Source organism: uncultured Dialister sp., assembly GCF_900538805.1.
Taxonomy (GTDB): domain Bacteria; phylum Bacillota; class Negativicutes; order Veillonellales; family Dialisteraceae; genus Dialister.
On sequence record NZ_UPZP01000001.1, the window covers coordinates 1 to 57,240 of the forward strand.

Annotated in this window: 52 protein-coding genes and 1 riboswitch (1 of these 53 only partly in view); of the genes, 8 read left to right on the plus strand and 44 right to left on the minus strand. The window is 52.4% G+C overall.

Translation table 11 applies throughout. The features are described 5' to 3' along the window. Positions 1–176 precede the first annotated feature (176 nt). The 9 genes from QZQ29_RS00005 to ylxM all read right to left on the minus strand — a co-directional run bounded on the left by QZQ29_RS00005 (position 177) and on the right by ylxM (position 5,455). Positions 177–911, minus strand: a complete 735-nt coding sequence (locus QZQ29_RS00005) for a YebC/PmpR family DNA-binding transcriptional regulator (protein ID WP_296958185.1) — start codon at positions 909–911, stop codon at positions 177–179. A gap of 6 nt (positions 912–917) precedes the next feature. After that, complete coding sequence (locus QZQ29_RS00010; RefSeq protein ID WP_296958189.1) at positions 918–1,499, minus strand: RNA methyltransferase; 582 nt, start codon at positions 1,497–1,499, stop codon at positions 918–920. 2 nt (positions 1,500–1,501) lie between these two features. Next, a complete protein-coding gene (trmD, locus tag QZQ29_RS00015; protein ID WP_296958191.1) occupies positions 1,502–2,245 on the minus strand; it encodes a tRNA (guanosine(37)-N1)-methyltransferase TrmD in 744 nt (247 codons plus the stop codon). A gap of 64 nt (positions 2,246–2,309) precedes the next feature. After that, positions 2,310–2,837, minus strand: a complete 528-nt coding sequence (gene rimM / locus QZQ29_RS00020; RefSeq protein ID WP_296958193.1) for a ribosome maturation factor RimM — start codon at positions 2,835–2,837, stop codon at positions 2,310–2,312. Beyond that, positions 2,809–3,216, minus strand: coding sequence for a YlqD family protein (locus QZQ29_RS00025; protein WP_008859918.1), 408 nt, complete (start codon positions 3,214–3,216; stop codon positions 2,809–2,811). The genes rimM and QZQ29_RS00025 overlap by 29 nt, the downstream gene beginning before the upstream one ends. A gap of 11 nt (positions 3,217–3,227) precedes the next feature. Further along, the gene (locus QZQ29_RS00030; RefSeq protein ID WP_296958194.1) at positions 3,228–3,455 is read right to left on the minus strand and encodes a KH domain-containing protein; all 228 of its coding nucleotides are present in this window, start codon (positions 3,453–3,455) and stop codon (positions 3,228–3,230) included. A gap of 12 nt (positions 3,456–3,467) precedes the next feature. Further along, positions 3,468–3,731, minus strand: coding sequence for a 30S ribosomal protein S16 (rpsP, locus tag QZQ29_RS00035; protein ID WP_273095934.1), 264 nt, complete (start codon positions 3,729–3,731; stop codon positions 3,468–3,470). A gap of 28 nt (positions 3,732–3,759) precedes the next feature. Then, on the minus strand, positions 3,760–5,121 hold the full coding sequence (ffh, locus tag QZQ29_RS00040) for a signal recognition particle protein (RefSeq protein WP_296958196.1): 1,362 nt from the start codon (positions 5,119–5,121) through the stop codon (positions 3,760–3,762). Positions 5,122–5,131: 10 nt separating this feature from the next. Further along, positions 5,132–5,455, minus strand: coding sequence for a YlxM family DNA-binding protein (gene ylxM, locus QZQ29_RS00045; protein ID WP_296958197.1), 324 nt, complete (start codon positions 5,453–5,455; stop codon positions 5,132–5,134). Between the two features lie 1,285 nt (positions 5,456–6,740). Here ylxM and QZQ29_RS00050 point away from each other — a divergent pair. Continuing rightward, positions 6,741–8,231, plus strand: a complete 1,491-nt coding sequence (locus QZQ29_RS00050) for a lyase family protein (protein ID WP_296958199.1) — start codon at positions 6,741–6,743, stop codon at positions 8,229–8,231. Between the two features lie 120 nt (positions 8,232–8,351). Here QZQ29_RS00050 and QZQ29_RS00055 read toward each other — a convergent pair whose 3' ends face one another. The 3 genes from QZQ29_RS00055 to gyrA all read right to left on the minus strand — a co-directional run bounded on the left by QZQ29_RS00055 (position 8,352) and on the right by gyrA (position 14,160). Next, positions 8,352–8,774, minus strand: coding sequence for a hypothetical protein (locus QZQ29_RS00055; protein WP_296958201.1), 423 nt, complete (start codon positions 8,772–8,774; stop codon positions 8,352–8,354). 155 nt (positions 8,775–8,929) lie between these two features. Next, positions 8,930–10,843 (minus strand): adenosylcobalamin-dependent ribonucleoside-diphosphate reductase, encoded by a 1,914-nt coding sequence (locus QZQ29_RS00060; protein WP_296958202.1) that lies wholly within the window; start codon positions 10,841–10,843, stop codon positions 8,930–8,932. 848 nt (positions 10,844–11,691) lie between these two features. Then, positions 11,692–14,160 carry a DNA gyrase subunit A gene (gyrA, locus tag QZQ29_RS00065; protein ID WP_296958203.1) on the minus strand — a complete coding sequence of 823 codons (2,469 nt, stop codon included), beginning with the start codon at positions 14,158–14,160 and terminating at the stop codon, positions 11,692–11,694. A gap of 307 nt (positions 14,161–14,467) precedes the next feature. On the opposite strand from gyrA, the gene QZQ29_RS00070 reads away from it, so the two are divergent. Beyond that, positions 14,468–14,977: a succinate dehydrogenase gene (locus QZQ29_RS00070; RefSeq protein ID WP_296958205.1), complete on the plus strand. Its 510-nt coding sequence runs from the start codon at positions 14,468–14,470 to the stop codon at positions 14,975–14,977. A 510-nt stretch (positions 14,978–15,487) separates the two neighbouring features. On the opposite strand, the gene QZQ29_RS00075 is transcribed toward QZQ29_RS00070, so the two are convergent. From QZQ29_RS00075 to QZQ29_RS00115, 9 genes are all read right to left on the minus strand, one after another. Beyond that, complete coding sequence (locus QZQ29_RS00075; protein ID WP_296958208.1) at positions 15,488–16,603, minus strand: metallophosphoesterase; 1,116 nt, start codon at positions 16,601–16,603, stop codon at positions 15,488–15,490. 296 nt (positions 16,604–16,899) lie between these two features. Beyond that, positions 16,900–17,955, minus strand: a complete 1,056-nt coding sequence (mutY, locus tag QZQ29_RS00080; RefSeq protein WP_296958210.1) for an A/G-specific adenine glycosylase — start codon at positions 17,953–17,955, stop codon at positions 16,900–16,902. Continuing rightward, a complete protein-coding gene (locus QZQ29_RS00085) occupies positions 17,952–18,422 on the minus strand; it encodes an 8-oxo-dGTP diphosphatase (protein ID WP_296958213.1) in 471 nt (156 codons plus the stop codon). The genes mutY and QZQ29_RS00085 overlap by 4 nt, the downstream gene beginning before the upstream one ends. Then, on the minus strand, positions 18,419–18,931 hold the full coding sequence (locus QZQ29_RS00090; protein ID WP_296958215.1) for an HD domain-containing protein: 513 nt from the start codon (positions 18,929–18,931) through the stop codon (positions 18,419–18,421). The genes QZQ29_RS00085 and QZQ29_RS00090 overlap by 4 nt, the downstream gene beginning before the upstream one ends. Before the next feature lie 390 nt (positions 18,932–19,321). Continuing rightward, complete coding sequence (locus QZQ29_RS00095) at positions 19,322–19,738, minus strand: OmpH family outer membrane protein (protein ID WP_296958218.1); 417 nt, start codon at positions 19,736–19,738, stop codon at positions 19,322–19,324. Positions 19,739–19,924: 186 nt separating this feature from the next. Beyond that, the gene (locus QZQ29_RS00100; RefSeq protein ID WP_008859895.1) at positions 19,925–20,344 is read right to left on the minus strand and encodes a spore germination protein GerW family protein; all 420 of its coding nucleotides are present in this window, start codon (positions 20,342–20,344) and stop codon (positions 19,925–19,927) included. After that, complete coding sequence (locus QZQ29_RS00105; protein ID WP_296958223.1) at positions 20,337–21,095, minus strand: hypothetical protein; 759 nt, start codon at positions 21,093–21,095, stop codon at positions 20,337–20,339. Before QZQ29_RS00105 ends, QZQ29_RS00100 begins: the two co-directional genes overlap by 8 nt. Next, on the minus strand, positions 21,092–22,102 hold the full coding sequence (locus QZQ29_RS00110; protein WP_296958225.1) for a WYL domain-containing protein: 1,011 nt from the start codon (positions 22,100–22,102) through the stop codon (positions 21,092–21,094). The genes QZQ29_RS00105 and QZQ29_RS00110 overlap by 4 nt, the downstream gene beginning before the upstream one ends. 38 nt (positions 22,103–22,140) lie before the next feature. Then, positions 22,141–22,728, minus strand: coding sequence for a phosphatase PAP2 family protein (locus tag QZQ29_RS00115; RefSeq protein WP_296958229.1), 588 nt, complete (start codon positions 22,726–22,728; stop codon positions 22,141–22,143). A gap of 661 nt (positions 22,729–23,389) precedes the next feature. On the opposite strand from QZQ29_RS00115, the gene QZQ29_RS00120 reads away from it, so the two are divergent. Continuing rightward, positions 23,390–24,070, plus strand: coding sequence for a hypothetical protein (locus QZQ29_RS00120; RefSeq protein WP_296958231.1), 681 nt, complete (start codon positions 23,390–23,392; stop codon positions 24,068–24,070). Between the two features lie 826 nt (positions 24,071–24,896). Here QZQ29_RS00120 and QZQ29_RS00125 read toward each other — a convergent pair. Next, positions 24,897–25,118, minus strand: a complete 222-nt coding sequence (locus tag QZQ29_RS00125) for an RNA helicase (RefSeq protein WP_296958234.1) — start codon at positions 25,116–25,118, stop codon at positions 24,897–24,899. 91 nt (positions 25,119–25,209) lie between these two features. After that, a complete protein-coding gene (locus QZQ29_RS00130) occupies positions 25,210–26,001 on the minus strand; it encodes a PhzF family phenazine biosynthesis protein (protein ID WP_296958237.1) in 792 nt (263 codons plus the stop codon). Between the two features lie 146 nt (positions 26,002–26,147). Here QZQ29_RS00130 and QZQ29_RS00135 point away from each other — a divergent pair, with 146 nt between their 5' ends. Next, the gene (locus QZQ29_RS00135) at positions 26,148–27,533 is read left to right on the plus strand and encodes a PLP-dependent aminotransferase family protein (RefSeq protein ID WP_296958239.1); all 1,386 of its coding nucleotides are present in this window, start codon (positions 26,148–26,150) and stop codon (positions 27,531–27,533) included. Positions 27,534–27,597: 64 nt separating this feature from the next. Here the strand turns inward: QZQ29_RS00135 and sucD are convergent, their stop codons facing one another. The 3 genes from sucD to QZQ29_RS00150 form a co-directional block, all read right to left on the minus strand. Beyond that, on the minus strand, positions 27,598–28,500 hold the full coding sequence (gene sucD / locus QZQ29_RS00140) for a succinate--CoA ligase subunit alpha (protein WP_296958242.1): 903 nt from the start codon (positions 28,498–28,500) through the stop codon (positions 27,598–27,600). Between the two features lie 12 nt (positions 28,501–28,512). Beyond that, positions 28,513–29,709, minus strand: a complete 1,197-nt coding sequence (gene sucC / locus QZQ29_RS00145; RefSeq protein ID WP_296958244.1) for an ADP-forming succinate--CoA ligase subunit beta — start codon at positions 29,707–29,709, stop codon at positions 28,513–28,515. Between the two features lie 722 nt (positions 29,710–30,431). Further along, positions 30,432–31,100 (minus strand): TerC family protein, encoded by a 669-nt coding sequence (locus tag QZQ29_RS00150; protein WP_296958247.1) that lies wholly within the window; start codon positions 31,098–31,100, stop codon positions 30,432–30,434. A 688-nt stretch (positions 31,101–31,788) separates the two neighbouring features. Here QZQ29_RS00150 and QZQ29_RS00155 point away from each other — a divergent pair. Beyond that, positions 31,789–31,914 (plus strand): hypothetical protein, encoded by a 126-nt coding sequence (locus tag QZQ29_RS00155; protein ID WP_296958250.1) that lies wholly within the window; start codon positions 31,789–31,791, stop codon positions 31,912–31,914. A gap of 7 nt (positions 31,915–31,921) precedes the next feature. On the opposite strand, the gene QZQ29_RS00160 is transcribed toward QZQ29_RS00155, so the two are convergent. The 4 genes from QZQ29_RS00160 to QZQ29_RS00175 all read right to left on the minus strand — a co-directional run bounded on the left by QZQ29_RS00160 (position 31,922) and on the right by QZQ29_RS00175 (position 38,243). Then, positions 31,922–32,518: a peptide-methionine (S)-S-oxide reductase gene (locus QZQ29_RS00160; RefSeq protein WP_296958253.1), complete on the minus strand. Its 597-nt coding sequence runs from the start codon at positions 32,516–32,518 to the stop codon at positions 31,922–31,924. Between the two features lie 70 nt (positions 32,519–32,588). Further along, positions 32,589–33,755 carry a methylmalonyl Co-A mutase-associated GTPase MeaB gene (meaB, locus tag QZQ29_RS00165; protein ID WP_296958255.1) on the minus strand — a complete coding sequence of 389 codons (1,167 nt, stop codon included), beginning with the start codon at positions 33,753–33,755 and terminating at the stop codon, positions 32,589–32,591. Positions 33,756–33,766: 11 nt separating this feature from the next. After that, complete coding sequence (gene scpA / locus QZQ29_RS00170; protein ID WP_296958258.1) at positions 33,767–35,962, minus strand: methylmalonyl-CoA mutase; 2,196 nt, start codon at positions 35,960–35,962, stop codon at positions 33,767–33,769. Between the two features lies 1 nt (position 35,963). Continuing rightward, positions 35,964–38,243, minus strand: a complete 2,280-nt coding sequence (locus tag QZQ29_RS00175; protein WP_296958260.1) for an acyl-CoA mutase large subunit family protein — start codon at positions 38,241–38,243, stop codon at positions 35,964–35,966. A 221-nt stretch (positions 38,244–38,464) separates the two neighbouring features. Then, positions 38,465–38,649, minus strand: a riboswitch (cobalamin riboswitch). Between the two features lie 185 nt (positions 38,650–38,834). Here QZQ29_RS00175 and QZQ29_RS00180 point away from each other — a divergent pair. Continuing rightward, positions 38,835–39,314, plus strand: coding sequence for a hypothetical protein (locus tag QZQ29_RS00180; protein WP_296958263.1), 480 nt, complete (start codon positions 38,835–38,837; stop codon positions 39,312–39,314). A gap of 318 nt (positions 39,315–39,632) precedes the next feature. Here QZQ29_RS00180 and QZQ29_RS00185 read toward each other — a convergent pair whose 3' ends face one another. The 9 genes from QZQ29_RS00185 to QZQ29_RS00225 all read right to left on the minus strand — a co-directional run bounded on the left by QZQ29_RS00185 (position 39,633) and on the right by QZQ29_RS00225 (position 49,355). Continuing rightward, complete coding sequence (locus QZQ29_RS00185) at positions 39,633–40,049, minus strand: acetyl-CoA carboxylase biotin carboxyl carrier protein subunit (RefSeq protein ID WP_296958266.1); 417 nt, start codon at positions 40,047–40,049, stop codon at positions 39,633–39,635. Between the two features lie 38 nt (positions 40,050–40,087). After that, the gene (locus tag QZQ29_RS00190; protein WP_296958269.1) at positions 40,088–40,402 is read right to left on the minus strand and encodes a hypothetical protein; all 315 of its coding nucleotides are present in this window, start codon (positions 40,400–40,402) and stop codon (positions 40,088–40,090) included. 41 nt (positions 40,403–40,443) lie between these two features. Next, positions 40,444–41,973 carry a carboxyl transferase domain-containing protein gene (locus tag QZQ29_RS00195; RefSeq protein WP_296958272.1) on the minus strand — a complete coding sequence of 510 codons (1,530 nt, stop codon included), beginning with the start codon at positions 41,971–41,973 and terminating at the stop codon, positions 40,444–40,446. Positions 41,974–42,055: 82 nt separating this feature from the next. Further along, on the minus strand, positions 42,056–42,508 hold the full coding sequence (locus QZQ29_RS00200) for a VOC family protein (protein ID WP_296958275.1): 453 nt from the start codon (positions 42,506–42,508) through the stop codon (positions 42,056–42,058). A gap of 19 nt (positions 42,509–42,527) precedes the next feature. Then, the gene (meaB, locus tag QZQ29_RS00205; RefSeq protein ID WP_296958278.1) at positions 42,528–43,466 is read right to left on the minus strand and encodes a methylmalonyl Co-A mutase-associated GTPase MeaB; all 939 of its coding nucleotides are present in this window, start codon (positions 43,464–43,466) and stop codon (positions 42,528–42,530) included. A 121-nt stretch (positions 43,467–43,587) separates the two neighbouring features. Then, the gene (locus QZQ29_RS00210) at positions 43,588–43,986 is read right to left on the minus strand and encodes a cobalamin B12-binding domain-containing protein (protein ID WP_008859876.1); all 399 of its coding nucleotides are present in this window, start codon (positions 43,984–43,986) and stop codon (positions 43,588–43,590) included. A gap of 64 nt (positions 43,987–44,050) precedes the next feature. Continuing rightward, positions 44,051–45,712 carry a methylmalonyl-CoA mutase family protein gene (locus QZQ29_RS00215; RefSeq protein ID WP_296958280.1) on the minus strand — a complete coding sequence of 554 codons (1,662 nt, stop codon included), beginning with the start codon at positions 45,710–45,712 and terminating at the stop codon, positions 44,051–44,053. Between the two features lie 289 nt (positions 45,713–46,001). Then, positions 46,002–47,549: a succinate CoA transferase gene (locus QZQ29_RS00220; protein ID WP_296958283.1), complete on the minus strand. Its 1,548-nt coding sequence runs from the start codon at positions 47,547–47,549 to the stop codon at positions 46,002–46,004. 585 nt (positions 47,550–48,134) lie between these two features. Next, a complete protein-coding gene (locus QZQ29_RS00225; RefSeq protein WP_296958286.1) occupies positions 48,135–49,355 on the minus strand; it encodes an O-antigen ligase family protein in 1,221 nt (406 codons plus the stop codon). 487 nt (positions 49,356–49,842) lie between these two features. Here QZQ29_RS00225 and QZQ29_RS00230 point away from each other — a divergent pair, with 487 nt between their 5' ends. Further along, a complete protein-coding gene (locus QZQ29_RS00230) occupies positions 49,843–50,511 on the plus strand; it encodes a DUF4405 domain-containing protein (protein WP_296958288.1) in 669 nt (222 codons plus the stop codon). Between the two features lie 46 nt (positions 50,512–50,557). Here QZQ29_RS00230 and QZQ29_RS00235 read toward each other — a convergent pair whose 3' ends face one another. After that, positions 50,558–52,087 (minus strand): sodium:alanine symporter family protein, encoded by a 1,530-nt coding sequence (locus tag QZQ29_RS00235; RefSeq protein ID WP_296958291.1) that lies wholly within the window; start codon positions 52,085–52,087, stop codon positions 50,558–50,560. 133 nt (positions 52,088–52,220) lie between these two features. Continuing rightward, positions 52,221–53,471 (minus strand): aminotransferase class I/II-fold pyridoxal phosphate-dependent enzyme, encoded by a 1,251-nt coding sequence (locus tag QZQ29_RS00240; RefSeq protein WP_296958294.1) that lies wholly within the window; start codon positions 53,469–53,471, stop codon positions 52,221–52,223. A 583-nt stretch (positions 53,472–54,054) separates the two neighbouring features. Here QZQ29_RS00240 and QZQ29_RS00245 point away from each other — a divergent pair. After that, entirely contained in the window at positions 54,055–55,146 is a 1,092-nt protein-coding gene (locus tag QZQ29_RS00245) for an SLC13 family permease (RefSeq protein ID WP_296958297.1), read from the plus strand. 50 nt (positions 55,147–55,196) lie between these two features. On the opposite strand, the gene QZQ29_RS00250 is transcribed toward QZQ29_RS00245, so the two are convergent. The 3 genes from QZQ29_RS00250 to lon all read right to left on the minus strand — a co-directional run. Beyond that, positions 55,197–55,685, minus strand: coding sequence for a hypothetical protein (locus QZQ29_RS00250; RefSeq protein ID WP_296958300.1), 489 nt, complete (start codon positions 55,683–55,685; stop codon positions 55,197–55,199). A gap of 1 nt (position 55,686) precedes the next feature. Next, complete coding sequence (gene yihA, locus QZQ29_RS00255) at positions 55,687–56,328, minus strand: ribosome biogenesis GTP-binding protein YihA/YsxC (protein WP_296958304.1); 642 nt, start codon at positions 56,326–56,328, stop codon at positions 55,687–55,689. 72 nt (positions 56,329–56,400) lie between these two features. Beyond that, positions 56,401–57,240: the final stretch of an endopeptidase La gene (gene lon / locus QZQ29_RS00260; protein ID WP_296958307.1), read on the minus strand. The gene runs 1,485 nt beyond the window's last position; only the last 840 of its 2,325 coding nucleotides appear in the window; its start codon lies off the right edge, out of view; it ends in the stop codon at positions 56,401–56,403.

Sequence of the window (57,240 nt, forward strand, 5' to 3'; positions counted from 1 at the left end):
ATTGTTATCCTACGCAGGGCCAACTTTGCCCGACTTGGCAATCCTATGCAGGATTGCCACCTGAGGAAGGAGCCTTATGTTACGGGATTTACTTCTCCCCCCGTATATCCGTCTGACCGTCTCACCCTCAAAATTTCCCACTAAAAAAACTCCCCGAAGGGAGTCTTTTTATTTTCTTATTCCTCATCTTCCGGAAGTTCGGCGTTGGTGTACACTTCCTGTACATCGTCCAGGTCTTCCAGTTCAGCGGTGAGGTGAGCCATGGTCTGGGCTGCATCGCCTTCCAGTTTGACGTAGTTATCGGGAACCATAGCCACTTCGGAGGCCTCTACGGGGATGCCTTCTTTTTCAAGGGCATCGGATACGGTGAGGAATTCTTCCGGGGTGGTTGTGATTTCGTAGCTGTCTTCATTGGAGGACACGTCTTCTGCACCGGCGTCAAGGGCTACCATCATGACGGTGTCTTCGTCGGCAGCTTCTTTGCTGACGATGATGGAGCCTTTTTTCTTGAACATCCAGGATACGCATCCCGGGGTGCCTACGGAGCCGCCGTGATGGGTGAAGGCGTGACGGATGTCGGCTGCCGCCCTGTTTCTGTTGTCGGTGTTGCATTCTACGATGACTGCTGCACCGCCGGGGCCGTAGCCTTCGTAGGTGACTTCGTCGAAGCCTGCACCGCTGGCAGCGCCTACGCCTTTAGCGATAGCTCTCTGAATGTTTTCCTTTGGCACGTTGTTCTGTTTAGCCTTGGTGAGGGCCAGTTTCAGACGCATGTTGCCTACGGGATCACCGCCGCCCATGCGGGCTGCAATGGTGATTTCCTTGGAAATTTTGGTGGTAATTCTGGCGCGGATGGCATCGGTTTTGCCTTTCTTGCGCTTAATGTTTTCCCACTTGGAATGTCCGGACATAGTAAATTATTCCTCCTTTTTATTCCACCAGGGTTCGCCCAGAAGGCGGTCGAGGATGATGGCCACGGCGCTTCTCACACAGAGGTGGTTGTAAGTGCCGGCGCCATAAATCGGTTCCACAATGTAATCAAATTTTTTCATCATTTCCTTGGTCATGCCGAAGCCTGTACCGAAGAGAATGAAGATGGGGGTATCCTCGTCGTGGATTTTCCTGCGCATGGCTGCGTAGGAGATAGTATTAGGATACACCCTGGCGTCGGTGGTGACAATAGCCGGTTTTTTGCCGGTTTCTTTTTCAATCCATGAAATCGCATCTTCCAGTGTAGGAACCAGTTCGGTTTCTTCAAAGGCTTCTTTGCGATTGGCATTGTAGTGCACGCCGCCGCCTGTTTTCCAGTGATTCATGATGCGAAGGGCCATTTCACGCTGTGCTTCCACAGGATGCACGATGAAATATTTCTTCACGTCATAGGTTTTTGCCGTTCTGGCAATGTCATGGAGGTCGTAGTTGGTGAGTGCCGTGGTGACGACTTCCATGTGTTTGTTGTAAATAGGATAGTGGATGAGACCTATGTATACAGGTGCCATGGTCACTCCTCCTTTTCTTCCCTGATTTCTTCCATGAGTTTCCTGTCTTCTTTGGAAAGCTCCTGCCCTTCCAGAAGGTCCGGGCGGCAGGTCATGGTGCGGCGGAGGGCTTCTTTCCTTCTCCACCGGGCAATGTTTGCATGGTGGCCGGAAAGGAGTACGTCAGGCACTTTCCAGCCGTTGTAGTCAGCGGGCTTGGTGTACTGGGGGTATTCCAGGATCGGTTCATAGAAGGAATCGCTGGCTGCGCTTCCTGCGTCTCCCAGCACGCCGGGCACCATGCGGGCCACGGCGTCGCTGATAACCATGGCTCCCAGTTCGCCGCCGGTGAGGACGTAGTCTCCGATGGAGATGAGTTCGTCCGCCAGGTGTTCTTCCACCCGGTGATCCACGCCTTCATAGTGGCCGCAGATGAGGACCAGATGGTCATAGTCCCGCTGCAGTTCCTTGGCCCGGTCCTGGGTGAAGGTCTTTCCTGCCGGTGACAGGAAGATGACCCGATCCCTTGGTCCTTTTTCAGGAAGCACATGATGGCAGGCATCAAAAAGGGGCTGGCACATCATGAGCATGCCTGCACCGCCGCCGTAAATGGTGTCATCCACCTGTCTGTGGCGGCTTTTGGTAAAGTCTCTGGGATTGGTCACAGCCATTTCTATCAGTCCCGCTTCCAAAGCCCGCTTGATCATGCTCTGGTGAAAGAATGCTTCCACGAATTCCGGAAAGAGGGATAATATATCAATTTTCAAGATGACAGCCTCGAAGGACTTTCCGCCGACCTTTATGAAAGGCGGCAGGTCGTCGTAAAATAAGCTATTCCCACTCCGGCAGGCGCACCGTCATACGTCCTGCCTCTATATCTATGGAAAGAACACATGACGGTATGGCCGGAATCAGGATTTCCTTTCCTTCCGGTGTGCTGATGGAGTACACATTGTTGGCTCCGGTTTCTATGATTTCCTTCACAGTCCCCACAGCCTTTCCGTCTTCCGTTACTACGTTAAGCCCGATGAGCTGGAAGTAGTAGTAGGACCCCTTTTCCCTTCGGGGGAGTTCCGAGAAAGGAACTTCCACCAGTTTGGAAATCAGGGTTTCCGCCATGTTCCTGTCGTCCACCCCTTCCACATGAAGAATGTATACATTCTTGTGGGGACGGGCGGACAGGAGGCGGAAAGGTTTTCCTCCGATATAGATGGTTTTGAGTTTTTTAAAAATCTCCGGCCTGTCCGTATCGGGAAGAATACGCAAATCACCCCGCACACCATGCGGGGCTACGATTCGGCCGACGATTATCATTTCATCGGGTTTCATATCAGTTGCGGAAAGCGATGATCTTTCCATCTTCCACCAGGATCTCGCCGCCGGTTAAGGCGTTCATGTCATCCCCCACATGGACGGTGACGATCCGGTTCATGGGCTGACGGTTCAGTTCAGCACCGATGGCCAGCTTTTCCAGGTGTTCCTTGTCAGCATTCAGCTTATCCTTCACCTGCTGCATACGGGCTTTCTGGGCTTCGTACTGGGCACGGAGAGGAGCGACGGCCTGAATGTTGATTTTGGCCTGTTCAGCCAGCTTGCCATTTGCTTCGAATTCAAGCTGAGCCATATCGTGTTCGACACGGCTGATATTCTGCCCGATTTCGTTGAGCAGAGTGGTCTTTAATGTCTCAGTGAGCTTGGATTTCACAGCCACCGGGACAAGAATCTGCATTTCTTCCATTGAGGCACCTCTCAAATAATATCCACAGCCACCTTGCGGTTTTCACGCAGGGCGCCTGCTTTGACAACGGTGCGGATTGCATTGGCAATGCGGCCTTTTCTGCCGATCACTTTCCCCATGTCTTCCGGGGCAACATGGACCTGATAAATTTCCAGGCTGCCCTTTTGGACCAGGGTCACAGAGACGGCGTCAGGGTTCTTGACCAGAGCCTTGACAAGTGTTTCCACTAATTCTTTCATACGCGGCCCCCATTATTTCTTTGCTTCTGCAAACTTAGCAAGGATGCCATTCTTTCTCAGGATAGAACGAACGGTGTCGGTCGGCTGAGCGCCTTTTCCAAGCCAGGAAAGAACCTTTTCTTCATCGATCTTTACTGGAGCGTCCAGTTTAGCCGGGTCGTACCAGCCGATGGTATCGGTGGGAGCGCCGTTTCTTGCTTCTCTGGAGTCGATAACTACGATACGGTAGAAAGGATTCTTCTTAGCACCCATACGGGTCAAACGAATTTTTAACATGAAATTCACCTCCTTGAATTGGTCTCGGTTATTTATGGAACATCCCGGGGAAACCGGACAGATTTCCCAACTTGGATGGATTTATCTTCTTGCCTCTCATCTTTTTCATGGTCTTCTGCATTTCAGCGAACTGCTTCATCATGCGGTTCACATCCTGGATCTTCACGCCGGCGCCGTTGGCGATACGCTTGCGGCGGCTGCCGTTCAGGATTTTCACATTCGCCCTTTCTGCAGGGGTCATGGAAAGGATGATAGCCTCAATATGCTTGACTTCCTTGCCGTCCAGGTCGATATCCTTCAGCTGGTCCTTGAACTTGCCCATGCCTGGGAGCATGCCCAGGATAGACTGGAAGGAACCAAGCTTCCTCACCTGCTTCAGCTGACGCAGGAAATCGTCCAGAGTGAACTCACCCTTCCGAATCTTTCCTGCCGCATCCTTCAGGGATTCGGCATCCATATTTCTCTGGGCCGTTTCAATCAAAGTTTCCAGATCGCCCAGATCCAGGATACGTCCCGCCATGCGGTCCGGGTGGAAATCCTCCAGCCCGCCGTCCAGCTTTTCGGAAACACCAATCATCTTGATAGGCTTACCGGTGACAGTCTTGATGGAAAGAGCTGCACCGCCTCTGGCATCGCCGTCCATCTTTGTCAAGATGGTCCCGTCAATGCCAAGGTTTTCATCGAAGGCCTTCGCCGTGGTCACCGCATCCTGGCCGGTCATGGAATCCAGCACCAGCAGGATTTCCTGGGGATGAACCTCGGCCTTGATATTCCGAAGCTCCGCCATGAGCTTCTCATCAATGGTCAGGCGCCCTGCCGTATCCAGGATGACGATATCCCGGTTATAGGACTTCGCCGTATCCACCGCGTAAGAAGCGATGTGCACCGGGTCCACATTCGGCGGCATCCGGTACACCGGCACATCAGTCTGCTGGCCCAGAACTTCCAGCTGCTTGATAGCTGCCGGACGGTATACGTCGCAGGCTGCCAGGAGCGGCCGGTGGCCCTTCTTCTTGAACATGAGCGCCAGCTTGCCGGCGGTGGTGGTCTTACCGGCCCCCTGGAGACCCACCAGCATAATCACCGTCATCCCCGTAGAGGACAGGGTGATTTTACTCTGGGTGCCCCCCAGAAGCTCCGTCAGCTCATCCCGGACGATTTTGATGACCGTCTGGTCCGGCTTCAGGCTGCCGAAGACCTCCTCACCCATGGCCTTCTCACGGACATGGGCAATGAAATCCTTAGCCACCTTGAAATTGACATCCGCCTCCAAAAGCGCCCGTCTGACCTCGCGGAGGGCCCCGTCGATATCACTCTCCGAAAGCTTCCCTTTTCCCCGCAGATCCTTGAACGCAGACTGCAGCTTGTCTCCTAAACTCTCAAATGGCATAAGGTCACCTTCATTCCCATAAACAGTCTATCAGTACACGAGCCTTCGTGTGATACTGATCCGGAATCAATTCCATCAGCTCCCTGGCCGCCTTCTCCTTATCCCCTCTCACGGAAACAAGATGAAGAACGGATTCATAAGTCATGAGCTGCTCCTCCCCGTGACGCATGGCATCATGCACCGCCTGCCGGGAAATATGAAAATGTTCCGCAATCTCCGCCAGAGTCAGATTCTCATTATAGTACAAATCAAGACAATCCCTCTGGCGCTTTGTCAGGAGCGCCCCGTATCGGTCCAGGAGCTCTCCCTTTTCAACGATATTTTCTATAGACATAGTATCACCACAACGAGAATCATTATACAGGAAGAAAAGAGACTTGTCAAGGAAATTTGCTTTACAAAGGTGGGGCCTCTGCGCCCCACGGGTTCAGAGGGTTCCCCTTCGGGCGCGAAAGGTTCTTAAGATTGGCCAGCCTAAAGGCCGGAGGGTTCTTAAGTTTGACGGGCCCAGGGCCCGAAGGTTGTGGTATCGCTCTCGGGGGCGATAATTATGAAGTAAGCGTTACGTACTTGCCTTCCCGCCCTCACCGTCATTCTGAACGCAGTGAAGAATCTCGGTAAGTGCCGTAGTTGAAGAAATCGGTAGTGAATACCAGTCGGCGGGAAGGCTGCGTCATTAGGCGTCGAAAAATAGCGGTATCAGTTCTTTCGGCCCTATCCTCAGGGCTTCGCCCAGCTCCTTCCTGAGGAAGGAGCCAGCGTTACGGGATTTACGCTATTGTCACCATGACTACATGGCGAAGAGCAAGAGCCTCCTTCCACAAGCAGAAGTCCTGCAGAGGGCTTCTGGGCCGGGCTATTATGTGAGCAAAGCCTGCACATAAAGCGAACACCTTAATGCCCGGCCAGCAGGTGGCGCCGTTAGGCGACGGAGGATAGGGGCGTGGATTAGACGTCAGACGTCAAACTAAATTACATGCCTTGCCTCCTCCTGCTTGTCAGGGGAAGAGGCGATGGAGGCGGCAGAGGATAGCTGGCCTTTCGCAAGGGACTTGATGTAGCTCTATGCTTTCCTGTCATTTCGAGCGATGGCCAGCGCCGGTATGAATCCTCCTTTACATGGAGCCAGTGAAAGGGAGTCGAGAAATCTCCCTTCTGCATGGCCCCTGTCAATGATGTGGCTCTATGCTTTCCTGCCATTTCGAGCGATGGCCAGCGCCAGTATGAATCCTCCTTTACACGGAGCCAGTGAAAGGGAGTCGAGAAATCTCCCATCCGAATGGTCCCTATCAATAATGACTGATTTTAGTGTAACTCCGGTTTTCCTTACTTCATTAACGCTCCTTACTGTGGAAGGGGGCCTGATGTACTGCCATTTTCCTTCCCACCCGCTCTTCATCCTGAGCGCAGCGAAGAATGAAGAGCGGGCGGGAAGCCGACAGCCAGAAGCCGACAGCCGAAAGCCGAAAGCCGCCTTCACTGTCCCACTCTCCCACTATCCCACTAGCACACTAGCCCACTAGTACACTAGTACACTAATACACCAGCCCACCAGCCACCTTTCCTCTCCGCTTCCTATCCATTATAATAAGTATATAAAAATATAGAAAAGAGGTCCTATGATGAAGAAACCTGTACTTGCCCTTACCCTCTGCGCCCTGATTTCCACGGGCTCCGTGTTTGCCGCCCAGCCCCAGAGGGACAATTTCTACTGGCTGGGGCAGATTAATAAAGCCTCCGATGTCATCAATACAGACGAAGGACTCCTCACGCCGGAAGAGGGCCATGCCTTTGCCAAAGGCATCGACAAGGTCCTCCGGGATGGAAACCTGCCCGGTGCGCCCCGTCCCCACAATGTAATTACCTTTGAGCCTTACCTCATCAAGGCCGCCGGCCCCGATGTGACAAAAATCCATGCCGGCCGCTCCTCCCAGGACATGCTCACCACCGTTGGCATTATGGAACAGCGGGAACACCTCATCACCATGGCGAAAAAGCTGAACAAGGTACAGGCGGATTTCATCCGGCTGGCAGAGGAAAATAAAGACACCCTCATCCCCAACTACACCAACGGCGTAGCTGCCCAGCCAAACAGTCTGGCCCACTATTTCATCGCCTACGCCAACGCCTACAGCCGTGACATGCAGCGGGTGCGGGAATACTACAAACGCCTCAACCGCTCCCCCATGGGAAGCACCGTGCTGAACGGCACCGGCTGGCCTTTGGACAGGGACCGCATGGCGGACTACCTGGGTTTTGACGGCATCGCCTACAACACCTACGACGCCGGCCAGATTTTCCCTCAGGAAGCACCCATTGAAACCGGCGGCATCACCAACTGCATCGCCATCCACACCACCAGCTTCATCGAAGAAATCATGCAGCAGTACGCCCAGCCCCGCCCCTGGATCATCCTGAAAGAAGGCGGCGGAAATACCTATGTATCCTCCGCCATGCCCCAGAAAAGAAATCCGGGCCTCCTGAACAGCTGCCGCACCGACGCCTCCACCCTCCTGGGCATGTCCGTGGAAGCCATGTTCCGCTCCCATAACATTCCCGCCGGCATGGCCGACGGCCGTTTAAACGGCGCCAGAGACATCATGCCGGAGGCCTCCAAAGTTCTCACCGCCATGGACAAAATCCTGAACAACCTGGTCATCGACCCCGCCCGCTCCCTGGAAGAACTGAACCTGGACTGGACCTGCTCCCAGGAAATCGCCGACGAACTCATGAAAAATCACGGCATCCCCTTCCGCATGGGCCACCACTTCGCCAGCGAAATCGTCACCTACGCCAGAGCCCATCATATCACCCCCAGAGACTTCACCTACGAAGACGCCAAGGCTGTCTATGCCAAAGTCTCCGCCGATGACCCCAATCTCCCCCGGGACTTCCCCATGACAGAAGAAGAATGGCAGCACGCCAAAGATCCCGCCTCCATCGTAAGAAATAGAAAAGTCAAAGGAGGCCCACAGCCGGTAGAACTGGACAAAATGATTCAAATGGCCAAAGACGACCTGGCCGACAATGAAGCCTGGACAGAAGAAACAGAAAACAAACTGTCCGCTGCTGAAAAGAAACTGAACCAGGACTTCAATAAACTCCTGTAAGGCTGCATGAAATAAAGCAATATAATAAACGCCCACCTGCCTGCTGCCGGTGGGCGTTTATATTGATTTCCTTTCAAAACCACAGCATTTATCTGCATAAAACTGCACAAAATTAACATCCTAGTAAGCCAAAAAGCTTTTACTTTTCATAATAACAATATCATATTTCATCGAATCATAAATGTTGGCTCTTTTTTCCCCCCAATAAGTGATTTCTATAGTGTAATCACCTTTATAATCATAGTGCAGTTCAGAGCCCTCTCTTGATATATTAAAATTAAGATTTTTATTAGAAATTCCTCTATTCCAATCAGCTTTAATTAAATTTTCATCATAATAATTCATTACATCATCAACATTTTCTACAGAATATAAGGTACAAAAGCCCATGGGCTTTTTATAATTTCTTGTTGAAATCAATAATCGCTCTTTTAGATATGTATCACCGTCTATCAATTCTATATCAGGGATTTGATTATACAGTTCTTCCTTGAGAGGAATGGGCTGACGCGAATAGCCAGAGCCCATGACGAAGCAGTGCATAAAAATTCTTATAAAAGAAAACTCTATGAATGAATCAGCGCTTCCCTGGAATGGTGGAATAATATGCTAAAATTTCCGCCCCGCCCCCATAATAAAAGCCCCGTCTGCACAGAGCAAGTCGGGGCTTTCACATTTCGCAGGATGCTGCGTTTCTGTCACAATCCGCAGGCGGACCAGCCGCATTCTTCGCAGGTGCTGCAATGGCCTTCTACGTGGACGTGGTGGGAGTGGCATTTGGGACATTCCAGGGTGTTATCTACAGGTTTCATTGTTATTATATTGGCTTTTTCCTTACTGTCCTCTTTTTTGCTTTCCACTTTTTCCATTTCTTTTTTATCTTCCTTGCCTACGCCCAGGATGTTGCCTCTGCGGCAGCCGTCGCGGAATACGGTGATTCCTTTGCAGCCGCTTTCCCAGGCGGAGAGGTAGATCCGGTAGATATCTTCAGGGGTGGCACTGTTTTTCAGGTTTACAGTGCTGGAGATGGAGTTGTCCACGTATTTCTGCATGGCTGCCTGCATGCGGACGCGGTTCATGAAGGGGACGTCGTGGCTTTCGATGACCCAGGGGAAGCGGGCTACGATTTCTTCGTCGGAAATGGTGAGGGGCAGGTGGTGGTATTCCAGAAGGTCTTTGATGCTGTGGGCGTAGACCCGGAAATGACCGTGCACTTCTTCCATTTTGTGGGTGGTGCGTTCATAGGAAATCTTGTAGAGCGGTTCGCAGCCGCCGGAGAAGCTGCCCATGAGGAGGGAGATGGTGCCGGTGGGAGCGATGGCAAGAAGGGTGCCGTTCCGAAGGCCGTGCTGATGGATATCTTCATAGAGCTCTGGATCCAGTTCTTTCACCATGTCCATGATGGGAGATTTCTTCGTGGCTTCCCAGCGGTAGTGACCGAAGGTGCCTTTTTCCTTTGCCCTGTCGCAGGAGGAGTGGAGGGCGGTGAGGAGCATGGTTTTCATGACGCGGCCCATGAAGTCATTGGCTTCTTTGGTGCCGTATGTAAGTTTCATGGCGATGAGGGCGTCTGCCACGCCGAAGAGGCCGAGGCCCAGGGAACGCCAGTCGTCGATGCAGGTTCTATTGGCGTCCAGAGGCTGGGCTTCATAGCCGTAATCCACGATTTCATCCAGGGCGGTAATGCCGTCGTACACGGTCTTTTTGAACCGTTCTTCGTTAAATACGGGGCGGGCGCTGAACTTGTCGTCAATCATGGTATACAGGTTCACGCTGCCCAGATTGCAGGCGTTGTATGCATTGCCGCCGAATTCGCCGCAGGGATTGGTGATTTCGATGTTGTATTCGTCGTAGCCTGCCAGGAGGTGGCTCTTGTTCATCCGGTCAATGAAAATGGCGCCGGGGTCGCCCCAGTCCCACTGGGTTTCGCAGAATTCTTTGAAAAATTCGCGGGCTTTGATGGTTCTTTCGATTTTTTCGCCGGTGGCTTCCACGGTGAAGCTCAGGGTATATTCCTTGTCGTCCCGCACGGCTTCCATGAATTCATCGGTGAAAAGGATGCTGATGTTCATGGAGGACAGCTTTTCTTCGTTCTGTTTGATATGAAGGAATTCGTAAATGTCGGGATGGCTGCAGTTCAGGCCTACCATCATGGCCCCCCGCCGTCCGTTCTGGCTGATGACTTCGCCGGTGACGTTGAAAATCTTCAGGAAGGAAACGGCGCCGGTGGAGCTGCGGGCCACGTTCCTCACTTCGCTTCCCTTGGGGCGGAGGTTGGAAATATTGATGCCGATGCCGCCGCCGTAGGAGAAGATACGGGCGATTTCATAGTTGGCCCGGAATATGGATTCCAGGTTATCTTCAGGGGAAGGCAGGATATAGCAGTTGGACATGGATACCTTGAATTTCCCCTTGGCCCCTGCCGCATAAAGGGTGCGGCCTGCAGGGCAGAAGGAGGTGTCTTCCAGGTAGCCCCTCACCCGCTTTTTCAGCTCCGGATCAAAAATGGAGCTCACCCGGTCCATGAATTCATCAGGAGTCTTTTCTCCCTTGTGATAGTATTTTTCTTTCAGGATGCCCTGACTGATTGTATTGTCGTACCAGTGGTTCATATGAATCCCTCGTTTCCGTAAGTTTATAGCAGATATATGGTAACACGCACAATTTATTGTGTCAAATACCATAAAGGCATACTATATGTTGTATTTCACATAAAATATAGAAACATTGCGATATTTGAAAATTCTAAAAGATTCGGAGGAAAAGGTTGACGGGCCTGAAGGCCCGAAGGGGCTTTGCCCTGCGGGCAAAGGGTTGTGTTCGCTTTGCTCAGGGGGCGACGGCCCTTCAGGCCGAGGGTTGTGGTATCGCCGCTTCGCGGCGATGAGTATATAGTCAGCGTTACGGGATTTACGCTTGTGTCAACAGTGCTGCATGACGTAGAGCCGGAGCCTCCTTCCTTAAGCAGAAATCAGCAACATTTCTGAGCCGGGCTAATATGTGAGCATAGCCTGCACACAAAGCGAACACCTTAAAGCCCGACCAGCAGGTGTCGCCGCAGGCGACGGAGGATAGGTCCGAATTTTCATGACTTGGCTGTTATGCCTCTCCCGTCTTCCTGCTCACCGGTATGTAGCGGCATTGGACTCACTAACGTCACGCGCCGAAGAACCCCTTCGCCACTTCGTGGCCCTCTTCGCCCCGCTGGGAAGCGTGTCACTGGATTCTCAGTCGTCTACCGACTCCCTGCGAATCCAGTTCCCTTGCCACCTAAAAGGGGACGCGAGCACTGCGTTCAGAATGACGGGCCCCGCAGGAAGTCTCCGCAGCGTCTGACGTCTGATGTCTGACCGTCTGACTGTCTTTTCCTCCCCTGGCATTTCGACCGCAACGCAAAAGAGACAGTGAAGAAATATCGTCATTTCTTCACTGTCTCTTTATTTCATCAAAGGATTTCTTTTTATTCTTCCTCTTCGTTTTCCGTATCGCCGGAAAGGACGTCGATGGAGGCGATGCGGTCGCCGTCTTCCAGTCTCTGGAGGATGACGCCCTGGCCTGCTTTGGCTTTCTTGCTGGTAATCTGGCTGGCTTTGGTTTTGATGGTGATGCCCTGTTCGGAAACCCCTACCAGTTCATCATTGTCATCGGCGGCCACCAGGGCTACCACTTCGAAGCCTTTCTTGAAGTTGCGGACGCCCATGCCGTTTCTTCCCTGGATGCGATAGGCATCGGCTTTATTTCTCTTGGCGTTGCCGTCGGCGGAGATGGTGAAGATGTCCTTGTCCGCTGCAATGACGGCACCTACCACTTCATCTTCCACGCCGTTCACTTCGGAGAGCCGGATGCCGTGGACACCGGCAGCGGCTCTGCCCAGAGCCCTTACTTCGCTGTCGTTAATGGAGAAGCGGATGGCCATGCCGAAGCGGGTGCCCAGGATGACGTCTTCGTCACCCTTCACGCGGAGCACTGTCACCAGTTCGTCGCCCTCGTTCAGGCGGATGGCGATGAGGCCGTTTTTATTGATGTTCCGGTATTCCGCGATTTCCGTCTTCTTCACATAGCCCTTCTTGGTGACCATGAGGAGGTACTTCGTATCTTCGCCGGCGGCGTCGATGTCCAGAAGCTCCGTCACCCTTTCTCCCTTGGAGAGGCTGGGGATGTAGTTGATCAGGGCACTGCCTCTGGCGGTGCGGCCGGATTTCGGCAGGTCGATGGCGGTCTTCATGTATACTTTGCCGTAGTTGGTGAAGAAGAGGATGCGGTTATGGGTGGAGGTGTTCAGAATCTTCCATACATAGTCCTCGTCCTTCATCTTCATGCCGGACACGCCGCGGCCGCCTTTCCGCTGTACGCGGATGTCGGCGGAATCCATGCGTTTGATGTAGTTCTGCTTGGTGAGGGTGATGGTCATGGGTTCGTCGGGCACCAGGTCGGTAATGGTGAAATCTTCCTGGGCGTCGGTGATTTCGGTGCGCCGGTCGTCGCCGAAGTTCTTTTTCTCGTCCTGCAGTTCGTCCTTCACCACGTTCATGATTTTGTCCCTGCTGGAGAGGAGGTCTTCCAGGTAAGCGATGGTTTCTTTCACATCCTTGTAGTCAGCTTCCAGTTTGTCCCGTTCCAGTCCGGTGAGGCGGCGGAGACGCATGTCCAGAATGGCGGTGGACTGCTTGTCGGAGAGGTCAAACTTGCTCATTAATGCATTCTTTGCGATTTCATCGGTTCTGGATTCGCGGATGGTGCGGATGACTTCGTCGATGTGGTCCAGAGCGATGAGCAAGCCTTCCAAAATATGGGCCTTGGCTTTGGCTTTATCCAGCTCGAAGCGGCTTCTCCGGGTAATGACTTCTTCCTGGTGTTTCAGGTAATAGTAAAGAATCTGCTTCAGGTTCAGGATGCGGGGATGGCCGTCCACCAGGGCCAGCATGATGGCGCCGAAGTTAATCTGCATCTGGGTATGCTTGAAGAGGTTGTTCAGCATGATTTCCGGACTCACGTCGGCGCGGAGCTCGATGGCAATGCGCATGCCCGTGCGGTCCGATTCATCGCGGAGCATGGTGATGCCATCAAGCACCTTCTGTCGCTGCAGGTCTGCAATGGACGCAATGAGGCGGGCCTTGTTCACCTGATACGGGAGCTCGGTGACCACGATGCGGTGTTTGCCCTTCTGCATATCTTCGATGGCGGTTTTCGCCCGGACGGTGATGGAGCCGCGGCCGGTGCGGTAGGTATCGTCGATGCCCTTCCGGCCCATGATGATGCCGGCAGTCGGGAAATCGGGGCCCTTGATGTATTTCATGAGACCTTCGATGGAAATATCGGGATCGTCAATCATGGCGGAGAGACCGTCCACCACTTCCGACAGGTTGTGGGGCGGGATATTGGTGGCCATGCCTACGGCAATGCCGTAGGAGCCGTTCACCAGAAGGTTCGGGATACGGGAAGGCAGCACCACCGGTTCCTGCAGGGAACCGTCATAGTTGGGCATGAAGTCCACCGTATTCTTGTCGATGTCACGGAGCATTTCCAAGGTGATTTTGGACATGCGCATTTCGGTGTAACGCATGGCCGCCGGAGAGTCGCCATCCACGGAGCCGAAGTTGCCGTGGCCGTCTACCAGGGGATAGCGGGTGGAGAAATCCTGGGCCATACGGACAGCGGACTCATACACCGCCGAATCGCCGTGGGGATGAAATTTACCGAGTACATCGCCCACGATACGGGCGGATTTCTTGTAAGGCTTATTCGGAAGCATACCGGCTTCGCTCATGGCATAGAGAATGCGGCGGTGAACCGGCTTCAGACCATCCCTGACATCCGGCAGCGCACGGGTGACGATGACGGACATGGCATAGTCAATGTAGGAATTTTTCATCTGCCCTTCCAGGGGCGTATTGATGATTTTTCCTTCCTTCCATTCAATGGAATCCATAGGTCCTCCTTTGTTGAGGCATAAAAATAAGGGAAGCGCCGGATAAATCAGCGCTCCCCTAAGGACTTCAGGAATGCTGGCAGTCCTTTGGGAACTTGCTTTGTTATGCTTATTATACCATAAAACCGCTTCCAGGGCCATTTAAATGCGTTTACAGGCCATTTCCCGTTTTTATTATACGAAGGATGAAATCCGTTTGAACTGCAGGAAGCCCCATTTCATGGAAATAAAAATTCTCTCTTTTTTTCATTCCTCTTTTTTTATATAATAAGGTATATACTCTTTTTTACCTGAAGGATGTGGAAGAATGAAGAAATACCTGGCAGCCATTGTGATTGCCATCCTGCTCCTGGGGGGCGGCGGCTATTTTGCCTACGTCCATTTCATCAGCGGCGGTCCCTGGCAGGGTACCTGGTGGGGTGTGCAGGACGCCGGCGTGAACTGGTCCGGCGACCATATACGGAACCTGGAAACCGTGACCTTTACCAAAAACGATGATAAAACCATTACCGTAGAACATAAAGTGCAACAGGGCAGCAAAGAAGTAAACGGCTCCCTGTCAGGCACCGGCACCGTAGACGGCGGCCGCCTGGTGATTACTCCCGCCAAGGGAGGCAAGGAAATCGCCCTGTCCTACAATACCATGTCCAAAACCATTGAGACCCCTCTTACCAATGCAGACAAAACAGCGGTGACCCTTGAGGCCCTCACCCAGGACAACAACGATGAAATGGAGCAGATTCGGAGCGAAATCGTACAGATTTCCCAGAAGCCGGAAAATAAAATCGACACCACCCTGTCCTCCTCTAAGAGCTGAATTGCATAATGAAAAGGCTATGAAGAAATATCAGGCATTTCTTCATAGCCTTTTTTGTTGATGATAGTTTCGAAATAACATTGGAGCGGGAAATACGGTCAGACGGTCAGACATCAGGCTTCAGATGCTGCGGAGCCTTCCTGCGGGGTCCGTCATTCTGAACGCAGTGCTCGCGTCCCCTTTTAGGGCCACGCAGTGGCGAAGGGGTTCTTCGGTACATGACAGTAGAGGGAAAAAGACAGTCAGACATCAGACTTCAGACGGTCAGACTTCAGGCTCCGCGGAGCCTTCCTGCCGGGTCCGTCATTCTGAACGCAGTGAAGAATCTCGGTACATGACGGTAGTGAGCCTAATGCCGTTAACTACCGGTGAGCAGGAAGGCGGAAGAGGCATCACAGCCACGCAGCGTAGAGCAGGGAGCTTTTTTCCGCTCCTCTTCGCTGCGGTCGAAATGACAATAGAGTGTCTGATGTCTGATAGTCTGCCTGTCTGATAGAATCCTCAGCCCTTTTATTTCCTGTGAAAAGTCAGAATCACCATCTCCCTTTCGCAGCTGAACCGGAAGGGGAACCAGCTGGCATCGCCCCGGGACACGTAGCCTACATTTCTGCCGTCACTGTAAAGGCCCCGGGTATAGGTGAAGGGCGTGATAATGGGCCTTCCGAAAAGGCCGAACTGGGTGCCGTGGGTGTGACCGGTCAGTGTGATGGCCGCCCCCTTCCGGAAGCCCTCATCCAGAAAAGCGGAATGGTGGGCCAGAAAGACCACCGGCGCCCCCTCCGGAATCCCGCGGAAAGCCTCGTCGGCCATGGAATCCATTTCTATTTCCATGGCCTTTCCCCGGGACCAGGGATAGTCCACCCCTGCCACATAGAGGGATGCGCTGTCCCTTTCGATGGCGCCATGCTCATTCACCAGAAGCTTCACCGGCGTCTTCAGAAGCTCCTCTTCAATGTAATCCTTTCCCCGATAGTACTCATGATTTCCCCACACATAGTAAATGCCGTCCGGGAAATCAGCGTACTTTGACGCCAGCGTATCCGCCGCCTCCGGCATATGGCGGACATCGTCGATGAGATCCCCCGTAAAGAAGAGCACCTGCGCCCCTTCCTGCCGGGCCCGGTCAATTTCTCCGGGAAGGTCGGTATACCGGAAATAGGGACCGATGTGGGTATCCGTCATCTGGGCCGCCTTATAGCCTTCAAAGGCAGGAGGCAGATTCTCCACATATACATCCAGATGCTCCACCTGCTCACTGGTATTTCCGTCCACTGCGCCATACACCCCGATGCCCGCCGCAAAGAGAAGGGCAAAAAGGGAAAGCCGCCGCACTGCCGTCAAAAGCCTTTTCGGGATAGAGAGGAAAGAAAGAAAAAACAGGCAGGGCAGTGCTATGATTTCCGCCACCATAAGCCCGCAGGCCAGATATCCCAGATACAGCGACCAGAGTCCCAGCCCGTCATAGCCTCGGGCATACCAGAGGAAATAGCCTGCAGAGAGAAAGGAAATCAGCCAGCTTAGTGCTATATAGAAATAAAACCGTTTCCTCCTGAAAATCACGGACAGGAAAGCGCCGTTCAGGATTCCCAGGAAGGAGAAAATCATCAGTATCATCCGTTCAAACATGGAGTCACCTCCTTTGGGCCGCTTCGCGGCCCGGGTTCAAAAGGTTCAGTGGGAAAGGTTGACGGCGCCTTCGGCCCCGAAGGTTCTAAAGGTTCTAAGGTTTGACGCAGCCTGCGGCTGCGAGGGTTGTGGTGGCGGCTGCGCCGCAATTACAGCCTGCGTTACATGCCCTGCCTCCCCGCCCCTGCGGTCATACTGAGCGGAGCGAAGAATCTTGGTACCGGCCGATAGTGATGCCAACTAGTCCACCAGCCCACTAGTTCACCAATCCACTAGCACACCAGCCCACCAGCTCACTAGTACACTATTCTCTCCACAAACGCCGCCAGTCTGGCGTGGGGGCCGGCCAGGGGAATTTCTCTGTATTCTTCCGGCGTAAACCAGCGATATTCTCCTTCCGGCACCGATGCCCCTTCCACAGGATAGGCCTTCATGTGCCATATGCGGTGGGTGAAGACATGTTTATATTTCCAGAGGAAGCCTTCCGTGTTTCCGTGAAGAAGCTGCTCCAGGCCTTTCCGGGCTTCTTCTTCCGTTTCTCCAAGGACCATGGGGAATTCCCACATGGAGGCCAGCATGCCCTTTGACGGTCTTTTATGGAGAAGCACTTTTCCTTCCTCTATCCAGATGCCGCAGGCCGCCTGCTCTTCCTTTGGCGGTTTTTTAGGTGTGCGGAAGGGGAGCTCCTTTTCTTTTCCATTTCTAAAGGCCCGGCACTCTCCTGCCAGCGGGCAGGCGCTGCAGCGGGGATTTTTCGGTATGCATATTTCAGCGCCCAGGTCCATCAGGGCTTCGTTGAAGTCACCGGCCCGCTGCGGCAGGGTCTCATTCACCAGAGCTTCGATTTCCTTCCTGCCCCGGCTCTTTAATATATCTTCTTCCACCTGGTAAAGGCGGGCATAGACGCGGAGCACATTGCCGTCGATGGCACCTTCCCGCTGCCCGTAGGCCATGGAAAGGATAGCGCCGGCGGTATAGCCGCCTATGCCCGGCAGAGCCAGAATGTCCTCCTTTCGGTCAGGAAGAGAGCTGTCGTATTTTTCTTCCATTTCCCGGGCGGCCTTATGGATATTCCGGGCGCGGCTGTAGTAGCCAAGGCCCTGCCACTGATGAAGCACGTCCGCTTCCTCTGCCTCCGCCAGGTCATGGATGGTAGGGAATTTTTCCATCCAGCTGTTGAAATAGGGTTTCACCGCTTCCGTCCGGGTCTGCTGCAGCATGATTTCAGAAATCCACACATGGTAGGGATTCCTGGGCTTGTCCTCCCGCCAGGGAAGGTCCCTTTTGTGACCGTCGAACCAGGACAAAAGGATTTCCGGCCAGTCTTTTCCCGGTATGTCTTTTTTCATCATGTCATCTCCCGGAAATCATAATCATACACCGTCTCGCCGTCTTCGGCAAAATAGATGGTGCCCCGGATTTTCTTTCCTGAAAGAATCATGGGAAGCCACACCCTGTCTGCCATCCACATGTCATCATAGGGGAAATCCTCCACCCGGAACCAGCGGGGCTCCATTTCATCGGAAAGATGGGGCGTGCCCTTCCAGCCCCGGGCAAAGTACACAATGCCGGCATGGGACCACTGGGGATCCGAGGGCTGATGGAAATAGAGATCTCCCACCATCACCAGTTTCTCCGGCTCCATCACCAGGCCGCATTCTTCCAAAAGCTCCCGGCAGGCGCACTGGCGCATGGTTTCTCCGGCTTCGATTTTACCGCCGAAGCCGTTCCATTTCCCGTATCCCATGCCCCGCCTTTTGCGGCCCAGAAGGATGCTGCCGTCCGCCCTCACCGGGTACACCAGGGATGTGTCCCTCACTTTTTGATTCCTTCGTAGGTTTCAAAATAGAGTTCCCGGAACATCCGCTTTCCTGCCTCCGTCTTGTAAAGGCGGTGATAGAGGGCTTCATTCTGCTTCAGCGGCGCGCCGTCCTCATACTGGTTCACTAGCATATCCGCCTCCGCCAGAATCTGGGCATCCGGGCCGTCGATGCTGCCGTAGGAATGATGATGGGCTACCAGCCAGCAGATACGCTCCGTATCTTCCTTATCAAAGCCCAGGGCTTCCAGCATAGGCCGCGCTTCATCGGGACCCAGCTCCTGCTGGATCTGTCCGTCATTCCGGCCAAACCGCCTCTCCCCTTCATGAATGCCGATGTCATGCACGTAAGCAGCTGCTTCCAGCCGGAAAAGGGTCTTCTCATCCAGCCCTTCCTCCCTGCCAATCTGGGCAGCGAAGGCATGGACCTTCAGGAAATGGTGAATCCTGCGGGGATCTCCTTTGTCATAGGTAATCATGGCTTTGCATAATGCAGTCAGTTTATCCATAGTATTTTCTCCTTGTGTTTTTGTAAATAGGGCGTCCTTCGGGCGCAAAGGTTCTTAAGTTTAACCGGCCTGATGGCCGGAGGGTGTTGGTTTGACAGGCCCTTGCGGGCCTGAGGGTTGTGTGGAGGGAGAATACTGAGCCCCAGACGAAGAATTCCGGTGCCTGCCAATAGTGATACCCACCAGCCGATAGCCCACTAGCTCACCAGCCCACTAGCTCACCAGCCCACTAGCCCACCAGCCCACTAGCTCACCAGCCCACCAGCCCACTAGCCCACTAGCCCACTAGCCCACTAGCCCACTAGCCCACCAGCCCACTAAGAACATTATATCCAAAATGAGGTAAGAAAAAAACGGCGCAGCCCATGCTGCGTCGTTTTTCCGTTTTCATTATTTTGCCAGTTTCTGGGCAACGGCGGAGGTTACATCTACGCCGCCGTCTACTACGGCACCCTGTTCAAGGATGATATCCAGTCCCTTTTCCTGACGAACCTGCTGGATGGCTTTCATAATGTCGGAAAGGATTGGCTGCATGGCAGCTCTTTCTTTCTGGTCCATTTCCTTCTGCAGTTCTGTAGCAATCTGCTGTTTTTCCTGGTCAGTCTTGCCTGCAGAGCGGCTCTTGAAAGCTTCTTCTGCCTTCTGGGCAGCGGTTCTCATATCAAGCTGGGCCTTCTGCATTTTCGGATGAGCCTGGAGAAGGGCATTGGAATTTACAAATCCGATTCCTGCTGCGGAAGCGGAGAACATAGCGCCAAATGCGATCATACCAGCAGCGACAGCTGCTACTGCTTTATTCATTTTCATAGTTTCCTCCTAACTGCGCCCCCGTGATTCGGGAGCCTCAAGGGAAGCGCCGATCGTCACCCTCGGGACGAATCAGTGCTTACCAGGTAAGCATAGTTTAATTTTAATCAAAGAATCGACAGGTGTCAATGGGCAGGAAGGGATTTCTGGGGAAATCTCGCATCTGATTGGCAGAAATGGAAATTTCTATTTTCCCTTGGCTTCGATAGCCGCCGTTTCCGCTTCCTCCGCCATGGCTTCCTTGGCTTCCTTCAGCGCCGCTTCCCGCACTTCTTCCTTCTTTTCCTTTTTCTTTGTGAAATGGGAAATCACTTCCGGCACCATGTTGATGACCTTGTCAATGGTTCCGTTGGCGGTGGCGTTCTTAATGGAGAAGAGCTCCACCCTTTCCCCCTTCATGATGAGCACCGCCGTGGGGGTCACTTTGCCGCCGCCTGCGCCGCCGGAGGTATTGCCGCCGTGGGCGCCGCTGCCGAAGCCGAAGGAAATATCCACGAAAGGAACGATGGTGGCATCCCCCAGATAGATGGGCTCTCCTACCACCGATTCCGTGGTAATCATTTTTTTGAAATCATCAAAAATCTGCTTTCTTACTTCATCATCCATTGTCATTTCCCCCTTGTCTGAAATGCCAGAATTCTCTTGCCGGTTTGGACAGGGCAAGTTTTATCAGTATATACAGCACATACAGCGGAATGAGCCGGCCCCGGCTCTTTCCTGTCAGTGTACACTCTTTATCCACATAATTCCACCGGATTTCCTCCGCCGCCTTCGGCAGGAAAGCATAGACCATGCCGCAGAGGATGCCCGTATGCATGGGGTCCCCCAGGCCCAGGTTTCCTTTTACTTCCAGGGTTTTGGGAAATCCGTGGGAAATCAGAAGGGAAAGGCTTCCAAGGCATCGCTCCACCAGACCGTTTTCCAGTGCAAACCGGAACTGGGCAAGGTAGGAGGGATGGGCCTTTTCCTTTGGAGGAGGCGTCTCTTCCTCGTCTTTATGGGAAATGGAAATTTCTTCCTCCCCATTTCCCTTTTCCTCAGAACCGGTCGGCCCAATTTCTTCTTTTTCTTTCTTATCCGGAACTTCTTCATCCCCCGGACCGGCAGGGCCCATGGTCTCCTCCCATGCATCCAGTGCATGGTCCAGCTCCTCCATGGCCTCCTCATCATCCTCCTCTTCCGGCTCCTCTTGATCATCATGAAGGGAGAAGACCTTCCTTTTGGAAACCAGCCCCAAAAGCAGGGACACCTTGATTTCCAATTTCCATTTCTCAAAGGAAAGGGAATAGGAAAAAGAAAGAAGCAGGATAAGGAATACCAGGGCAAGGAGCGCCGCCACGATTTCTACGATGATCATGGCGACCCATAGAGACGGCAGAGCCCGTCGGCCGCCTCCTTGACCTCCTTCACCAGGTACGACGGCGCCGTCACCTTCACCAGAGGCGCATGTTTCAGGGCCCAGGCCTTCATGGCGGAAGCGGGGATGGTCACTTCCACTGTCACCAGATCCTGCCGGGCGGACACCAGATGGGCTGCCTTGCCAAAATCATCCACAATATCACTCATAAGATGCCAGTCCGCCTCAAAGCTGCAGAGCACCGGATTTCCTATATAAACACCGTGATAGGCAAAGAGCGCATCCGAAAGCTTTCCGCCCTGCTCCACGCTTTCCAGAGATTTCTGCAGCCGCGCCGGCTCTTCAAGCACCGTCACCTCCGACATCATGTCCGCCTTGAAAATGGAAATGCCCTCGCTTCCCTCCTCATTGCAGAGAAGGAAGTACCGGTCATCCGAGGCCACCAGCTGGTAGGGACTCACACGGTACAATTTGTCCTCGCCGGACACCGTATAGCCATGGTGTTTTTTCCCGTCCGCTTCATAGTGGTCGTAGTAGAAGGAAATCTGCTTCTTCTGCGTTATGGCCCGAGACAGAAGCGCCAGCACCCCTTCCGACTCTCCCGGCCGTCCCAGGGCAGGCAGGTTCTTTATATTTTCCTTCCCGTCATCAAAGGTGCGGCTCTGCAGCCGTTTCAGCTTTTCCGCCAGCTGCCGTACCTGCTGGGATGGAAGATGGGAAAAATAGAGAATATCCATAAGCACCTTCAGCTCATTCTGGGGCAGCACATGATCCCAGTACCAGTCCAGAGCCAGAAGAGCCTCCTTTCCGTTCACCACCCGCATAACCTCCCGGCACACCACCGGCAGGCCCGCGTCCTTCAGGCGGTTCAGATTCCGCCCGATGGACTTCCTGTTCACCGTCATGCCGTACTCCGCTTCCATGAAATCAAGGATTTCCTGCTGGGTCAGCGGATGGTCCCGGTCCGACTCCCGAAAAAGGACCTGGGCAATCCGCATAATGGACATTTTGCTTCCCCTGTCGCTCCGTTCCCCTGCCATCAAGCTCACCGCCCTCTGATTTTCCGAACGGCTTCATCACTGATGAAAGAAGAAATCATAGTGAAAAAGCGGATAAACGGTGAATCGGCAATCAAGCGAAGGCCCCGGTGCACCAAGAAGGCAACCGCCGTGCCGCCCAGAAGGTCGCTGGGATAGTGGACCCCCGCAAAGAGCCGGGAAAAGGCAAGGATAAAGGCCATGGCAGCCATTACCTTAGACCCCTTCATACGCATGGAAAGAAGCTCCATCACCACCACCGCCCCGTTCATGGTGTGGTTGCTGGGGAAAGACGCATTGGCCTTATGGCCCGTAAAATTCCAGATCCGATAATCCCTGGTAAAAGGCCGTTTCCGCAGCCATATCTTTCCAATGGCAAAGGAAATCAGGGACGCCGCGCACACGCCCAGAAAAGAAAGGATGCAGCAGCGCCGCCGTTCCTCCCGCCCCTTCCCCGGCTCGAACCAGAGAAGCAGACCGTAAATCACAAATGCCCAATGCCCGTAGCGGGTAATCAGATCCATCATCAGGTCAAAGGGCCGCACCCTGCCGGCGAGCCCATTGATTTTCCGTACTATATCCAAATCCGGATTCATGAAAAAGCACCTCTTTCCACAAGGAAGCCTACTTACTATTTTTAATTTTATCATAATACCCTTTGTTTGACAAAAAAGGGCGGCGGAGCCGGGTTCATGGACACGCCCTGACGGGCGTGAGGGTTCAAAAGGTTCAAAAGGTTCAAAAGGTTCAGAAGGTTCAAAGGGTGGTGGTATCGCCTTCGGCGATGAGTTTTATAGAATGCCGCTCCGTGGCAAGGAAACATAAAGTCAGCATTATGCGACTCCCTCCCGCCGGACATGGTCATTCTAAGCGCAGCGAAGAATCTCGGTACACGGCAGCAGTGAATCACAGGCCGATAAATACCAGTCGGCGGAGAAGTACTACGATTCATACCGTAAACGTCTTAAGCCGGAACACCAGCACACCAGCTCACTAGTCTACGAGAACACTAAGCAGAGCATTACATGACTTCCTCCCGCCGGACAGGGTCATTCTGAGCCGTAGGCGAAGAATCTCGGTACGCGGCAGCAGTGACTCATAGGCCGATAAATGCCAGTCGGCGGAGAAGTACTACAGTACATGCCGATAATGCCTCAGACTAGTACACCAGCTCGCCAGCCCACTAAAGAATCCCAGTCGGCGGGAAGGCATCGTCGGCGCCTTCATGCTATAATGAATCCACAAGAAAGGATTACCATGAGAAAAGTACTGATTACCCTGGCTTCCATCCTGGCGGTGGTGGGTATTATCCTTCTGAACGCCCTCACCTTTTCTTCCCGCTATGCCAAGATGATGGAAACCACTGTCACCATCACCTCCGTCGACGATTCCTTCATGGGGAAAAAGATGAAAGAATTCTTTGCCCGGGAAGACCTGGAAGAAAAGCTGGCCCATGAAATGGAAGGGCTCCCTCTCTTCCCCAATCATCCGGAATACCATGAAGAGCTGGCCTCCCTTATGGTCTCTCTGGGGCGGGACGCCTCCCTGGAACAGGTCCGCTGCCAGGGAAGGCGCTACTATGGCGGATACCGTGTCCGCCTCTCCATTCCAAAAGAGGAAGCCATCCTCTGGAAAGACCGCCTCCGGAAAAGCCTTCCGGAAGGGCGCCTTGAATCCATCACCAACACAGACAAATCCCACATCCGCCTCCGCCAGTTCACAGGCTGGGAAGAAAAGACCGATAAAAACGGCAGTCCCTACCACCAGGGCACCGCCAGCTTCCTCTTGACCCAGGGCGGCATGACCCAGCTCGTCTACATCACCGCCGTCATCATGGAACAGGATGACACCATCCTCACCCTTTTCATCTCCGACCATAAACAGGATACAAAGGGGATACCCTTCGATGAAATGTCCGGGCCCCGCCCCATGATGTGAGGATTTCTCCACTTTATTGTGTCCCCGCTTGCGGGGTGGCAGGCGAACTTGGTTCGTAGGGGAGCAATAGCGACCTGAGAACCAAGTGAGACGCTTTCCTGTGGAGAAAGGTGGTGGCGTCAGCCACCAAAGGGGGCCCGCAGGGCGCGGCGGGTTGAAGGGTGATGGTGCTATGGGTCCATTCCGTGGACTGGGTTCATAGGGTTCATAGGGTTCAAGGGTTGTGGATTTCCGCCTTTGGCGGCAATGATTATAAAGTCAGCGTTACATGCTTACCCTTTGTATCTCCAGTGCTTTCCTGTCATTTCGAGCGATGGTCATCGCCGGTGTGAATTTCCCTTTACATGAAGCCATTGAAACGGAGTCGAGAAATCTCCTCCCTGAATGGCCCCTGTCAATAATGACTGATTTTAGTATAATTCCGGTGTTCCTCCCCTATTAAAGTTCCTTTCTCTGGAATGAGACTGCGTTACGTACACCCCAGACAGGTCATTCTGAGCGCCAGCGAAGAATCTTGGTAAGAACTGTAAGTAACATAAACGCCAGTAAATACCGGCAGCCCGGAAAACGTACCAAATGACTCTTCACTTCCCGCGGCAGTCATTCTGAGCGCCAGCGAAGAATCTTGGTAAGAGCTGTAAGTGACAAGAACGCCAGTAACTACCGGCAGCCAGAAAAGCATGCTGAATGACTCATCCTCTTCCCTAGAAAACGTCTGAAGCCGGAAGTCTATCTTCTATCTTCTATCTTCTATCTTCTACCTTCTATCGTCTATCTTCTACCTTCCCATATTCTCCACTAAAAAAGAGCCCGTGAGAGCTCTTTTTTAGTCTTCCTTATTTTCCTCTTTTTTCCTCATGGCTTCTTCTCTCTGCTTATGGGCCCGGTCGTAGGCGCCGGTCCGTTTGAGGGCCATGGAAATGACGGCCACCACGGCACAGAGAAGAATGAAAAGGTTCACCGTAGTGACCCCTTCGCCAAAGCCGATACGGTAGATGGAGTAGAAGAGAACCACCACCAGCAGGAAATCCTGAAATTTTGAAAACATACTGCCTTCCTCCGCTCATATATATATTCATACAATAGCGGAAAGAAGTGTCTTCGTCAAGTAGGGGAATCGATTAATCCGCGGAAAGCCATTACAGCCCCTTGGGGCTGTCTGCAATTTCCGCCATGCCGTAAAGAGCCGCTTTTCCCGCAAGCTGTATACGGTTTCCATCCATATGACCGTAAAGCATGCCGCCCCGGGCGGATGCCTGGTAGGCAATAATATCTTTCCTGCCCAGTTTCTTTGCCCAATAGGGGATGATGTGACAGTGGCCGCTTCCGCACACCGGGTCCTCGTCCACCAGGAGCTTCGGTGCAAAGGAGCGGGACACGCAGTCCGTATCACGCCCTCCGGCGGTAATGTTGAGGAGCAGTCCCTCCAGTGCCTTTACTCTTTCCATATCCGGCTGTGCCTTCCGAACGTCATCTTCATCGGGAAGCACGCAGAGCAGGTCCCGTCCCATCCACGCTTCCAGGGGCCTTATGCCTATGGCCTTTTCCATTTCATCCGTCACAGGCACAGGAGTCAGATGATAAGCGGGGAAATCCATTTCATAAAGGTCCCCCTTCTTCTTCACCGTCAAGGGACCGCTCAGCGTGTCAAAAACCACTTCATCCCTGTCCTTTTCGTAGAACCGGAAAAGGATATACCCCGAAGTCAGGGTAGCATGGCCGCAGAGGTCGATTTCTCCGCCCGGCGTAAACCAGCGCAGATGGTATCGCCCGCTTTCCCCCTTCACCATGAAAGCGGTTTCGGAAAAATGATTTTCCCCTGCAATGGCCATCATCATATCATCGGGAATCCATTTCTCCATCACGCACACCGCCGCCTGGTTTCCCTTAAAAATTTCATCAGTAAATGCGTCGGCCATATACTGTTTCATAGCTCTCACCCTTTCTGCATCACACTTTTCAATCATCTGCACAGCCTGTCCATTGACAATATCATAACGCCGCCGTACTATGAAGACAATCTTGAAATTGTATGTATAGCAATTTGATGAAATCTGATTTTGCAAAGGAATATGATATGCCCATCAATTCTTTCGACCATTATCCCCTCTCCTGGAAGCCTGTTTTATCAAGCCTTTCCAAGCCCTACTATCTTTCCCTGGCCGGTGATTTAGAAAAGAAAATTCTTTCCGGTGAACTGCCGGAGGGCACCAGGCTCCCGCCGCAGCGCGAACTGGCAGACTATCTGGACCTGAATTATTCCACCATCACCAGGGTGTATAATGCCTGCCGCCGGAAAGGACTGGTCTATGGTGTCACAGGTCGTGGCACTTTTGTGGCACCCCATGCTGCCGCATCCATCACCCTTGAGCATCCCTCCAGCCAAAAGGACATCATAGAAATGGGATTTATCAGCGGGTTTCCGGAACTGGCGGCCCCGGTGGAAACAGCCATGAAAAAAGTGCTTCATCAGAGCTATGTGCGAAGCCTTCTTTCCTATGAACACCCCTTCGGCTTTCCCCATCAGAGACTGCAGGCAGCAGAATGGCTGTCCCTGCTGGGCGTACATACCGATGCAGAGCATATTATCCTCTTTCAGGGTGCGGAAAATGCATTGACCACCGCCCTCTTTTCCCTTTTCCATCCGGGAGACCGCATTGCAGTAGACACCTACACCTACTCCAACTTCATACTCCTTGCCAAAATGAAAGGGCTCTCCCTTGTCCCCATCGCGGGCGACAGGGAGGGCATGATTGCTGATGAACTGGACAGGGCCTGCAGAAAAATAAAAATTCATGGCATCTACCTCATGCCCTCCTGCTCCAATCCTACCAATATCATGATTTCTCCTGCCCGAAAAGAGGAACTGGCCTATGTGATAAAAAAGAATCACCTGATATTGATAGAAGACGACCTGTACAGCTGGCTTCGGGCAGAAGAAGGCAGGGCCATGATTTCCATCCATGACCTCACAGGCAGCCGGGCTTTCTATATTGCCAGCCTTACCAAATGCCTCTGTCCGGGCCTTCGCATCGCCTACGGTGCCTTTACCGATGATATGAAAAGCGACATGGAAGAAGGCTTTTCCAATATCAGCATCAAAACCTCCTCTCTGGATGCAGAAATCATGAATGAAATGCTTCTGTCCGGCTCCGCCCAAAAGCTGCTGCACCAAAAGGCAGCTCTGGCCAAAAAGACCTGCTCTCTGTTTGATTCCCTTTTCCCCAGTGTCCCTCCCCAGCCGCCCGGCTACTTCCGCTGGCTTCCCATTTCCGACAGCCGGCCCTTCGACCAGGTGGAAAAAGAATTTCTACAGCAGGGTATCCACGTTTACCACTCCGGCCGTTTCATGGCCGCGCCTCACGAGGAAAGCAGTTTTCTCCGCGTATCCCTATGCTCCGCAGGAAATATGGCACGGCTTCGCAGGGGGCTGGAGATAATCAAGAACCATATCCATGCATAAAAAAGCGCTGGCTCCATGGCGGAATCCGAGATCACCAGAGAGTCAGCGTTTTTTATTATATTCTTCAGCAGGTATGGCAGTCTTCGTAAATGCCCTTTTCCTTCAAGAGCTGAATCACAGTATCCCCGATATCCGCCACAGTCTTCGCCACCGGGATACCTACAGCGTTCAGGGCCGCGATTTTTTCAGCCGCCGTGCCTTTGCCGCCGGAAATGATAGCGCCGGCGTGGCCCATGCGTTTGCCTGGAGGCGCCATGCGTCCTGCGATGAAGGCAGCCACCGGCTTCTTCATATTTTCATGAATCCAGGCAGCCGCCCTTTCTTCTGCGTTGCCCCCGATTTCACCAATCATGAGCACCGCTTCTGTTTCCGGATCCTCATTGAAGAGCTTCAGGGTATCGATGAAATCCATGCCCTTGATAGGGTCACCGCCGATGCCGATGGCGGTGGTCTGTCCGATGCCGGCCTGGGTGAGCTGGAAGGTGGCTTCGTAGGTGAGGGTGCCGGACTTGGACACCACCCCCACATGGCCCTTCTTGTAAATCTGGGAAGGGATAATGCCGATATTGGCTTCTCCCACGGAAATGATGCCGGGGCAGTTCGGTCCGATGAGACGGGTCTTCTTGCCTTCCATGTAGCGGTGTACCTTTACCATGTCTTCCACTGGGATATGTTCCGTAATGCATACCACCAGCTCAAGACCTGCTTCCACGGCCTCCAGGATGGCGTCTGCTGCAAAGGGGGCAGGCACGAAAATGACGGAAGCATTGGCACCGGTCACTGCCACTGCGTCCCGGACGGTATTGAATACCGGTACGTTACAGCATACCTGGCCTGCCTTGCCCGGTGCCGTGCCGCCTACGATGTTCGTGCCGTAAGCCTGCATCTGTTCCGTATGGAAACGGGCGGCCTTTCCTGTAATGCCCTGTACAATGACCTTTGTATCTTTATGGATTAATATACTCATGACCGACCCTCCTTATTTCTTTTCCTTCTGTTCTTTGGCCAGACGGATAACCTTCTTAGCCCCTTCATCCATGGAAGATGCAGGGAAAAGGTTCACAATATTCGCTTCATGGAGGATTTCCCGTCCTCTTTCCACATTCCGCCCTTCCAGCCGAACCACCACGGGGATGGGGAACTCTTCCTTCCCGCCGGAAAGGAGAGCTGCCGCCTCCACAATGCCCGTGGCAATGACGTCGCACTTATTGATGCCGCCGAAAATATTAATCAGGATGCCATGGACCTGGTCATCCTCCAGCATGATTTTGAAGGCCGCCACAATCTTCTCCGGTGTAGAATCGCCGCCTACATCCAGGAAATTGGCCGGTTCCCCACCGTTCTCCTTGATAATATCCACCGTAGCCATGGCAAGACCCGCACCGTTGACCATGCAGGCCACGTCGCCGCCCAGATTGACATAGTTCAGCCCTTCCGCAGCAGCCTCCCTTTCCTTCTGGTCCTCCTCTGTAATATCACGGAGCGCTACGATTTCCGGATGGCGGGACAGGGTACTGTCATCAAAATTCAGCTTCGCATCCAGCGCCAGCACCTCATTTTCCTCCGTCACCACCAGCGGATTGCACTCTGCCAGGGAGCAGTCCTTGTCCACGAAAAGTTTGTACAGATATTTCATGAAAGTCTTCGCCTTCGGCACCACCGCCTGCTCCATGTGGAGAGCATAGGCCATGCGGACCGCCTGGAAATCGGCCAGGCCGATGGCCGGGTCGATATATTCCTTCAGGATGGCATCCGGATTTTCCGCCGCCACATCTTCGATGGACATGCCGCCGGATTCGGAGCACATCATCACCACGCAGCGGGACTCCCGGTCCACCACAAAGGAAATATAATATTCCTTCTTAATATGGGCGCCCGCTTCGATGAGAAGGCGGTTCACCTTCTTCCCCTGGGGCCCGGTCTGTCGGGTTACCAGAGTGCTTCCCAGAAGAGCCTTCGCATACTTTTTCACCTCATCCAGTGAATGGGCCAGCTTCACGCCTCCCGCCTCGCCGCGGCCGCCGGCATGAATCTGCGCCTTCACCACCACCACCGGCGTGCCGATACGCTTCGCAGCAGCCACCGCATCTTCCACGGTGAATGCCGGATATCCTTCAGGCACATGAATGCCATATTCCTTCATAATGGCCTTGCTCTGATATTCATGTATATTCATAAACATCCCCCTTTTCGGAAACGAAAGAACCGCCGCTGCGGTTCCAGAGAAGCAGACATGAAGTCAATGCCTCCCTCTTTTTCGTTTATCAAATTACATTTCTTATCATATCACCTTATGTGTCAGCAAAAAAGATGATGCCCCATAAATAAGGTACTCTTTGCGAAATTAGCATAGCCTATATGGAGTATAGTGAGAAAAAGGGATAATATACTGGCTGCGCCTATTGGGCGCGAATGGGTTCAGAGGGTTCAGAGGGTTCAGAGGGTGATGGCAGCGGCTGCGCCGCAGTATTTAGCCTGCGTTACATACTTTCCTTCCCGCTTCCCTAGTCATCCTGAATGTTGATAAATCCCAATCGGCGGGAAGGAATGCAAATATCGCGGGCACACCTAAACATGCACAGCCCTCATTTTATGAAGAGCCAAACCGATGAATAAATCTGTATCTTTTTCTCCCCCTGATACCTCCTCCCCTCCCCCGTGACTATCCCTATAGAAACAGCACCGGCGAAGTCCCCTCAGAAATCCTGCAGGCGCCCATCCATGGAGCAGGAGGGAGGGGATGGATAGGAGGCTGCTTCGCTTCAGTGCACTGAAAAATGGAAAATCAAGAGCATAACGGCCAGGGGTAAGGCAGGACGGACTGCCTGATGTGGTATGCTCTTTTCCATGCAAAAAGGCTTCACACATGTCTGTGAGGCCTTTTTGACGTGGAGAATTTTATTTCCTATGGCTTTTGAGGTATCCCAGGACGCAGACGGCGAGGGCCAGGAAGGCGGGGAGTCCCGTTTCTATCCAGCTGCCCATCGCATTTTCAATCACCGGACCCAGAACTTTGTCGTGAAGGAACATGGTGCCGGAGGTCCAGCCAATCATGGCGGCACCGGCGTACATGAGGAAGGGGAAGCGATCCAGCACTTTTCCTATGAGCTGGCTTCCCATGACGATGATGGGGATGCTTACCATGAGGCCGAAGACCACCAGAAGGAAATCGCCGTTGGCGGCGCCGGCTACGGAGAGGATGTTATCGATGGACATGAGGAAATCCGCCAGGATAATGGTTTTCACCGCAGTCCACAAGTTATCGGAGGCTTCAATGTGCGGGTCTTCGTCTCCCGGCGCCAGAAGGTGGATGGCAATGGGGATGAGGAGGATGCCGCCCAGCACCTGAAGGTAGGGAATGGTGAGAAGCCATACGGCCACAACGGTTAGGACCATGCGGAGCCCTACGGCGCCTATGGTACCGATCAGGATCGCTTTTTTCCGCTCCTTTTCCGGGAGGCGGTTGGAAGCCATGGCAATGACCACCGCGTTGTCCCCTCCCAGGGATAAATCCATCAATATAATGGCTCCTACGCTGAGCCAGAACTGCAGTGTAAATATTTCCATGGTTGTCCCTTTCACAATAAAAGAAACGGCATGATTCACTGCCGTTTCTTTCCAATGAATAACTGTCAGTCATTATTATAGTCGTTCTTATGGAGGTGTCAAATGGATGAGAAATTAGACGATAGAAGATAGAAGATAGATGGTAGATGGTAGACGATAGAAAATAGATGATAGACTTCAGACTTCTGGCTTCCGGCTTCAGACGTTTTCTAAGGAAGAGGATGAGTCATTCAGCATGCTTTCCGGACTGCCGGTATTTATTGGCATTTCTGTCACTTGCGGTTCTTACCAAGATTCTTCGCTTCGCTCAGAATGACTGCCGCGGAAGGAGAAGAAAGAAGCATTCGGCATGCTTTCCGGACTGCCGGTATTTACTGGCATTTCTGTCACTTACGATTCTTGCCAAGATTCTTCGCTGGCGCTCAGAATGACCGGCGTGGAGAGGAGAAAGAATCATTCAGCATGCTTTCCGGACTACCGGTATTTACCGGCGTTCCTGTCAATTACGACTCTTACCAAGATTCTTCGCTGGCGCTCAGAATGACCGGCGTGGAGAGGAGAAAGAAGCATTCAGTATGCTTTCCGGACTGCCGGTATTTATTGGCGTTCCTGCCACTTGCAACTCTTACCAAGATTCTTCGCTGGCGCTCAGAATGACCGGCGTGGAGAGGAGAAAGAATCATTCGGCATGCTTTCCGGACTGCCGGTATTTACCGGCGCTTCTATCACTTACAATGCTTACCAGGATTCTTCGCTGGCGCTCAGAATGACCGGCCCCGGGAACGGCGCCAAGGACACGAAGCCGGAAACCTAAAGCCCTCTCACTCCTCTGCCTTTCCGATGGTGCCCAGTTTTTCCAGAAGGTCGATGTGGATGGGTGTGTAGGTGCCGGGGTGTTTTCTCAGGTAGAACTGTTCTTCTTCCGGCGCTTCGTAGAAGTTTTCCAGCGGTTTCATTTCTGTCCTGATTTTCGGGCGTCTTCCGCCTTCGCCTTCAAATTCGTTGAAAACGATGGCGGCGTCGGTCATGCGGCGGGTGATGCCCCGGTTCTGCAGGAAGATGAGGTAGTAGGAGATCTGCATGGTGTCTTCGCGGCTGGTGTAGTAAACGCCGCTTTTGAACTGGGGCCCCACGGCTTTTCCCTGGATTCCGTCGGTGTAGGGGTTGATGATGGTGAAGAAGAGGGAGAGGAGGCTCACGATGTCGATTTTCTTTGGGTTGTAGATAACCTGTATGCATTCTCTGCCTTCCACTTTCCCGCTGTATATGTCTTCTTTGGAGGGCGCCTCCCGGCTGCAGTTGGCAAAGCCCGCCCGCACCCGGGCTACGCCTTTGACCCGGGAGAAGACTTCCTGCAGTCCGTAGTAGGGTCCTCCTGCCAGGTACAGTTCTTTCATAAATGCTCCGTTAATGTACATAGTTTCCTCCTTTATTTCATAAAAAGGGAGCGTCCGGAAACGGGCGCTCCCTTTTGAAATTCAGATTTCCTCAGGAATCCAGATGGCGGGCGGCGGCTCTGTCAAGGTCGAATGTCTTAATCAGTTCCGCCACTGCCTGGCTGGGCGATACCACACCTGCCAGCACCGCTGCCCTCACTTCCGGAAGTCTGCCTTTGATGACAGGGTCTTCGTAGAAGAGGTTGTGCAGGTGCTCGTCAATCATGGTCTTCACCCAGGCGATAATCTGCCGCTGGCGGCGGTTTTCAAAGGCGCCGGACTGTTTCGTCACCTTTTCAAATTCCCGCATCACCGCCCAAAGCTCTAAGAGCCCTGTTTTTTTCAGGGCGGAGCAGCGATAGGCGTGGGTTTTCCAGCCTTCCGTGGCGGGGCGGATAAATTCCACCATCCGTTCATATTCGCCCTGGGTGACCTTGGCCCTTTCCAGATTGTCGCCATCTGCCTTATTGACTACGATGGCGTCTGCCAGTTCCATGATGCCTTTCTTGATGCCCTGCAGGTCATCGCCTGCACCGGTGAGGACCACCAGCATGAAGAAATCGACCATGGAGCGGACCGTGGTTTCGGACTGTCCTACGCCGACGGTTTCCACCAGGATCACGTTGCAGCCTGCGGCTTCGCAGAGCATCATGGTTTCACGGCTTTTTCTGGCCACACCGCCCAGGGTGCCGCCGGAGGGAGAGGGTCTGATGAAGCAGTTTGGCTCCCGGGACAGTTTCTGCATTCTGGTCTTATCCCCCAGGATGGACCCGCCGGTGATGGAGCTGGTGGGGTCCACCGCCAGCACGGCCACTTTATAGCCCTGCTGGCAGAGGAGCTGTCCGAAGGCTTCGATGAATGTACTTTTCCCTGCGCCGGGAACGCCGGTAATCCCGATGCGAAGGGAGTGTCCGGTTCTTGGAAGGAGTGCCTGCAGCACGCGCTGGGCTTTGTCGAAGTCCTTGGGAGCATTGCTCTCGATGAGGGTAATGGCCCTGGCCAGTATCATACGATCCCCCTTCTTCACGCCTTCCACGTAGTCTTCCACGGACATTTTCTTCCGAAGAGGCACGCGGCGAAGGTTTTCCTTCGGGTAGTACTTGGCGCTGGTGACGCTGTTCACGGCACTGTCAATCCCGCGCATGACGGTACAGGCAAATTCAGGGTTCTTTTCCTTCGGCACCCAGCTGGGTCTCAGGTCATCATCGTTATCAGGCATAAGCGCTTACCTTAACCTTCCCTGGCTTCAGCTTTAGCGCGGTCTACAAGAATCTGCAGAAGTTCGATGCAGCACTTCGGGATGTTGGTGCCCGGTCCGAAGATGGCGGTGGCGCCATGGTCATAGAGGAACTGGTAGTCCTGGGGCGGGATAACGCCGCCGATGCAGACGAGGATATCGCTGCGGCCCCGTTTCTTCAGTTCTTCCACCAGAGCAGGAAGCAGTGTCTTGTGGCCTGCTGCCAAAGAGGAGAAGCCAACAATATGAACATCGTTATCTACGGCATCCTGGGCAGCTTCTTCCGGTGTCTGGAAGAGAGGACCTACGTCCACGTCCCAGCCCATGTCGGCAAAGGAGGATGCCAGTACCTTCTGGCCTCTGTCGTGTCCGTCCTGGCCCATCTTGCAGAAGAAGATACGGGGGCGGCGGCCTTCGAGCTGTTCAAATTCATCAATCAGTTTCTTGGCCTTGTCAAACTGTCCGTTATCCTGGAATTCGCTGGAGTAAACGCCGGATACGGTATGGATGGTGGCGTTGTAGCGGCCGGATACCTTTTCCACGGCGTCGGAAATTTCACCAAGGGAGCAGCGGTCATGGGCTGCCTGTACGGCGGCATCCAGAAGGTTGCCGTTTTCGCGGCTTTCCGCACATTTGGTGATGTGTTCCAGATCCCGGCGTACCTTTTCGGGGTCCCGGATGGAGCGAAGTTTTTCAAGGCGCTTAATCTGTGCGTTCCGAACGGCGGTGTTATCTATGGAGAGGACGTTCAGCGGATCTTCCTTGGCCAGACGGTACTTGTTCAGGCCTACGATGGTTTCTCTGCCGGAGTCGATGTCTGCCTGGCGGCGGGCAGCGCATTCCTCGATACGCATCTTCGGAAGGCCGGTGGCAATGGCCTTGGCCATGCCGCCCAGGGATTCCACTTCCTGGATATGGGCCCAGGACCGTTTAATCATTTCATTGGTCAGGTATTCCAGGTAGTAGGAGCCGCCCCAGGGGTCGATAATCTTGCAGACTTTAGTTTCATCCTGGATATAGAGCTGTGTATTTCTTGCCAGACGGGCGGAGAAATCTGTCGGCAGTGCGATGGCTTCATCCAGCGCATTGGTGTGCAGGGACTGGGTGTGGCCCAGAGCTGCGGACATGGCTTCCATACAGGTCCTGGTGATGTTGTTGAAGGGGTCCTGTTCGGTGAGGGACCAGCCGGAGGTCTGGGAATGGGTACGGAGGGCCATGGATTTAGGATTCTTGGCGCCGAAGCCCTTCAGAATCTTGGCCCACAGCACTCTGGCGGCCCTCATTTTGGCCACTTCCATGAAGTAGTTCTTGCCCTGGTCCCAGAAGAAGGACAGACGTTTGGCGAAGGCATCCACCGGCAGTCCTGCTTTTTCGCCGCAGCGGATGTATTCCATGCCGTCGGCCAGGGTGTAGCCCAGTTCCAGGTCGCAGGTAGCGCCGCATTCCTGGATGTGGTAGCCGGAAATGGAAATGGAGTTGAATTTCGGCATGTACTTGGTGGTGTATTCGAAGATATCGCCGATGATGCGCATGGACATGGCCGGCGGATAGATGTAGGTGTTGCGGACCATGAATTCCTTCAGGATATCATTCTGGATGGTGCCCTGGAGAATCTTCCTGTCCACGCCCTGTTCAATGCCGGCGCAGATGAAGAAGGCCAGGATAGGAAGGACGGCGCCGTTCATGGTCATGGATACGGACATCTGGTCCAGCGGAATGCCATCGAAGAGGATGTTCATATCCAGCATGGAACATACCGATACGCCTGCCTTGCCCACATCGCCTACAACGCGGGGGTTGTCCGCATCGTAGCCGCGATGGGTTGGAAGGTCGAATGCAATGGACAGCCCTTTCTGTCCGGCAGCCAGGTTTCTTTTATAGAAAGCGTTGGATTCTTCGGCGGTGGAGAAGCCGGCGTACTGGCGTACGGTCCATGGACGGAATACGTACATGGTGGAGTATGGACCTCTCAGGAAGGGCGGGATGCCGCTCATGAAATCCAGATGATTGCATTCTTTGTAAATGTCCTTGGTGTAGAGCGGACCTACGGGGATACGTTCCAGGGTGGTGTCATACAAATCATTGTAGGATTTGCCGGTGGTTTCTTCCAGGTCCTTTTTCCAGGTGTCGTAATCGCAGGAAGGATGGGCTTCCAGGTCGAGTTTTGTGAAATCGGGATTCATTGCCATATTATTTTACCTCCTCTTCCGTAATCTTCATGCCTTTTTCTCTCTGAAGACTGCGGATGATCTCATAGCAGTTTGCCTTCACACTGATGAAATCGTCAACACCGGCATCTCGATATGTCTGTTCCAGGTCCTTAGGCGCTGCGCCTGCCAGGAAAACCTTCCCTTTGCCGAGTACTTTCTTCAGACGGGGAGCCAGGGCCGGTACGTCTTCCGGATAGGTATCATCCTTGGAGCAGATGACGGCGCAGTCATAGGGTGTGCCCTTGTCATCGCAGCCTTTCTTCAGTGCTTCCACGCATTTATCCCAGCGGGAGCCCGGCTTTCCTTCATCATCCTGGAAGCCGTTGTTCAGATGGACATTGAATTCGCCTACCTGCAGGAAGGAGGTGGAGAAGTCGGCCCTTGCCTTGTGCTGCGGGATGCGGCCCATGTTGGCCAGGAATACTTCCACGTTCTTTCCTGTTTCCTTCTTGTAATTTTCCGTATCGAAGCGGAGCCGTTCGAACCGCTCTGTCCAGCGGTGTTCCGTAATGGGACGAACCTTTTCCACTTCTCCCTCCGGAGTGATGGCTTTGTATACCTCGTTCTGGGTGGCGCCGGCAGAGAAGGCTTCGATGGCTTTATCCAGCTTCCCTTCCGTGGGAGCTGCTTCCAGCTCTTCCAGCTTCCTGCCCAGATATTCCTTATCCATATCCTTTCTGTAGTCCTCTACGGCCTTCACAAGCTGTTTCTTCAGGGCAGCCGTATCTTCCGGTCTTGGTTCGATGAGCTCTTCTGCCATGTTCGGATACATGTTGTTGCCTACGGCCCGGTCCTTGCGGAAATCCAGTGCCTTGAAGCGCTGTTTCAGGATGGCAAGAATCTGTTCCTGCGGATGCTCTTCCTTGAGAGCCTTGGTGAAGCCGCCCATGGATTCGATTTTCTGGAATTCCTGCCAGATTTTTTCGGCCATTTCCTTGGTCAGGTGTTCCAGTGCCCAGGAGCCGCCGGCTGGGTCGATAGGACGGAGCATGCCGAATTCTTCCTGCAGGATAATGTGGGCATTTCTTGCAATACGGCGGGAGAATTCATCGCCCTTTCTCACCGTTTCATCGTAAGGTTCGTTTTCGTAGGTATCTACGCCGCCTACCACAGCGGAGAACATGGCGGTGGTATTTCTAAGCATGTTCACGCCGGCATCAAAAATGGTGCGGTAGAAATAGGCAGGGCGGGAATGGATGCGGCAGCTTCTGTCCGCCTCTTCTGCACCGAAGGCCTTCATAATGTTGGCCCATACCTCCCGGGCAGCCCGGAGTTTGGCAATTTCGATGAAGAAAATGGTGCCCACGTTGAAGCCGAAGTTGATGGACTGGGCAATATCGTGGATGGAAATTCCTCTCTTTTCCATTTCACGGATATATTCCACAGCCATGGCAAATGTATAGGCCACTTCCTGCACCGCATTGGCGCCGCCTCTGGAGAATACTTCGCTCCTCGGCATAATGGTGCGGAGGCCCGGTGCATTCTTCCTTGCCCAGCGGATGGATTCCGCCATGTCGTCGTAGCAGGCAGAAAGGGGTTTTGGCAGGGTGCCGTTCTTGGCCAGCTGGGACAGGGGGTTGGCGCCGATGACGCCATGAAGTTTGCTGGTATCTTTTCCCTTTGCTTTCAGTGCAGCAGATACCAGCGCAATCATGCGGATGGAAGAAGGTCCGCAGTACATCATGAATGGATATGTTTCAAGGTCAAGACCGTCAAGAAGGCGGGCCATGTCTTCCAACGTGGTAATGGACACACCGGTATCCCCCGGTTTTACGGCGTCCTTCACATCCACGCCATCGGTGGAAGCACTGTCAAGGCGGACATTGTACACCGTGGAACCTTTGTCGATTTCATGTTTCAGGAGCTCATTATTTTCAGAAGGCAGCGTTTCGTCGCAGGCCTGGGCAATCCCCCAGGGCGCTTCCTTGTAGCCGTTCACCGAAGCGCCGCGGAGATAATCGCCCATACCCGGATAATCGTCGGTGGGCAGGTCCTTATCCATAGCCACCGGGCCTGTGCGGAGCGTGTAGATAGGATCAAAGGTAATGCCTTCGTAGGTCTTTGTATACATAAGCTTATCGAAGGGCTTCCCCTTCAGAAGAGCATTGCACGCATCAATCCATTCCTCCCATGTGGGCGGTGTAAACTCATCAAATTTAACTGCCGGGAAATCCGTTTTTCCTTCTGATTTTTTAAGGATAGCTTCCAGTTCTTTATCTGTCAGCTGTTTTACCGGTTCCTGGGATTTCTGTTCATCCATGAATATATCCTCCTTTGACAACATCAGAGAAGTAAAGAGTCCGATGATTTCAGTTCTTTTCCGGACAATTTCACCACTTGCGATGTTTCACCTCCTTCAAAGGTATTTACATTAAAAAAGCCGGCACCTATAGATGGCAGCCGGTAAAAGGGACGCTGTGTCCCAATCCCCTCCCCATCGCTCGCAGGTTTGCGGAAACACTGAGTAACCAGTGCTTCCTTAACGGTGATTCATTGACAGATAGTTCTCCTGGCTCGGATTCCTCATGCCTGCTCGCCTTCCCAGGTTTCCCCAGTGACATCATTGAGCAGGTACTCCTCCTTACAGTGGCGGGACCGCTCCGGCTTATACCGGATTCTCTTTTATGCTTACGCATCTGTCAGCAATGTGAAATTGTCCAAAAGACTACAGTCACAGTATAATTCATTATTTTCTAAATGTCAATTATTCTATTGTAATTTTTAGTTAATCTTATTGCTAAATAATACTATTATTTACAAATACTATTTGAAATTGAGCAGAATAAGGCAGTATAATGAGTAAAGATTAAACGTATCATTTGAATTTCAAAATAAAAGAAATGAGGAGACCATGGTGAATAAGGAAATCGAAATGGAAAGACAGAAATCGGTGGAACTGACAAAGCAGTTTGCAGAGCAGGAAGGAAGACGTCCCCGTATGTACATTGCGGAAATGGAAGAGGATGGCTCAAAAGAACAAAGAAAGCTGGCTGCCACCACCTTTGCCGATGCCGGCTGGGACGTGGACGTGGGCTCCCTGGAAACGCCGGAAGATACAGCCCGAAGCGCCGTGGACAACGACGTCCATTTCATCTACTACACGTCGGACAGCCTAAACAGGGTGCATCTCCTCATAGAGCTGGAAAGGGCCCTCACCCTTCTGGGACGGGATGATATCCTTATCGCCCTCCATCAGGGCACAGAAGGCGAAAAAGAAGACCTCTTCCGCTACGGTGTGGCCGCCGTCTTCCCCAGGGACTACCCCCTGGAACAGGCAGGCCTCACCATGCTGGGTCTCCTCATGGCACAGGCTCAGGAAGAGGAGTCGTGATAGTTGTTAGACGAAAGACGATAGAAGATAGAAGATAGAAGATAGAAGATAGAAGATAGAAGATAGAAGCAGGACATTGGAAGGATAGAGAATAAAAGAAAGATGGCTGCAGAAAACCTGCAGCCGGAAGCCAACAGCCAGTAACCGGAAGCCGATAACTCCCCTATTTTCCGTCGTCAATGACGCACCATTTCACCAGAAAGGACGTTTTCACTTCTACCTGCTGCGTCGTGTTGTCAACACAGCTGGCGACGTATTTATGCAATAAAAAAAGCAGTGCCGAAGCACTGCTTTTTTTATGCGTAGTTCAAGCTGGGATTAGCCAACGGTGAACAGCGGATCGCCGCCCTGTACGGACTGGCCTTCAGTAACCTGCATGGAGGTAACCTTGCCATCGCAAGGAGCCATGATCGGGTTGCCCATCTTCATAGCTTCCAGAACGAGGACTTCGTCGCCGGCTGCTACTGCATCACCAACATGTTTGTTGATGCGGATAACTTTACCAGGCATCGGAGCTTCAACGGATTCGCCTGCACCTGCAGGAGCTGCTGCCGGAGCGGGAGCCGGAGCCGGTGCTGGAGCCGGAGCCGGAGCTGCTGCCGGAGCCGGAGCTGCTGCTGGAGCTGGAGCTGCTTTCGGAGCTGCTGCCGGAGCCGGAGCTGCTGCTGCAGCGCCGCCATCTTTAACTACTACATCGTAATCCTGGCCGTTAACTGTTACAGTAAATTTTCTCATTGTCTTTCCTCCTAAATGATTGTACTTTCAACTTTCAATTAGAACTGCTGATTGCCGGAAACGCCCGCAATGCGGGCTGCGGTTGTCCAGCCGGTTCTAGCTGCCGGGCGGATGGAGACGATTTCGCCGCCACCCATAGCAACGATAGCAGCAGCGATAGCTGCTACGACTGCACCATTGTCAGCGGCTTTAGGAGCTGCTGCTGGAGCTGCAGCTGCTCTCTTGGGAGCTGCGGCCGGTGCCGGTGCTGCGGACTGATTGAGAGATGAACGTACCTGCCAGATCATGATCAGGGCAATTACTGCAACAACGGCAGCAAATACCGCGATATACATAACTGTACTGTTATCCATCTGTACCCATCCTTTCAATTAGAGTATTTAAGCGGCAAATATTAGAGCGGAATGTTTCCGTGTTTCTTTGCCGGGTGTACTTCGTGCTTGGAAGCAAGCATCTTCAGAGCATTGATAATTGTCGGACGAGTATTATGCGGATCAATAACTGCATCTACATAGCCGCGTTCTGCAGCTTTGTAAGGAGTAGCGAATTCTTCCACATATTCCTTTGTACGCTGTTCTTTGTTCGGATCTTTCTTGAAGATGATGTTAGCTGCACCTGCAGGTCCCATAACAGCGATTTCAGCGGTCGGCCAAGCGAATACCTGGTCAGCGCCCTGTTCACGGGAGCACATAGCGATGTAGGAGCCGCCGTATGCTTTACGGAGAATCATGGTGATCTTCGGAACGGTAGCTTCGCAGTAAGCGAACAGCATCTTAGCGCCGTGACGAATTACGCCGGCATATTCCTGCTGTTTGCCGGGCAGGAAGCCTGGTACGTCGACGATGTTAAGAACCGGAATGTTGAAGCAGTCGCAGAAACGAATGAAACGAGCTGCTTTATCAGATGCGTTGTAGTCAAGGCAGCCTGCCATGAATGCCGGCTGGTTAGCAATGATACCAACAGTCTGTCCGTCCATACGAGCGAAGCAGGTGATGATGTTCTTTGCGAATTCCTTAGCTACATCGTAGTATTCGCCGTTATCTACAATGGACTTAATAACATCGTACATGTTATATGGAGCATTGGAGCTTTCAGGCATAATGGTGTCGAGAGCCGGATCGGTTCTGGTGGGATCATCACCGGTTTCAACGATAGGAGCATCTTCCATGTTGTTGGACGGCAGGAAGGAGAGCAGGTAACGAATCTGTTTAATGCAGTCTTCGTCGTTTTCAGCTGCGAACTGAGCTACACCGGAAGTACGGTTGTGGGTCATTGCGCCGCCGAGTGCTTCAGCTGTAATCTTTTCACCTGTTACGGATTCAACAACAGCCGGGCCGGTCAGGAACATCTGGGATGTTTTCTTAACCATGTAAATGAAGTCGGTCAGAGCCGGGGAGTATACAGCGCCGCCTGCAGATGGTCCCATGATTGCGGAAATCTGAGGAATAACGCCGGATGCAATGGTGTTGCACCAGAAAATCTTGCCGTAGCCGGAGAGGGCATCGACAGCTTCCTGAATACGAGCTCCGCCGGAATCGTTCAGGCCTACGCAAGGTGCACCGACTTTCAGAGCCAGTTCATTTACGTGAACGATTTTAGCTGCATGCATTTCACCAAGGGAGCCGCCTTCAACGGTGAAGTCCTGAGCGAATGCAAATACAAGTCTTCCATCAACAGTGCCGTAGCCTGTTACTACACCTTCACCAGGGAGATCTTTCTTTTCCTGGCCGAAGTTGTGGCAGCGGGATTTTACAAGGGCATTAACTTCTACGAAAGTGCCTTCATCAAACAGAAGAGCAAGTCTTTCACGAGCAGTCAGTTTGCCTTTTGCATGCTGTTTTTCAACACGTTTTTCGCCACCCATAGCCTCTACATGAGCGAGGTTTTTATGGAGAAGTTCAATTCTTTCTTCAACAGTTGCCATTCTTACACCTCCAAAAATTTTAGGGTCCCCCGCAGGGGGGGATGAGCTGTCAGGACTGACAGCTCATATGCCATCATTCAAATTATTTCTTGAAGGATGGGCCGCCGGGGCGTTCTGTCAGTTCAAGCAGAAGGCCAGTTGCCTTTGGATGCAAGAATGCAATATGACAGCCGCCTGCACCAACACGGAACTTCTTGTCGATGAGCGGAACTTCTTTAGCCTGCAGATCAGCCAGAGCAGCTTCGATGTCATCTACACGGAGAGCAACATGCTGGAAGCCGTTCTTGCCGCCATTAGCTTTTTCAATGAAACGAGCAATCGGGCCGTCCGGAGTGGTGGAACCCAGGAATTCGAGTTCGCAAGCTTCGGTCTGAGCGGAAGGTTTGAAGAAGCTTGTGGTTACATGCTGTTCTTCAACGGTTTCATCCGGCAGAGAAGGTTCAAGTCCGAAAATGTCTTTCATCTGCTGTTTAATCTTTGCGAGATCTTTAACAGCTACGCCAACATGATCGACAGTTAAAACTTTGAATGCCATAATAACTCCTCCTTTAAAATTATTTGAATATTTTGCCCACGATGGAATCAACGACTGTGTACGGATCGGTTTTCCGTTCAAAGACTTGTTCCACGTAGTCATTAAATTCACCCGTCTTGGAGATATTTTCTTCAATATGACGGGAAATGCGGTCGTGAATCATTTCAAGCATTTCGGAGCGAGCCCGATCGCGTCTTCTTTCATCAAGAACGCCGGATTCTTCCAAGTACTTGCGATGATCACCCAGGGCTGCTACTACATCATCTACACCCTGGTCTTTGTTCGCAATCGTCCGTTCAATCGGAGGACGCCAGTTCTGGGCTTCGCCTAAATCCAGCATCATTTCGATTTCAACGTTCAGACGATCTGCGCCGTCACGATCACATTTATTGATGACAAATACATCACCAATTTCGAGGATACCTGCTTTGATAGCCTGAATATCGTCACCAAGTCCAGGTACGAGCACAACAAGTGTTGTATCCGCATTTTTGACGATATCGACTTCTGACTGTCCTACGCCTACTGTTTCGATGAAAATTACATCGAGACCGAAAGCATCCATCAGTTTTACCGCATCAGCTGTCTTGCGGGAAAGTCCCCCAAGGCTGCCGCGCGTGCCCATACTACGGATATAAACACCCTTATCCAAGGTCAGGTCGTTCATTCTGATACGGTCGCCGAGGATGGCGCCGCCGGAGAACGGACTGGTAGGATCGACTGCAACGATACCTACGGTTTTACCCTGTTCACGGTACTTCTTGATCAGGGCATCTGACAGTGTGCTCTTACCCGCACCAGGTGCACCAGTGATACCGATGACCTGTGCACGACCGGTATGATGATAGATATCTTTCATGATATCTTCAAAACCATCCCGTTCGTCTTCAACGATGGTAATTGCTCTCGCTAAGGCACGTCTGTTTCCATTCCAAAAATCTTTCATTGAGAATTCCATGGATACACCGCCTTTTCGAAGAGTAAAGAGAAATAATATAGTTGCAAGGGGCTGAGGATTGCCCCCAGTCCCAAGCAGCCACATTACACCATAACGCTAGTCAATAACAGCTGTAAGCAGATTATTTCTTAACGTTTTCTTTGATGAAGTCAATAACTTTCTTTGTTGGGGTGCCAGGTGTGAAGATAGCTTTTACGCCAGCTTTTTCGAGGCCCGGGATATCGTCTTCGGGGATTACGCCGCCGCCGATAACCAGAACGTCGCCCATTCCTTTAGCTTTCAGTGCTTCTACAACTTCCGGGAAAAGGGTGTTGTGAGCGCCGGAGAGCAGGGACAGAGCTACTACATCAACGTCTTCTGCGTCTGCTGCTTCAACAATCTGTTCTACAGTCTGACGAAGACCGGTGTAAATAACTTCCATGCCTGCGTCGCGAAGTGCACGGGCAATAACTTTTGCACCACGATCGTGTCCATCAAGACCCGGTTTAGCTACGAGTACTCTGATACGTTTGTCTGCCATTGTAAATTACCTCCAGAAATATGTTGAGTAATGTAATATTCTCTTGCTTCAGGCTGCCCTAAGATTAAAGGGTGTTGTGCGGTTTGTATTCGCCGAATACTTTACGGAGAACGCCGCAGATTTCGCCTTCGGTGCAGTAAGCACGTACGCAGTCGAGGATGACTGGCATAAGGTTAACATGGTCAGGACCTTCAGCCGGAGTCTGAGCTGCTTTTTCAAGTTTAGCCAGTTCTTCAGCAACCTTAGCCTGGTCACGGTTTTCCTTATCCTTAGCGAGCTGAGCTTTCTTTCTTTCGCCAACGGAAGCATCAATCTTCAGCAGGCCGGTAACCGGCGGTTCTTCCATGGTGAACTTGTTGACGCCAACGATTGTTCTTTCGCCGGATTCAACAGCCATCTGCCAAGCATAAGCAGAATCCTGAATTTCTTTCTGGATGTAGCCTTTATCAATAGCTTCTACAGCGCCGCCCATTTCGTCAATCTTCTTGATGTAAGCCATAACTTCTTCTTCGATGGCGTTGGTCAGTGCTTCAACATAGTAGGAGCCGCCGAGCGGATCAACTACGTCAGCCAGGCCGGATTCGTAAGCAACGATCTGCTGGGTACGGAGAGCGATGGTTACGGATTCAGTGGTCGGAAGAGCCAGAGCTTCATCGCGGGAGTTGGTGTGCAGGGACTGGGTGCCGCCCATAACTGCTGCTGCGGTCTGGAGAGCAACACGGATGATGTTGTTGTTCGGCTGCTGAGCGGTCAGCATGGAGCCTGCGGTCTGGGTGTGGAAACGAAGTTTCATGGACTTCGGGTTTTCAGCATGGAATCTTTCTTTCAGGATTCTAGCCCAGATACGACGGGAAGCACGGAACTTAGCAACTTCTTCGAGTACGTTGTTGTGAGCGTTCCAGAAGAAGGACAGACGTGGAGCGAATTCATCAATCTTCATGCCTGCTTTCAGAGCTGCTTCGATGTAAGCAATACCATCGGCAATGGTGAATGCAACTTCCTGAGCAGCGGTGGAACCAGCTTCACGGATATGGTAGCCGGAAATGGAAATGGTGTTCCACTTCGGTACGTTTGCGGAGCAGTATTCGAAGATATCGGTAATCAGACGCATGGACGGTTTAACCGGGAAAATGTAGGTGCCGCGTGCTGCGTATTCCTTGAGGATATCGTTCTGAATGGTGCCGCGGAGTGCGGATGCCGGAACGCCCTGTTTTTCAGCTACTGCAATGTACATAGCCAGCAGGACGGAAGCCGGTGCGTTGATGGTCATGGAAGTGGAAACTTTGCCAAGATCAATGCCGTCGAACAGTCTTTCCATATCGTAGAGGGAGTCGATAGCTACGCCTACTTTACCAACTTCGCCAGCAGACATTTTGTCATCGGAGTCATAGCCGATCTGGGTCGGGAGGTCGAATGCAACGGACAGGCCGGTGCCGCCGTTAGCAATCAGGTATTTATAACGTTTGTTGGATTCTTCAGCGGTGGAGAAGCCAGCGTACATACGCATGGTCCACAGACGGCCGCGATACATGGTGGGCTGTACGCCACGGGTGTATGGATATTCACCAGGGAAACCGAGGTCTCTTTCATAGTCGAAACCTTCGAGATCGAGTGGTGTGTACAGGTTCTTATGTTTCAGACCAACTCTTTCCGGATGTTTTGCAACCTGTTTTGCATATTCTGCATTGTAGGCATCAAGTTTAGCTTTCAGGGATTCGTTAGACATGAGTTCATCTTCCTCCTAAAAAAGTAAGTATGTAACTATCTGGAAGTCTGTCCCTTTTTCATGGGAACCGCGGCTTTGTGCTCTTCTTGTTCCATTTCCGGGGAAAACTTCCGTCAGGGTTCCGCAAAGGCTTTCGCTGCTGCAGCGATCGTTTGAATCTTCTTGCAGCAGCTTTCGGACTCTTGCGAGACCCATGTGTATGACACTGTCATTGACAGCTATCACCATAGGTAATTATACAATATTTGGATTATTTGTAAAGTATTAAAGCACTTCTTGAAAAATTAAATTATTTCTTGAAATGCATATCTCCGGTTTCAGCCAGGCTTTCATGGAATTTGAATGCTTCCTGGAGGAGATGCGGGGTCTGGCTGTTGCCGCAGGCAGCGCATGCTCTTTCGTAGTAATCCATGAGCTGATCTCTGAAGGACGGATGAGCAACGTTGTTGATGATAACCTTTGCTCTTTCCTTCGGGGTCAGGCCGCGAACATCTGCAACACCCTGTTCAGAGATGAATACATGGGTATCATGTTCGGTGTGGTCAACATGGGAGCACATCGGAACAACTGCAGAAATCTTGCCGCCCTTTGTGGTGCTGTGGCAGAAGAAGCAGGACAGGAATGCGTTGCGGGCGAAGTCGCCGGAGCCGCCGATACCGTTCATCAGCTTGGTGCCAGTTACATGGGTGGAGTTTACATGGCCGTAAATATCCATTTCCAGAGCGGTGTTCATGCCGATAACGCCGATACGACGAACAACTTCACCGTTGTTGGAAATTTCCTGCGGACGAAGAACGATCTTCTTGTTGTACTTCTGGATGTTAGCATAGAAGCGTTTCAGTCCATCCGGGGATGGGGACAGGGAAGTACCGGAAATCATGTCGATCTTGTCTTTATCAATCAGGTCGAACATGCCATCCTGAATAACTTCGGTGTATACGGAGAGGTTCTTGAAATCGGATTCAACGAGGCCGTGAATAACAGCGTTTGCTACGTTGCCTACGCCGGACTGCAGTGGAAGCAGGTTTTCCGGCAGTCTTCCGTGTTTTACTTCGTTCTTCAGGAAGTCAACCAGGTTGTTGCCCATAGCTTCTGCATCATCATCCAGCGGAGCCAGTGTACGGGTTACATCAGGCATATCGCATGGAACGATAGCAACGATCTTTGCGGGATCGCAAGGAATGTACGGGGTGCCTACGCGGTCGCCGGCGTGGAGAATCGGAATCGGTTCACAGAATGGCGGATTCTTACGCATGTAAATATCAGCCATGCCTACCAGGTCCAGCGGCTGGGTGGTGTTGACTTCTACAATGACTTTCTTTGCAGTGTCAACATATACCGGAGAGTTGCCGATAGCGGTTGTCGGATAAAGTTCGCCGTTCGGTCCGATCTTGCAGACTTCAACTACTGCAAAATCCGGGCCTGTTACATGTTCACCCTTTACGTTGGTGAAGAAGCCGGCACGTACCTGCTGTGCAACATGGGACAGGTGCAGATCGTAGTAGTTTACCTTGCCTGCATTGATAGCTTTTCTCAGGTTGGCATTGGTCTGGTAAGGCATACGGTTTCTGATGCCGTTTACAGCAACCAGTTCGGTATCAATCTGGGAACCGGTGGATGCGCCGGTCCAGATGTCGACCTGGAATGGAGTCTCTTTCATGCGTTCTGCGAGTTCATGCATTGTAATTTTCGGATAGCCGCAGGGCGTAAATCCGGAAATACCGATGATATCGCCAGCACTGAACATTTTAGCTGCAGTCTTGGCATCGCATACCTTGGAGAGAAGACCTTTGTCTTCGATTCTGCTAAGGAATTCACTATCATTGGTGTCGATCATTACTATCATCCTCCCAAAAATGAAAAATAAATTATATAAAAGTCCGCAGCCGCAAAACCTGATGACTCTCGTCAGCATTGCCGCAGAACTTTTTACCCTCAAAAAAAACAGCCGCCTAATCCATGTGGAATGAGTTCATCTTAAGATTATGTATCTCCGGAAACAGTAATACTATAATCACAAGACCAAACCCTCCAATCGTAAGATTTTGCTGACTGCATTTTGGCTCATTCAATCACCAGTATTATTATAACACACTTTTCCCTATGAAAACCCCCTAAATGAACCATTTGTCTTACAAAATCCTTTTTACCCATTATAAATAATTCCTATTAGACAAATTATGGATTACGTGACCCATAACCCTATATTTACAAATGCCTCGATTAATTGACGCAAAATTAATTGAAATATTTCCATCTATAGCCTTCCATGACATGTATATGGAAATTTATGAATCGCGCCAAAATCATGTATGAATGGGGAAAAGGATTAGTGAGCTAGTGATCTAGTGATCTAGTGAGCTAGTGAGCTAGTGAGCTAGTCCACCAGCCCACTAGTACACTAGCCCACCAGTACACCAGTTCACTTCCTGCAGGATGCGCAGAGTGCCGAGAGGCTCCAGAAGCAGAAGGACACGGAGCGGCTGAAGAGGACGTGGTCTCCCATGCTGATGACCGAGAGGGCCATGACCATGAGGACGCCGCCAAGGCCCATGGATTTCGTGAAGCTGTCATTTCCATGGCGGTAATTTCTCCAGCAGAGGATTCCCTGGGCAAAGAATGCCAAAAGAAAGGCCATGCCGCCGGGGATTCCCACCTCTGCCAGCATGTTGAGGTACATGTTGTGGGCGTGGAAGATGAGCACTCCCTCTTCCTGGATGAAGAAATTATAGTCCGGATAGGCCAGGAAATAGGCCCCCCAGCCCACGCCCAGAAGAGGATGCTCCTCTATCATGGCCATGGTGCTTTCCCACAGAGCAAAGCGCAGGTCCACGGACGTATCTTCCCCGGAAAAGAGGGAGAGGAACCGTTCCACCACCTGCCCGTGGTAGAAGGCCAGCACCACCGGCACCAGAAGGAAGAGGAGGCCGAACCTTTTATCATAAAAGAGAGTAAGCCCCAGCACGATGGCTGCCAGGCTGACCCAGGCGCCCCTGGAATAGGTAAGGGCCAGGCATAGAAGAAGGGAAAGAAGAATCACCGCAAAGACGGTCTTTTTCTTCACCGCCCTCTCCCGTAAGGTAAAGGCAGTGAGGATGCTGATGATCATGAGAAGATAGGCACCGAAAAGATTCGGGTTCTCCAGGGTGGAATACATACGCCTCCGAAGGAGGGGGAACCTTTCCGGGTCCACCCAGCTCTGGGCTTCCATATCCGCCGCCATATCCGCCGCATTGGCATACTGGAAAAATCCGTACACCACCGTCACCACGGCTCCCGCCAAAAAGGCATAGAGGGCTTTCTCCTTTTCCTTCTCCGTGGAAACGGTGGTATAGATAAGAAGGTACACCAAGGCATACATCAAGGGCTGCAGCGCCCAGTTCATGAAAGAAAAGGCCATGTCCTTCGACACGAAGGCGGACAGAAAGGAGCACACCAGAAAAACAGCCCCCAGCTGCCAGAGAGGCGGGAGCGCAAGTGCCACTTCCCCCTTCTTCCTCCAGTTATACAGCCATGCCACCACGGCTGGCAGAAGGGTGACATAAAAAAGAAAGGGGTTCAAAGGCAGCAGAAAAAGAGTAGCATAGAGCAGGTACAGAATATGCTGCTTCGAACAAAGACCATTTTCAGAAACTTTCCCCATGGATTCCTCCGGTATATGAAATCGGTTACATTTCTTTTATTATATCGGACCCCGCCGCCGGTAGCAATGAAAATATGTCCATGGACCGCTTCGCGGCCGGGTTCAAAGGGTTCAAAGGGTTCAAAGGGTTCAGAAGGTTCAGAAGGTGATGGTATCGCCGCTTTTGGCGGCGATGAGTATAAAAAGAGCGTTACGGGATTACCTTCCAGCCCTGCTCGTCATTCCAAGCAAAGCGAAGAAGCATGGTACGTGCCGCGATTGAGACAATCAGCAGCAGACCAATTCAGCCAGTAAATTTCTCCGTTTCCGACCGTCGAAATGATGATGGAACGGAGCCGATGCATTCCTGAAAGTGAAGGTTTCGGTCAGCCCACTGCAGAATCCCAGGCAGCGGGAAAGCGTCAGGCACTTGCATCTGCAGCCCCGGGCTTCTTCTCTTTTCATGGTACAATATAAACAGAAGATATTTCCTTACAAGGAGGTCATCATGAACAAACGAATGATAGTGGACACGGGGATGCTGATTTCCTTTCTTGTCCTCCTGGACTACCGTTTCGTGAGGAATTTCGGCCATGAAACGCTGGCCATTGTTTTCTTTCTTCTTTTTCTTCTCCACACCTGGTTCAACAGGCAGTGGTATGCTTCCCTTGGCCGGGGACGGTGGAACATGGACAGGAAGCTCACGTTCCTTGCAGATGTGCTTCTCCTCGGCTCCTTTGCAGCGGTCATGGGAAGCGGGCTCATGATTTCCCATACCCTGCCCACGGGCATGCAGAAGGCGCCGCTCCTCGCCCATCAGGTCCATCATGTGGCAGGCTATGTCATGCTGATTGCCCTGGGCTTCCATCTGGGCCTTCACTGGAGCGCCATCCTTTCCCGCCTGGAAAGGGGCCTGGGCTTTGGAAAAATCCCCCATCTTTCCCTTGTCTATAAAGTGCTTCTCCTTCTCATAGCAGCAGGGGGCATTTATTTCTCCCTTTATTACAGCATAGGAAGCAGGCTTCTCCTTCTCCGCATCCCCAATGCAAGGAGCATTCCTGTCACCCTCTGGACCTTTACCTTCGGCCACCTTCTTATCCTTTCCCTCTATGCAGCAGCTGCCTACTATGTGCAGAAATTCTTCCGGCAGAGGAAACGGAAACCGGTGCGGTCATAGGCATGAAAAAAAACAGGAGCGGAAAACCGTTCCTGTTTTTTTATGCTTATTTCTCTTCCCCGTTCCAGTAGGCCGTCTTGATGCCAAGCACCTTTTCCGAATCGAAGGAGGCTTTGCTGTCTTTGGAGTAATGACGGGCAGCGCGGATGACATATTTCAGTCCCAGGTAAAGCATGGGCACGTTGCAGTACACCATGATGATATTTCCTAAATCGGAGAAGGCCCACAGGTTGGACAGGTCGTAGCCTGCAATGTTGCAGGCTATGCCGAAGGCTGCCACGAAAATGCAGAGCCCCCGGATGAAGTTGATGAATCCTTTGGAGGAAGAAATACGGTTGGCTGAAATTTCAGAGAAAGAAACGAAGCCGATGACGCAGGTGTAGGCAAAGAGGCAGAAGCAGACGGAAACCATAATCTGCACCAGTACCTGCAGCATATCCGGTGACAGCCCGTTCACAGAGAGGAGGAACTTGCTGTAAGTGCCGGCTGCTTTCCATGCCGCCGGATCCAGCGCCCATTCATGGGCCATGACGATGATAAAGCCGGTCATGGTGCAGATAACATGGGTATCCAGGAATACGCCCAGAGCGGAAATAATGCCCTGTTCGCAGGGATGATGGGCTTCGGCGGATGCAGCGGCCATGGTAATGGTGCCCTGGCCGGCTTCGTTGGACATGAGGCCCCGCTTTACCCCCTGCAGAAGGGCGGTGCCCAGGAATCCCCCGAAAATGGCTTCCGGTTTGAAGGCTCCTGCTAACACGGCTTTAAAGAAATAGGGGACACTGTCCAGATTAAAGAGAATCAGCAGTACCGCGGTAACCACATAAATAACAGCCATCACCGGCACCAGGATATCTGCCCAGTGGGACACTCGGCGGATGCCGCCGAAGGCCATGAAGGCCACCAGAAGGATGACAAGCACCGAAACCACATAGTAGAAGGTGGACTGCACAGGAATTTGGATATTTTCAATGAGCCCTGCCATGGCGCCTACGGAAGTGACTACATTAAATCCCTGCGCCGGCAGGCACATGAGGGCATACACGATGTAAACCACAGACAGGATAGTGCCTACCCACACCTTATTCCCGCAGAGCTTTCTGGCATAGAAAGGAAGTCCGCCTACGAAGGTATTTCCTCTTTTTTCCTTAAAAATCTGGGCCAGGGTGCCTTCGGTAAAGGCGGTGGCCATACCGAAGAAAGCGGAAACCCACATCCAGAAGAGGGCTCCCGGACCGCCGGCGGCAATGGCGCCGGTGACGCCGATCATATTGCCCGGGCCTACGCGCATGGCGGTGCTCAGAAGGAATGCTGCCAGCGGCGATATGCCGGTCTTAATACTTCTTTTTGATGCCAGCGTATGGACGCCGGTGGTAAACAGCCTGACCTGGATGAAGCCAAGGCGGATGGTGAAATAAATGCCGGACCCCACCAGCACGATGATGGCCAGTGAAAAGGACCCTAATATGGGAATATTCTTCCAGAAGCCGAACATTTTAGGGAAATCCCAGAAAAAATCGGAAACCGGAGTGACGAAGCTCAATACCGCGTTCAGCGCAGCAAATAAGTTTTCCATATTCCTCTCTCCCTTCTTATGAAATGGCCGGTCATGATGAATCATTCATGACCGGCCTTTGATGGGAAACCGATTCATTAAGTCTGATTTTGCAGAAATGAAACCGGCCCTTCCCTTTCAACTCAATTTCCTGTTACTGCTCTGCCCCTGCCGCTTTGATGGCCAGCGCCAGCTTGTGGGCCAGACCTTCCATCTTGGCCTTGGATACGGAGCATACTGCCAGGCGGATGCCCTTCTTCAAAGGTACCAGGAATACATTCTGTTTTTCCAGGTCATCGCACACCGCCTGGGAATGGGTGACGGGAATGGTGATGAAGAATCCGGAAATATAAGGAACAAATTTCACGCCCTCTTCCTTTGCTTCCTTCATGAAGATGGCAGCCCTATCCTGGATCAGCTTGAAATAGCGGGCCCTTTCTTCATCGAGCTGCTTGATTTTCTCCGGATTTTCACAGATATGAATCATGGCATTCTGGGCGGCGCTGTTGCAGTTGGACCAGGTAGCACGGCTGCTGTACTGGTTGATGTCCACGAATTCCTTAATCACATCTTTGTCGGAGGAAATACCGATCATGGCGCCCATGCGCTGGCCGTACATGGTGAAGCCCTTGGACAGGGTGTAGGCGCAGACCACAAGGATATTCTTCGGAAGGCCGCCAAAGACCTTGAAGAACTTCCGGCATTCCTGCTTTTCGCCGCTGTAGTCCAAATAAGCCACATCGGGAACCAGAATGGCATTTTTCTTTCCATCGGCCACGGCATCCTTCAGTACATCCACCGCTTCCTGCCATTCAGCCACGGACATGCAGTATCCCGTGGGGTTGTTGGCAATGCCGTTCAAAATGATGACGATGTTGTCCTGCTTCTTCAGGATATCCTTCACTGCTTCCTTAAAGGCGGGACCATTGAAATGACCTTCTTCGGTGAGGAAGGAAAAACTCCTCACCCTGCGGTTGTTATCGTCGATGAGACTGTCATAGGCGCCCCAGTGCCAGTCCGTAATGAGCACTTCGTCCCCCGGTTCCGAATAATTGTGAACCACATGGTGGAGCACGCCGGTGCCGCCGGGTGTGGAACAGGCATCCACATAGCCTTCAGGACGGGACTCGCCGAAACACTGGTCAATGCAGTCATCCAGGAACTTCCGATACCCCTGGATAGGCGCATAGGCACAGATTTCCTTCGGAGAAAGCTCCTTCAGCGCTTCCTTCACCACATCCAGCACCACCAGATTTCCATCTTCATCCAGAATGGAACCGACCGTACCGTTGACCACCTTATCATTGCCGATTTTCTCAGCCAGGGCAATGGCCCTGTTGTTGGCCGCAAAAATATTGTCTTCCGCACTTTTACCCTTGGCATGGGGTGCTGCTAAACTGAACATAAAAAGCCTCCTTGAAACCGGAAAAATAAAGCAATTCAGCCAAAAAGCCCGCAGCAAAACAACGCCGCAGGCTTCGTTGCCCATTTTCCTGTGAAATTGACGACTTTATTATAATGCATGGGTGATGAAAAAGAAAGGGGAGAATGGCCCGCCTGCGGCGGGCCGGGTTTAGAGGGGAAGGTTCTTAAGATTGACCGGCCCCTTGGGCCGGAGGGTTCTTAGGATTGACGGCCCATGGGACCGAGGGTTGTGGTATCGCCGCCTTTGGCGGCGATGAGTTTTATAGTCAGCGTTACGGGTCTGCCTTCCCGCCGAGCAAGTCATTCTGAACGAAGCGAAGAATCTTGGTGAACGCCGCCAGTGATTCATCTGTCGATAAATATCAATCGGCGGGAAAGAGGCGTCTGATAGTCTGATGTCTGCCATCTCTCTTGCTTTCGGGAATACAGCCAAAAGTCGGCGGATAGCGGCAAGCGGTAAGCGGACAGCGGATAGCGGATAGCTGTATCACCCCAGCTCACTAGTCCACCAGCCCACTTTCCGTTATAATAACAGAGACATCCTATTGCATTGGAGGTTTTTCATGATAACCAAATATGCGGACCTGCTGCTGGCCGCCCTTTTTGCCCTGCTTACAGGCTTCTTCGTTCCCTTTTCCCCTTCCCGCCTTCTGGAAAGCATCAACTGGAACCTTCTGGGCATCCTTTTCTGCCTCATGACTATTACCGCAGAAATCGGGAAATGGGGCATCCCCCGGGCTCTCTGCCTTGATTTCTTTGCAGGGAAAACGACGGTGCGTAAAATGGCCCGCTTTTTCATATTCGCCTGTTTTTTCTCTTCCATGGTCATAACCAATGACATATCCCTCATCATTTTCGTTCCCTTTTCCATTTCCATCTTCATCGAAATCCGGCAGAGGATGCTCCTGATTCCTTTGATCACCCTGGAAACCATAGCCGCCAATATGGGCAGCGCCCTTACGCCCATAGGAAATCCGCAGAATCTATTCATTTACGATTTCTACCACCTGTCCCTTCCTGCCTTTCTTTCCATTACGGCGCCGGTGGTCCTTATCAGCGGCGTCCTCATCTACCTGGCAGGATGCCTTTTTCCAAAGGACAGGGCTCCCGCCCTGCCTCCCATGGAAATGGTGGTGCCAAAGAAGAAATCGCTGCTCCTTCTTTTCCTTCTTCTCCTGTGCATTCTTCACGTTCTCCGTCTCATCCCGCTGCCCCTGGTGATGGCGGCGGTGGTGCCGGCCATGATCCTTCTGGACCGGGGCGTCTTCTTCCATGTGGATTATAAGCTGCTCCTCCTCTTCGCCCTTCTTTTTATGGCCGTAAGAAATCTGGGGCGCATGGACGTCATCAGCACCGTGGCCCGGGAAGTTCTCACGGGCCATGAATTCTGGGTATCCCTTCTCCTTTCCCAGTTCATCAGCAACGTACCGGCCACAGTCATGCTTTCTTCCTATACAGACAATGCAGCGCCCCTCCTCCTTGGCGTGGACATCGGCGGCCTGGGCACCCTCATCGCCTCCATGGCCAGCCTCATTTCCTTCAAGGCCTACGCCAATATCCCCTCCGCCGGAAAGAAGGAGTACCTGACCCTCTTTTCCCTGTACAACCTGGTGCTCCTTGCTGTGCTTATACTTTGGTACCTGGCGGTGTACTAGGGAAGCATAAAAAAACGGGATACCATGGATTTCCAGGGTATCCCGTTTTTTCAGTCTACATTCTTCGTTCCTCCGGCATTGACGGTGGTGTCATCGCCGATGTGCCAGACAGTGTTGACACGGACTCTTCCGTCGGCATCGCCGTCACTGTTATAGCGGATTCTTCCATCGCCGCCCATTTCCAGCATCGGTCTGCCTTCGGGGATTTTCTTTTCTTCCTTGTACCCCAGGGCTTCCAGTTCCCTGGCGTATTCCTTCTTGAGCTTCATGAGGCTTTCATGGTCTTTGTCCTTTACATCATGGTGTTCCAGCATATCCTTGATGACGCTGGCCAGCTCATAGCGGGTGATACTGCCACGGCTAAAGAAATCGGAGGTATAGGAAGGGGCTTTTCCTTCCCGGCAGAGGGTTTCCACGGTCCGGTAATCCCAGGATTTGGGACTCACCGGGTCGAAGGAGTTCGGCGCGTACAGGTTGTAGGCAAAGCCGGTGATGGACGCAGCCGCCAGAAGGGCGGTGAGGAAAAGTGTCTTTTTCATGCTAGTCACATATCTTTCCTTCAATGACTTTCAGGAGGTCATCCCTGCCTTCGCCGGTTAAGGCGGAGTAGGCAATGGGCGGATAATCTCCGGGAAAATATTTTTCCAGAAGCTTTTTATTCTTCACCAGTTCATTCCGTTTCAGCTTATCCCCTTTGGTGCCGATAATCTGGAGGGAAGGGGCAATGGAGCGGAGCCATTCGTAGGCTTTCATGTCGATGGGAAGGCCGGGATGGCGGAGGTCAATCAAAAGACCAATCATCTGAAGGGTGGGAGAATGTTCCAGGTAGTCTGCAATGAAGGCGGACCAGCTGTCCTTGTTCTGCTGGCTTGTCTTGGCAAATCCATACCCCGGCAGGTCCACCAGGTACCAGTCCTGCCTCACTTCTTCTTCCTCTTCCATCCTTCTGGACTGGATGGCGTAGTAGTTGATGGTTCTGGTCTTTCCTGGCTCCCTGCTCACAAAGGCCAGTTTCTTCCTGCCGCAGAGGGAGTTGATGAGGGATGATTTTCCCACATTGGACCGTCCGATGAAGGCGATTTCTTTCCTGCCGTCATTCACATACTGGCTGCGATTCACTGCAGCACGGACGTAGGCGGAAGAAAATATATGAAATTCATCCATTTTTTTGATTTCTGACAAGGGCTTGCCTCCTTACTGCCGGGGTATCCGGATCTTATGTGTCCTGGAAGCACCGATTCAATCAGCGCTTCCTTATTTCACCAGGGCGTGGCTGAGTACGTCATCCACATTCTTCACATATACGAAATGGAGCTTTTCCCGCACCGAAGCCGGCAGTTCTTCCAAATCCCGCTTATTCTTTTCAGGAAGGAGAATCTGTTTGATGCCAAACTGGTTGGCTGCCAGTACCTTTTCCTTCACGCCGCCGATAGGAAGAACTTCGCCGGTTAAGGTGATTTCCCCGGTCATGGCGGTGTCGCCTCTCACCTTTCTTCCGGTATAGGCGGAGGCCATGGCGGTGGCCATGGTGACGCCGGCGGAGGGACCGTCCTTGGGCACTGCCCCTTCCGGCAGGTGGATATGGGTATCCAGGGTTTCATAGAAATCGTCCTTAAGGCCCAGCTCCTTGGCACGGCTGCGGATGTAGGTATAAGCCGTTTCTGCCGATTCCTTCATCACATCTCCCAGCTGTCCCGTGAGGATGAGGTTTCCCTTACCCTTGATGGTGACTGCTTCCGTATCCAATACTTCGCCGCCTGCCATGGTCCAGGCCAGGCCGTTCACCCTGCCTACGGCATCGGGATGTTCTTCCGCCATGGGCATGAATTTCACAGGGCCCAGGTATTTTTCCAGTGTTTTGGAATTCAGGGCAGGAAGGCTGTCATCTTCAAGCACGATTTTCTTCCCCACCTTGCGGCAGAGGGAGCCGATGGTCCTTTCCAGTTCCCGGACTCCCGCTTCCCTGGTGTAGCCTTCGATGACACGGCGGATGAGAAGGTCCGTGAAACGGATGTCCTTTGCCTTGAGGCCGTTTCTCTTCATCTGCCGGGGAATAAGGTACTGTTTGGCAATCTTCACCTTTTCCTCTTCCGT

Excerpts from the sequence above, each read along its gene's own strand:
- QZQ29_RS00135 (WP_296958239.1), top strand. The coding sequence starts at position 26,148 with ATGCCCATCAATTCTTTCGACCATTATCCCCTCTCCTGGAAGCCTGTT.
- QZQ29_RS00150 (WP_296958247.1), bottom strand. The coding sequence starts at position 31,100 with ATGGAAATATTTACACTGCAGTTCTGGCTCAGCGTAGGAGCCATTATA.
- QZQ29_RS00240 (WP_296958294.1), bottom strand. The coding sequence starts at position 53,471 with ATGTTCAGTTTAGCAGCACCCCATGCCAAGGGTAAAAGTGCGGAAGAC.
- QZQ29_RS00185 (WP_296958266.1), bottom strand. The coding sequence starts at position 40,049 with ATGAGAAAATTTACTGTAACAGTTAACGGCCAGGATTACGATGTAGTA.
- QZQ29_RS00030 (WP_296958194.1), bottom strand. The coding sequence starts at position 3,455 with ATGAAAGAATTAGTGGAAACACTTGTCAAGGCTCTGGTCAAGAACCCT.
- rimM (WP_296958193.1), bottom strand. The coding sequence starts at position 2,837 with ATGGAAAGATCATCGCTTTCCGCAACTGATATGAAACCCGATGAAATG.
- scpA (WP_296958258.1), bottom strand. The coding sequence starts at position 35,962 with ATGGCAATGAATCCCGATTTCACAAAACTCGACCTGGAAGCCCATCCT.
- QZQ29_RS00055 (WP_296958201.1), bottom strand. The coding sequence starts at position 8,774 with ATGCACTGCTTCGTCATGGGCTCTGGCTATTCGCGTCAGCCCATTCCT.
- QZQ29_RS00160 (WP_296958253.1), bottom strand. The coding sequence starts at position 32,518 with ATGTACATTAACGGAGCATTTATGAAAGAACTGTACCTGGCAGGAGGA.
- QZQ29_RS00235 (WP_296958291.1), bottom strand. The coding sequence starts at position 52,087 with ATGGAAAACTTATTTGCTGCGCTGAACGCGGTATTGAGCTTCGTCACT.
- QZQ29_RS00245 (WP_296958297.1), top strand. The coding sequence starts at position 54,055 with ATGATAACCAAATATGCGGACCTGCTGCTGGCCGCCCTTTTTGCCCTG.
- QZQ29_RS00025 (WP_008859918.1), bottom strand. The coding sequence starts at position 3,216 with ATGGAAGAAATGCAGATTCTTGTCCCGGTGGCTGTGAAATCCAAGCTC.
- QZQ29_RS00195 (WP_296958272.1), bottom strand. The coding sequence starts at position 41,973 with ATGGCAACTGTTGAAGAAAGAATTGAACTTCTCCATAAAAACCTCGCT.
- QZQ29_RS00010 (WP_296958189.1), bottom strand. The coding sequence starts at position 1,499 with ATGGCACCTGTATACATAGGTCTCATCCACTATCCTATTTACAACAAA.
- QZQ29_RS00070 (WP_296958205.1), top strand. The coding sequence starts at position 14,468 with ATGAAGAAATACCTGGCAGCCATTGTGATTGCCATCCTGCTCCTGGGG.
- meaB (WP_296958278.1), bottom strand. The coding sequence starts at position 43,466 with ATGGAATTCTCAATGAAAGATTTTTGGAATGGAAACAGACGTGCCTTA.
- QZQ29_RS00120 (WP_296958231.1), top strand. The coding sequence starts at position 23,390 with ATGAGAAAAGTACTGATTACCCTGGCTTCCATCCTGGCGGTGGTGGGT.
- ffh (WP_296958196.1), bottom strand. The coding sequence starts at position 5,121 with ATGCCATTTGAGAGTTTAGGAGACAAGCTGCAGTCTGCGTTCAAGGAT.
- gyrA (WP_296958203.1), bottom strand. The coding sequence starts at position 14,160 with ATGGATTCCATTGAATGGAAGGAAGGAAAAATCATCAATACGCCCCTG.
- QZQ29_RS00005 (WP_296958185.1), bottom strand. The coding sequence starts at position 911 with ATGTCCGGACATTCCAAGTGGGAAAACATTAAGCGCAAGAAAGGCAAA.
- QZQ29_RS00200 (WP_296958275.1), bottom strand. The coding sequence starts at position 42,508 with ATGGCATTCAAAGTTTTAACTGTCGATCATGTTGGCGTAGCTGTTAAA.
- QZQ29_RS00060 (WP_296958202.1), bottom strand. The coding sequence starts at position 10,843 with ATGAACCACTGGTACGACAATACAATCAGTCAGGGCATCCTGAAAGAA.
- QZQ29_RS00125 (WP_296958234.1), bottom strand. The coding sequence starts at position 25,118 with ATGTTTTCAAAATTTCAGGATTTCCTGCTGGTGGTGGTTCTCTTCTAC.
- QZQ29_RS00105 (WP_296958223.1), bottom strand. The coding sequence starts at position 21,095 with ATGATCATCGTAGAAATCGTGGCGGCGCTCCTTGCCCTGGTATTCCTT.
- QZQ29_RS00250 (WP_296958300.1), bottom strand. The coding sequence starts at position 55,685 with ATGAAAAAGACACTTTTCCTCACCGCCCTTCTGGCGGCTGCGTCCATC.
- QZQ29_RS00180 (WP_296958263.1), top strand. The coding sequence starts at position 38,835 with ATGGTGAATAAGGAAATCGAAATGGAAAGACAGAAATCGGTGGAACTG.
- QZQ29_RS00230 (WP_296958288.1), top strand. The coding sequence starts at position 49,843 with ATGAACAAACGAATGATAGTGGACACGGGGATGCTGATTTCCTTTCTT.
- QZQ29_RS00210 (WP_008859876.1), bottom strand. The coding sequence starts at position 43,986 with ATGGCAGACAAACGTATCAGAGTACTCGTAGCTAAACCGGGTCTTGAT.
- QZQ29_RS00050 (WP_296958199.1), top strand. The coding sequence starts at position 6,741 with ATGATGAAGAAACCTGTACTTGCCCTTACCCTCTGCGCCCTGATTTCC.
- QZQ29_RS00225 (WP_296958286.1), bottom strand. The coding sequence starts at position 49,355 with ATGGGGAAAGTTTCTGAAAATGGTCTTTGTTCGAAGCAGCATATTCTG.
- ylxM (WP_296958197.1), bottom strand. The coding sequence starts at position 5,455 with ATGTCTATAGAAAATATCGTTGAAAAGGGAGAGCTCCTGGACCGATAC.
- QZQ29_RS00155 (WP_296958250.1), top strand. The coding sequence starts at position 31,789 with ATGCTTTCCGGACTGCCGGTATTTACCGGCGCTTCTATCACTTACAAT.
- sucC (WP_296958244.1), bottom strand. The coding sequence starts at position 29,709 with ATGAATATACATGAATATCAGAGCAAGGCCATTATGAAGGAATATGGC.
- QZQ29_RS00090 (WP_296958215.1), bottom strand. The coding sequence starts at position 18,931 with ATGGATAAACTGACTGCATTATGCAAAGCCATGATTACCTATGACAAA.
- QZQ29_RS00095 (WP_296958218.1), bottom strand. The coding sequence starts at position 19,738 with ATGAAAATGAATAAAGCAGTAGCAGCTGTCGCTGCTGGTATGATCGCA.
- mutY (WP_296958210.1), bottom strand. The coding sequence starts at position 17,955 with ATGATGAAAAAAGACATACCGGGAAAAGACTGGCCGGAAATCCTTTTG.
- QZQ29_RS00115 (WP_296958229.1), bottom strand. The coding sequence starts at position 22,728 with ATGAATCCGGATTTGGATATAGTACGGAAAATCAATGGGCTCGCCGGC.
- QZQ29_RS00100 (WP_008859895.1), bottom strand. The coding sequence starts at position 20,344 with ATGGATGATGAAGTAAGAAAGCAGATTTTTGATGATTTCAAAAAAATG.
- QZQ29_RS00075 (WP_296958208.1), bottom strand. The coding sequence starts at position 16,603 with ATGTTTGAACGGATGATACTGATGATTTTCTCCTTCCTGGGAATCCTG.
- QZQ29_RS00215 (WP_296958280.1), bottom strand. The coding sequence starts at position 45,712 with ATGTCTAACGAATCCCTGAAAGCTAAACTTGATGCCTACAATGCAGAA.
- rpsP (WP_273095934.1), bottom strand. The coding sequence starts at position 3,731 with ATGTTAAAAATTCGTTTGACCCGTATGGGTGCTAAGAAGAATCCTTTC.
- QZQ29_RS00130 (WP_296958237.1), bottom strand. The coding sequence starts at position 26,001 with ATGAAACAGTATATGGCCGACGCATTTACTGATGAAATTTTTAAGGGA.
- meaB (WP_296958255.1), bottom strand. The coding sequence starts at position 33,755 with ATGCCTGATAACGATGATGACCTGAGACCCAGCTGGGTGCCGAAGGAA.
- sucD (WP_296958242.1), bottom strand. The coding sequence starts at position 28,500 with ATGAGTATATTAATCCATAAAGATACAAAGGTCATTGTACAGGGCATT.
- QZQ29_RS00175 (WP_296958260.1), bottom strand. The coding sequence starts at position 38,243 with ATGGATGAACAGAAATCCCAGGAACCGGTAAAACAGCTGACAGATAAA.
- QZQ29_RS00110 (WP_296958225.1), bottom strand. The coding sequence starts at position 22,102 with ATGTCCATTATGCGGATTGCCCAGGTCCTTTTTCGGGAGTCGGACCGG.
- QZQ29_RS00190 (WP_296958269.1), bottom strand. The coding sequence starts at position 40,402 with ATGGATAACAGTACAGTTATGTATATCGCGGTATTTGCTGCCGTTGTT.
- QZQ29_RS00220 (WP_296958283.1), bottom strand. The coding sequence starts at position 47,549 with ATGATCGACACCAATGATAGTGAATTCCTTAGCAGAATCGAAGACAAA.